Here is a 57,671-nt window from a genome sequence, read left to right as displayed (position 1 = left end):
CGCCGTGCCGGGGCTGCGCTCTCGGTCGCTCAGATCCACGCCAGTCCCTGACCACTGGAGTGTCAGGCCGAGTCGTTTCTGTGACACGAGGACGGTTACGCCGGGCATGACGCTCGGCCACCTTCGCTGAGCGTCGCTCTCGCCACCTGTGGTCGTGTGTACGCGCATGCCGGTTCCGGTCATGCGCGGTGACGCGGTGGTTCGTTCGCCGAGGTAACCGCTTCGCGGCGCCCGATTCCGAGCCTGGCCGCTTCGGATGTACGCCCTGCTGGCACGCGCCAGCTGACGCTGGTCGCGGTAATCGCCGTGCCCGCTTGTCGATCGCGTGCATCCGCCTCATCCCGCCTGCTCTACCCGCATTCCCGGGCCATCACTCGCTCTACCAGCCAGTGGTGGTTCCGGTACGGCCTTGGAGAATCTCAGTGAGTCCTATACACGCACGTAAGCACTTCCGGCACGCGGTGGACTATCGCCCGCCTCGAGCGGCGGTCGTTCCGAGCGGTCTGCTCGTCATCGCCGCGGTGGCCGGCATCGCGTTCAGTCAGATGAATGGCTCCGAGCCGGCGCGCGCGGCTGGGGCCGTAGCCGCGGCCAGCGCCGCGCCCACCACCGCCCACGGCGGCCAGACCGCGCAGGCGCGGGCGCCGGAGCGCGGCGCGGCCCCGGCGGCGCCGGGCAAGCCCGCGCAGCAGGCGGCCCCGGTACCGTCGGAGAAGGTGCTCGACTTCCAGTACCAGCGGCAGCCCAACTACTACTACTGCGGGCCGGCGGCGACCCGGATCGCTCTCTCGACCTCCGGCCACATCCTCAGCCAGGATGACATCGCCGGGAAGCTGAACACTGACACCGGTGGGACCGACTCCGCCCACGACGTGACCCGCGGACTCAACAGCGTCCTCGGCGGAAACGTCTACCAGACCAGGGAGATCCCGTCCTACCCCGCTACGCCGGCGCAGATGGACCAGCTTCAGGCCGACGTCCTGAAATCCATCAACAGCGGGCGCGCCATCGTCGCCAACATCGCCGGCCACCTGAACGACACCGGCGGGGCCTTCCACTCGTACGAGGGCGGCCACTACCTGACGATCGTCGGGTACAAGGACGACGGCCGGACCGTGAAGATCGCCGACCCGGCACTCCCCAACGGTGACGGGACGTACTGGGTGACCACCATCAACATGGCCAACTGGATTTCGCAGCGCGGCTACTCGTACTGATCGACCGGGAGCCCGGGCGCCGGCGCTGGAGTCGCCGGCGCCCGGGTGACTACTGCACCGAGAGGTGCACGTGGTTGGTGTGGTCGCTGGACGGGTCGCCGCCCCCGCCGTTGTAGGCCCGCCAACCGGTGCTGGGCATCCAGATCTGGCGGAACCAGATGACGTAGAGCACGCCGAGGTTCCTGGCGTTGGCCACGAAATAGGCGGCGAGCCGGTTGCCGTAGTCACGGTCTCCGCCGCTGGCCACCCCGCCGAAACCGCTCGTCGAGGCCGAGAAGTCACACGCCCGGCCCTTGGGGTGCTCGCCGCCGTCTTGCTGGGAGCGGTAGCAGGACGTGAACCGGGTGAAACCGGCGGCCCGGGCCTGCTGCAGCGCATGCAGAGCGCGCGGGGTCAGGCAGCCCGAGGTCGTGGGGTCGTCCCGGTTGCACGACTCCGGCGCGAGACTGCCGTCGGCCCGGCGGGGGACCGCGGCTGCCGTACCCGCGCCGCCGCCGCTCACGCCGCTGCTCCTGCCGCCCACGATCCCGAGCGCCTTCTCCGCGGCCTTCTTCCGCCTGTCCATCTCGGCGAGCTGATCCTGCTGGACCTTCAGCTCGGCGTCGAGCGCGGCCTGCTGGCGGGCCAGCGCCGCTTTCGCCTGTTTGACCCGGCGGAGCGAGCCGTCGCTGACCCGGGCCTGGGCGTCGAGGGTCGCGGCGCGCTGGAACATTCCGGTAGGGGAGTCGCTGTCGAGCAGCGCGACCAGGCCCGACACCCGGCCGCCCTTGTACGCGTTGGCGGCGATCGTGCCCACCTGCTCGGTCAGGCGGGCCAGCTCGGCCTCGGAGGCACGGACCTGTTCGGCGAGCTGAACCTGGCGCGCCTTGGACGCCTCGAGGCGGGCGGCGGCGTCGTTGAACCCGCGCGACGCGGCGTCGAGCTGATCACGAAGTGAGGCGCTGCCACCTTCGGGACCGGGCGTGCCGGGCTCGGCGCGTACCGGGCCGGCCGGCACAACCGTCAGCACCGCGGTGACGGCGAGCAGCATCACGAGGGGCAGAATCGGTCGGGTTCGGACTGCGGGCAGCCTCACGTACACGTTCCTCCGCGCCGACCGCCGACCGGGTTAGCTGACGGGTTCGGGCCGGAACACGCCCTACCGCACCGCGCGGATTCACCCCGACTACCTGGGTCCCCGGCTCACCTTCACGGTGATTAGGCGGCGACCGCCGAGGCCGCCCGTTGGCGACCTAGTGACGACGATCGAACAGACCTTAACGGTGGCGACGCGCTCCGGCCAAGATCTACTAAGGCTCCAGTCGGACAGGAGAGCGAAGAACTTCGTCGCGTAATCACGTTGTTTCGGAGCGCGTCCGTTCGATGGCGGGATCTTCCTCAGGGCCGGCGGAAGCCGACGGGCCGCATGTACGGGCTGTCGATCCTGACCATGCGGACGACGTCGCCGCTCTGGGGGGCGTGCACCATCCATCCGTCGCCGACGTAGACGCCGTTGTGGTGCAGGTCCTTGAAGAAGAACACCAGGTCGCCGGGGCGCAGGTCGGCCTGGCTGACCGGCTTGGTGTCGCGCCACTGCGCCCGGGTCTGGTGCACAAGGCTCACCCCTGCGGCCTGCCACGCCGTCATGGTGAGTCCGGAGCAGTCGTAGCCGTTGGGGCCGGCGGCCGCCCAGATGTACGGCTTGCCGATCAGTTCGCAGGCCCGCTTGGCTGCCGCGCCGCCCGGCCCGGGTGTGTACTCGGCAGGGCAGGGCGCCGGCTTCAACCGCGTCGCGGTGGCGGCGGGGACGGGGGTCGCCGCCTGCTGGCGCAGCTTCTGCAGGTCGGCCAGCCGGCGTTCGATCTGCGTCTTCTTGGCTGCCAGGTCTGCGTCTTGGCGGCGTTGCGTGGCGACCAGGCCGTCGACGGCCTTCTTTTCGGCGGCGTACCTGTCGCGGGCGCCGGCCACCTCGCCGAGGCGGACCCGCTTATCGTGGGCGACGGCGTCGAGAATGGCCAGTTGCTCGGCGAGTTCGGTAGGTGAACCACCGGACAACAGGGCCTGGAACGTCGAGGCCGTGCCGCCCTTGTACGCCTGGACCGCGATGTCGTTGAGCCTGCCCATCGCCATGTCGACCTGTAGCTCCAGCGGCTTCAGTTGCGCGGCGAGGGCCGCGGACTTCGCCTGGCTGGCCTGCAATTCACTGTGGACCTCGTTGTACTGCTCGACGAGGGGTTCGAGCTCGTTCCACGCCGCGTCGATCTGCGCTTCGATCGTTGCCGGGTCGGGATCGGCGTAGGCGTGCGCTCCTGGCGTGAGGACCACGGCCAGGGCGGCGACGGCGGCCACCAGCGCCCGCAGGGCTGTGCGGCGGGGGCGCTCACGACGCGTGTGCGGTGCCACGGGCGGCCGCTCCTTCTCCCTCGCACCGCCTACCGGGTCGGCCAGCGCGTTCGGACGCTGGGTCCCCGGTTCGCTGGCTGCGATTCGGCGGCGACTGCCGCGGCCGCCCGCCGTGCGACCTGAAAACGGCTGTCGCCGTGAGGGTAGTAAGCGAGACCGCGAGTTTGCGGTATTTACACGGAATTTCACTGATAAAGGCGATTCGTGTCTTTTGTTAGGTCGGTGTAGGCCCGAGGTGGCGGCGGGCGCAGAAGGTCGCGAGGTCGCCGGCGCGGGACCGCACCCCGTCAACGGAATATCCTAGGAAGCTTTACGGGTGGTGGTCCGCCTCATGGCGCGACGCGGGGAAGGGCCGCCGACCAGCCTGTACCCCTACGCCGATGCCGGACAGCTGCGCTGACCTGCGGCAGGTCACCGCCTACGGCAGGCTGCCGTAGGCGGTGACCGACAGGAACCGGATGGGCAGTTCGATCAGGTCGACGGGGCCGTGCGGGCCCTCGCCGTCGAAGACGAGCGAGTCACCGGGGCGCATCTCTTAGCGGGCATGGCCGTGGCCGTACACCATGGCGCCTTCCAGCATGTGGATGAACTCGGTGCCGGCGTGCTGGAAGCGGGAAGACCTCGCTGGCGTCGGTCAGGGTGACCAGCAGTGGCTCGATCCGCTTATGCTCACCCCGCAGGGCGCCGAGCATCTGGTACAGGTGTCCGATGTTGCTTCCCCGCCGCACGATCCGCGCGCCGTGACCGGCCGGCGTGAACACCGCCTCCCGCTCGGCGTCCACGCCGCGGAAGAGGGCGGTCACGGGAACCTCGAGGGCGTCGGCGAGCTTGGCGAGGCTCGACAGGCTGCACGAGGTCTGGGCGTTCTCGATCTTGGAGAGCATCGCCTTCGACATGCCGGTCTGCCGGGCGAGCTCGGTCAAAGAAATCCCCTTGGCCTGCCGGAACTCGCGCACCCGCAGGGCGATGATGTGTTCCAGCGGACCGTCGGGGTGGTCCGATGCGGTCCCGTCTGCCTGTGGCACCCGATGAGAATAAGCGCCCAGCTGATCAAGAACGCCCGGCGGTGACACCGCATCCGGCCGCTACGGCGCGGTGAGCTTCCCGGGGTCCGCAAGGCGTCCTGGTAGTCGCTTGACGGTGACCGAGCTGAGGTGGCCGGCCAACTCGGTGGGGACGGCCCAGTCGGCGGGTAGCCCGCTCGGGCTGGCGTGGTGGGCCGCAGCGGCAGCCAGGATCGCCTCGGCGTACGACTCGGTGAGCCCGGTGAAGCGGATGCGGGCCTTGCCGGGGGCGTCGACGGCGACGACCCCGTCCTCGGGGCACCCGCCGAGGCACTGCACGTTGCGGATCGCCACCGGCGCGTCCGGTTCGCCCGCGGCGATCTCGGCGATCTCGGCGATGGCGGCGATGGCGGCGATGGCGGCGGTCAGCCGGCGGCCGAACTCGCCGCTGGCGCGGGCGTCGTAGCGGGGGCAGGTACGGCAGATCAGCAGGGTCACGGTCCGGCTCCCGGTAGGGGAGCGCCGGCGGCCCAGGGGGTCGGCCGCCGGCGCTTGCGTACGTCGGTCAGGCGCGCTGCTGTACCAGGCGCTCGGTAGCGGTGGCGGGCATGTTCGCCGGGTCCGGGGAGGGGGCGGTGTCGGTGCTGGGCTCCTTGTGGAACGTGCCGTCCTTCATGATGTAGTTCAGCCGGTCGTGGTCCTGCAGGATCGTGATGTCGGCGAGCGGGTCGCCGTCGACGAGCAGCAGGTCGGCGAGGTAGCCGGGCTGGACCTTGCCGAGCTCGTCGGGCTGCAGCATGATCTCGCCGCCCCACGCGGTGGCGGAGATGATCGCCTCCATCGGGGTGAACCCGAGCAGTTCGACGAAGTGCTGGAGGTCGCGGGCGTACGTGCCGTGCGGGGTCCACGCGAAGCCGTAGTCGCCGCCGGGCAGCACCCTGATGCCGCGCCGGTGCATCTCGCGCAGGCCCTCGATCGCCACCTCGAGTTCCTTCTTGTACCCGACGGCCTCGGCGGCCTCCTGCGGGAAGCCGAACGACTCGGCCTCGTAGAGCGTGGCGACGAGCCAGTTGAGCCCGGGGGCGACGAACACCCAGTCCTTGTTGGCCTCGAGCATGTCCATGCCCTCGGCGTCGGTGAAGCTGGCGTGGTAGATGATGTCGACCTTGTTGCGGACGCACATCTTCACGCTCTCCGCGCTGCGCGCGTGCGCGCAGACGCGCTTGCCGCGGCGGTGGGCCTCGGCGACGGCGGCCGCGGTCTCCTCGTCGGAGAAGTAGGTGTCCTCGGCGCGAAGCGTGCCGGTGATCTCCTCGCCCGTCATCGACAGCTTGATCTGGTCCACGCCGATCCCGACCAGTTCGCGGACCGCCTTGCGCATGCCCTCGGGGCCGTCGGCGAACTTCGTGATCGACGGGATCAGCGCCCCACCGGTCACGGCGATCTCCGGCCCGTTGGCCAGGTACCGCGGGCCGGGGAACCGCCCGGCGTTGATCGCGTCCCGGCAGACGACGTCGAGCCGCTCCTTCGCTGACGCCGCACCCAGGCACATCGTGTACCCGGAGTCGATGTAGGTGCGGGCGGACTCGAGGCAGAAGAGCAGGTGCTCCTCGACGGGCATGGTGCCCAGGCCGTCGAGGTCGGCGGAGTTGTTCCAGGAGAAGTGCGTGTGCGCGTCGCACAGGCCGGACATCAGGGTGCGGCCGCGGCCTTCGATGACCCGCGCCCCCGCGGCGGCGTCGGGGTCGACGGTGCCGACGGAGGCGATGCGGTTGTTCTCGACGAGGACGTCACCGGGGTACGGATCGGCACCGGTGGAATCGAGGATGCTGACGTTGCGGAACAGGACCTTGCTGGTCGGGACGGGCATCGTGGGCTCTCCTCTGCAGGGGCGGTGCGGGGGAGTTACAGGAACTTGAGCAGCAGGTCCGTGACCGGGCCGGCGGCTTCGAGGGCGGTCCAGTGCCCGACGCCGGGCAGGACCTCGACGGTTGCCGAGCCATGGGCGTCGGCGATCTCCCGGCTCGCCTCCGGCGGACCGACCTTGTCGTCGCTACCAGTGATGAGCAGCAGCGGAAGTTCGGAGGCGATGGGGCCGGGATCGACGGCGTTGGCCAGCGCCTCGCAGTTGCGGGCGTAGCCCTCGGCGTCCTGGCGCATGACGAGTTCGCGGACGAACGCGGCGACCTCCGGCTTGTCGCGCCGGGTGGTCTCGGACAGCGCGTTGGCGACCACCCCGGGCGCGACGGCGGCGGTGCCCTTTTCCCGCAGGAGCGCGGCGCGGTCGCGCTGGGCCTGCCGGCCGGCCTCGGCGGGCTCGCGTACCGCACCCAGTAGGACCAGCCCGTCGACCTGGTCCGGGTAGCGGGTGGCGAGGTCGCGGACCACGAGCGTGCCCATGGAGTGCCCGACGACCGTGGCGCTGTCGACGCCCAGGGCGTCGAGGACGGCGGCCAGGTCGTCCGCGTGCCCGGAGATGCTGATGTCGTCGCCGAGTTCGGACCGGCCGGCGCCGGCGGAGTCGACCCGGATGACCTGGAACCGCTCGGCCAGGGCGTCGGCCTGCACCTGGTAGAAGTTCGACGTCCCGCCCAGGCCGTGCACCATCAGGACCGCGGGGCCCGCACCGGCGACCTCGACGGCGAGTTCCTTGCCGTTGATCTTCACAGCTCTCCTCGTACTCTCGTGGGTTTCAGGCGACCCGGCTGCGCTGCGCGCCCAGGCCGGTGATCGCGACCTCGACGACGTCGCCGCTGGTCAGGAACTTCGGTGGATCGAACCCGATGCCGACCCCGGCCGGCGTGCCGGTCGCGATGATGTCGCCGGGCAGCAGGGTGATCCCGGCCGACAGCGTGGCGATCAGGTCCGGGATGTCGAAGATCAGGTCCTTGACCGACGCCGACTGGCGGCGCTCCCCGTTGACGAAGCTCTCGACCACCAGTGCGGTGACGTCCGGGACCTCGTCGACGGTCACGGCGTACGGACCCATCGGGCAGTGCGTGTCGAGCGACTTGCCGAGCATCCACTGCTTGTGGGCGCGCTGCAGGTCGCGGGCCGTGACGTCGTTGACGATCGTGTACCCCCAGACGTGGTCGAACGCCTGCTCCCGGGTGATCCCGCGGCCACCACGGCCGATGATCACCGCGAGCTCCGCCTCGTAGTCCACTTCGGACGTGACGCCGTGGTGCGGGTCGATGTCGGCGTACGGGCCGGTGACCGCGGTCGTCGCCTTCGTGAACAGCACCGGGTGCTCCGGTACCGCCTCGGAGCGGTCGGGGGTGTCGTAGCCGCTGCGGCTGAACTCGACCACGTGCTCCCGGTAGTTCTTGCCGACGCAGAAGATGTCGCGCCGCGGAATCGGAATCGGCGCCAGCACTTCGGCCGGGTCAAGCGGCCGTGCCGGCAGGTCGCCGGTGCGCTCGGCCAGCAGTGGACCCAACTCGGCCCAGCCCTCGATCACCTCGAGCATTCCGGACCCGGCCGGCAGCAGGTCGCTCACGTCACGGACCGTGCCCGCCTCGGCGTCCACCACCCCGACACGCGGCCCCGATCCGGTGGACAGCGTCACCAGCTTCACAGCCTCACCAACTTCACGGCGCAACCAATCTGAACCAATCGTTACCAATGGGTTGCGGTCACGCTACGCCTGTGTTGAAGTGGCTGTCGAGGGGCAAACCTCGAAGGTGTCGATAGTTGGGATTGGTTTCAATTGGTTCGAGTCGGTACGCTGGCCCGGTGATATCGGTGGAGCAGTCGCTGCGGTCCCTGCTGGTCGAGGGCACCCGGAATGGCAGCCTCGGGCCAGGGTCCAAGCTGCCCACGGAGCGGGCCCTCGTCGAGCGGCTGTCCGCGCCGCGCAGCGCGGTCCGCCGCGCCCTCGAAGTCCTCGAGCGCGACGGGATGGTGGTCCGCCACGTCGGGCGCGGCACCTACCTCACCGACGCTGCGGTCGAAGCCGTCCGCGCCGCGCCGGCCGACACCAGCCCGGCGGAGATCATGCAGGTCCGGCTCGTCCTCGAACCACCGGTCGCCGCGCTCGCCGCCCGCGTCGCCACCCAGGCCGACCTCGACCGGATCACGCAGTGCCTGGAGCGCGGCGGTGCCAGCGACGAGTTCGAAGCCTTCGAGATGTGGGACGGCAGGCTCCACCGCGCCATCGCCGAAGCCGCCCACAACGGACTGCTCATGAACATGTTCGATGTCATGAACGCGTCCCGCCAGTTGCCCGTCTGGGGCAGCCTCAAGCGGCGTACCTCAAGCCCCGAACGGCGCCGCTGCTACCACGCCGAGCACACCGCCGTCGTGGAGGCGCTGCGCGACCGCGATCCGGAGGGCGCGCAGGTTGCCATGCGCCGCCATCTGGAGAACGTCGCCGACAACCTGCTCGGGCGGCACTGACCGGGGTCGTTGCGCGGGGTCGTTGGTCATCGGGGCGGCTGGTCCAGCAACGCCAGCAACGCCGTGACCTCGCGGTGCCACCCATGCAGTTCCGCCACGGTCGGCGGCAGTTCGTAGGTGTGGTGATGGACCGCTCGGCACAGTCCGTACCAGGCCGAGCGGGCGAGCGCGGTCACCTCGTCACCGGCCACCGCCGACAGGGCGAGTAGCTGGTGGCGCATCGGGCACCTCGCGGCGGTCGGCTCGACGCGCTTCCAGTACCCGTCAAGGGCTTGTTCCAGGGCGACCCGGGTGAGCGAGGCGCATGCCCGTTGCCAGCAGCGCCGCATCGTGGGCGAGGGTGTTGTCAGCAGGACGGCGGCCGCGTCGAGCAGCTGCTGCGGTGTCATGACCGGGCCAGCCTCTCGTTGACCCGCCGCGCGTCGTCGACCAGGGAGGTGAGTGGGGCACCCTGGTGGTCGCCGTGCGCGCCGCCGTTGACGGCTGCGACCACACGTCGCGCATCTGAGTGCAGACGCTGCAGCGCTCCCGGCAGTTCGCCAACCCTTCCAGCGTCATTCAGAAGCGCCAACGCGAGAAGCGGCCTTAGTCCGTTCGCGTCGCTGATCGCGGTCTCGGTGTCCATGATTGGCCTGCCCGCGCGGAAGTCGCGCCGGCGGATCGCCTCCTGACAGGTGTACTCCAGGGCGTCGCGGATGAGGTTGCAGACGACCGTGCTGCGGATCTTGTCGGCCATCGTGCCGTCCCTGGCGATCGCCCAGGCGTCGTCGAGGTAACGCGCGGCGGGATCGCCCTTGCCGTCGTGGTCGACGGTCACCTGCGAGCGCGCCAACCGGCTGACCGTCAGGACGCGGGCCTTCAACTGCAGATGCCGGACCGCTGCCGGCAGCCGGTCATCGTGGGTGAAGACGACGACCTGCCGGTCCCTGGCCACCTGGTCGAGCACCTTGGCCAGACCGTAGACCTTGACCGGGTCCATCGACTGGACCGGGTCATCGATGATCAGGAACCGGAACGGGCTCTCCCGTATGGTGGCGCGGGGCAGGAACAGCGCCAGCGCGAGGGAGTGCAGCTCGCCCTGGCTCATCACGGACAAAGCTGCCCCCGGCGTGCCGTCGACCGTCACGTCGAGATCGACCCGACGCGAGGTTCCCGTGCCGGCCAGCCGGATCGCGCCGAGGTCGACATTGCTCTCCTGCCGCAGCGTGTTCCAGATCGTTGTCGCGTCCCTGGCTACCGGCGCCAGCTTGTCGTTGCGGATCTGCTGGCCGATACCCTGCACCCAGGTGATCGCCTTTCTCAACGCCGTGTAGTTCTCGGCCGCACGCTGGCTCTTCCGGGCGGTCGCCACCCACGCGCGAAGCTGGTCGACGAGCGGACGCCACGCCTGCCGCTGGCGTTCCAGCACCGCGCGGGCTGCTGCCTGGAGAGGCTGGACGGCGGCGACGACCGCGTCGAAGGTTTCCAACGCCTCGTCGGCGATCCGGCGTGGATCATCCGACCCGAGCAGTTCGTCCCAGCGCTGCCACGCGGCCCGGGCCGCGCCGGTGTCGAGACCCACGCCGGTGAGATCGGCGCCGATCGCCCTCGGAATGACCGGAAGGAAGTCGCGCAGCGCCCGTCGCGACTCCCGCTGCGACCGGTGGGCTCCCTCGATGCGCTCGGCGCGCTGGGTGAGCCGCCGCAGTTCGGTACGAGCCTGCTCGGCCCAGGCGGTGTCGAGGGTCCGGCCACCGCAGACCGGGCACGGCTGGTCGGGATGTGCCTCGTGGTTGCTGATGGCCTCACCCAGCAGTCGCGCCAACGCTCGGGCCTCCTCGGCGGGAGTTCCGGCCAGCTCTGCCAGGTCTCGTAGCGCCGCGTTGAGGCGGTCGACGATCTCCGCTGCCTGATTGCGCTCGGGTAGCTCCAGCACGTCGAGCTGGCGTAACGGGGCGGTGGCGGTGGTGTCGGCGTGCTCGTCGGTGTCGGCCAGTAGCTCAAGCCGGTCGAGGTCCGCGTCCTTCCCGGCGAGGGACTCTTCCGCCTGCCGGGCCCGCGGATCAGGGTGAGCGGCCAGCGCGCTGCGCAGCGCAGGCAACTGGGCGGTGGCCTGCGGGCGGAGGCCATCCATGGCCTTGCGCGCCGTCTTCAGCATGTTCTCGACTTCGACGAGTCGGCCGAGGCCGAGGATGCGCTGCAGCGAGTCGTACATCTCGCTGGGCCTGCCACCGATCAGCCCACCGAGCTCCGCGTACGACAGGAAGGGCCGGTACAGCTCCAGCGGCCGGTCCCAACCGAGGTCGGCGACCGACTGGCGCGGTTGACCGGTTACCTGCAGGAAGCTCGTACGGTCGGCGAGCCCGCCGTCGCGAGTCCAGTGGCACTCCACGGCTGCGCCGTTGCGGTGCCCGTCGACACCCAGCCGGACCCGGATGTACGGCTCCTCGCTGGCGTGCAGGTTGCGCCAGCCGTCCTGCCAGACGGACGCCCGCCCCGCCCAGCGCTTGTTGTCACCGGTCAGCGCCAACTCGGCAGCTTCGGCGAAGCTGGACTTCCCGGAGCCGTTGCGGCCGGTCACGATCGTCAGGCCAGGGCCGGGGGTGAGGTCGAGCCGGCTCCCCTGGCCGATGCCGCGAAACCCGCACACCTCGATGCTCGACAGGTACGTGCCGATCGGCTCGGCGGCTCCAACGTTTTCGGGGGAGGCTGCTGGCCGGGCTGTCGTGGCGCCACCGAGGGCGGCATCGAGGTCTGACTGGCCGAGGAGCGCCGCGAAGACGAGATCGACGGAGGACTCAGGCAGGTTCGCGGTGTCCAGGTGCTGGAGGATGAGCTGGTCGACGGTTGATGTCTCGGGAACGGTCATTGCTTCCTCGCGGAGACTCGTTGAGACGGTTTGGAGTTCGACTAGCAGCAGGTCGGGCCGGCCCAGAGGTCGCGGTGCCCAGCGGGGCTGGATCGTCGCCTCTGGATATACAAAGCGAACGGACAGCGGGTGCGACAGTCGGGAAGTTGTCAGTTGGCCTTCGACGGCCGGTTGCCAGCGGTCGCGGCCGAGACCACGTCGACCAGGCGGGTGAGCGCTTCGACGATGCGGTCGATGCCGGCGGTCAGCGCCCCGCCCGGCTCCGTCATGTAGGTGTCGCGGCGGATCTCGACCATGAGCGCGGTCACCGCCCGCTGCTTCCCGTAGTGCTTCAGTGGGACGTAGCAGCCGGAGAACGGCGTGTTGACGGCGATGCTCCCGCACGAGGAGAAGGCGTACTCGGCGGCGGCGAGCAGGTACGGCGGGGTGTGTGTCTCGTCGGCGCCCAGGCAGACGGCGGGCCGCTCCCCGTCGGCGTGCAGTTCGTACGGCAGCGGCATCGCAGGGTAGGAGTGCACGTCGATGATGACGGCGCGGCCGGTAGCGGCCAGGCGATCGTCGACGAGGTCCGTCATGGCGGCCGCGTACGGCTCGTAGTGCGTCGCCAGGAGGTCCTTCTCGTGGGCCGGGTCGTCGTTGCGAAGTTTTCCCCGGTGCGAGGTCCGGGTGTACACCGCGCCCATGCCCACTTCGAGCATCTCCTCGCGCTCGTCCGGGAACCGCTCGGGGTCGACGACCAGGCGGGAGGACAGGTTCGTGAACGTCCACGGGGTGCGGGCGGCACCCGAGGCTGCCCGGTCGGCGATGCGGCTGGTGTGGGCGTCGGTCATATGGTCCAGCTCAGCCGTCAGCGCCGCGTCGTCGAGCAGGATGTGCGGTCGGGCGGCCGGAGTGATGTGCCGGGAGCTGTGCGGGACGTGCAGGATGACGGAGGAGTCCGCTGCCCCCGGGTTGACGCGGTAGACGGCGTCGGCACCGTACGTGGACACGCTCGATCCTCCTAAGAAACCTTGGTCCAGTCGCCGCAGCGACGGCTCGTGAAGTACTGGCCGCCGGACAGAGTCACCGTCGGCCGGCCACCGGTGACGATGTCGTTGGCGACGATGTTGCGGCCGTTGGCGTCCGAATAGATAGCCCAATAGCACTGGCCGGAGACCGGATCCTTCGTGCGGTACGTACCGGGTTGAATGTCGACGTCGACCGCCCAGGTGCCCTCGTGGATGGTGTTCTGCGCCTGGACCTTCTCCGCCTGCGATACGGCGTCCTCGCGCTTCTTCACCTCGCCCTCGCGCGTCTGGACCCGGTCCTCGAGCTGCTTCACCGCGTCCTCACGGGTCTGCAGCTGGTCTGCGCGGGCCTTCTCCGTATCGCGTTCCTGGGTCATCGACCCCAGGCGCTTGCTGAGATCGCTGGCGGTGGCGCGGCTCTTCGCGTCGGCCTGGCGGTAGGTCTCGCTGCTGTGCTGGTAGTAGAAGGTGAGGCTCCAACCCGCGACAAGGGCCGCTGCGAGGACGAACGCGATCCAGAACCGCGGCCGGCGCCATACGCGCGGCTTGGGTGGAACCTCCGTAGCGGGCTCGTCCGGTGCTAAGTCGTCTGCCAATGGTTCAGTGGTCATGGGGCTTCTCCCGTCTCGGGTACTCGATGGCTCAGGCTGCGGCGCCGGCGGTGTGCCAGTCGCGGAGGAAGGCGTCGACGAGGTCCTCGGCCCGACCGCGCAGGTCGAACGGTTCGGTCAACCTGCGCCGAGCCATGTGCGAGAGCGCGTCGGCGGCCTCGTTGAGCGGGTGGCCGGCGTGGCCCTTGATGTGCTGGAAGGTCACACCGGGAAGATTCGGTACGAGCTCGGCGAGCCGCACGAGCGTCGGCTGCGCGGCCCGGATGCGGGGGCGCAGGCTGTACCCGGCCGGCATGGCCGTGCCGTCGCCGGCCTGCCAGCGGTGCAGATACGACAGCGCGCTCAGGCTGTCGACCAGCACGGTCAGCCGGTCCGGCGGCGTGACGAAGCCCGACAGCAGGTACTCCACCGCGCGGAGTTCGTTGATGAGCGCCCGGGACGGCCCGGTCGGGTCGAGGCGGCTGGTGGTGCGACCCCGCAGGCCGAAGTGCCCGTCGCTGACCACGTACGCGATCCCGCCGTACCTGCCCTTCCAACTCGCGTCGGTCGCGGCTACCAGGTCCGCGTCGGTGTGCGCCCAGCGGGTGACCAGGCTGCGGCCGCGGGCCGAGTCCCCGCCGCGCACGCCGGCCCGGCACCCACCCGCCGCGAGCCGGTCGTGGTCGGCGGCGAGCGCGTCCGCGGCCTCGAGCTGATGGGCCGCCGATGCGACCTCGTCGTAGCGGGCGGCGATCAGGGCGAGGTTCACCGCGTCGCTGATCTGACGGCAGCGTTCGCAGCGGTTGAGCGTCAGGTAGGGGCGCAGCGCCTCGGCGCGGTGGCGGAGCGCCTCGGGGAGTAGGGGCAGGGCGTTGGTGAACTCGTCCAGACGCACGACGTCTCCTGTGAACACCGGGGGAGAGGGGACGGGCGGGGCGGGCGGTCGCCCGCCCCGGGGAGGCAGTCGGCTCAGCCGGCGTGCGAGCAGGTCACGACGGCGTACTGGCCCTGCGAGCTGTTCTCGACGACGACCTTGCCGTCGACGCTGACGCGGCAGGAGATGGTGCCGCTGCCGCCGGACTGGGCGACGAGGCTCAGCATCAGGAAGGCGTCGCTGGAGGTCGCCTCCTTCTTCCAGGGCAGCGCGGTGCCGTTGGCCTGCGAGCTGTTGCCACCGATCCCGTACGTCACGGAGTTGGCCTTGCTGACGCCGTCACCGGTCACCTCGAAGACGACGGCGTGCTCGCCCTTCTTGGCCTGAGAGCCGGCGGCGTTCGACGCGGCGCCGGACGCCGCGGGCTTGTCCACGCCAGGGCCCTGGGTGGTGTCGTCCTTGCTGGCACCAGCCCCGCAGCCGAGAGCGAGTACGGCGAGCGTGGCGATTCCGAAGACGTGCAACTTGCGCATGCTGAGTGGCCCTTTCCAGGCATGAGGGTTCCGGGATCCGACGCCGCCGGAGAGTTTCTCGGCTCGTCGGTGTGCCTCTCGATGACAGCAGTGGTGATCTTCGAAGTCCAGGAACCATGCCACCGTGCTACTGATAACCCTGGTTATCAGCCTTGTAGCTGGACTAAAACCTGAGCGGTCTCTAATCTCACTGCAGGTCAGTGCAAGATCGATGACATACGAGAGGGGTGTACGCAATGGTCAGTACCGTTGTGGCCGTACCCCTGCTCATCTCCATGCCGGAGATCGCCGAGCTCGCCGGCGTCCAGCGGCCGGTCGTCACGACGTGGCGGCGCAGGCATCCGCAGTTCCCCGCCCCGGTCGACGAGGACCGGGGGCGGCCGCTCTTCGACGCCCGTGGCGTCGTGGACTGGCTCGTCGACACAGGTCGCGCTGATCGCCGTGAGATCGAGCCCGACCTGTGGCTGCACCTGCTGGGCTGTCTAGCCGGCGGTCTACCGCTGGGACGTGGTGGCCGGCGGCGGGCGGCCACGCTACGGCCCAGGGAGTTGACCGCGGCGATTACCGCCCTGATCTGCCTGCGTCACCTGGACGATGAGTTGCTCTCCCCGCACCGGCTTACCGAGCGGCAGGTCATCGCCGACCTTCGGGAGCGTGCCCGCGACGCCGACCCAGGTGACGACCTACTGCGGGGCGAGATCAACGCGTTGCCGGACGACGCCGCCTGGCTGGCGGCGGCGGTCGACGAGCTTGTGGAAGCGGCCTGGGGCTGCACCGAGGCGTACGAGCGGGTGCTCGCCGCCCGAAACCGGTTCACCGTGCCGGAGTTGTACGCCGATGCGGTGAACCCGGCCCTGGCAAGTCTGATCGCCGGGCTGTCCGGTGCCCGCGAGTACGCGGACCGGTACGGCACGGTCCTGGTCGCCGATCCGGCGGCAGGACCCGGCGATCTGCTCGTGGCGGTGCACCACCAACTCGGTGAGTACGCGACACCGACCTTCGTCGCCGCCGAGGCCGACCCATTCCGGGCACGCATCCTGCGCCGCCGACTGGCCGTGCACGGTCTCGGCGCCGCTGATCGGCAGGTGAACGTCGGCACCGAGCTGCCGGGGCCGGTGCCGGACGTGCTCGTCACGCGCCTGCCCTACCAGCCGAAAGAGGGCCGTGGCGAGGCCAACCCGCTCGCCGCCGTACGGGACATCACCGAGGAACTCGGGCCCGGCCAGACCGCGGTCGTGCTCGGCCCGGCGGACCTGCTCGTCGGCGCGCTGCCGCCGTACCGGCCCGCGGCGCGCACCCGCAATGAGCTGTTGAGCAGTGGCCGGGTGGAGGCAGTCATCCAACTCCCGGGTGGCCTGGTGCCGTTCCGCCCGGGCTATCAGACGGCGCTCTGGGTGCTGCGCCGAGAGGAAGGCTCGAAGTGGCAGGGCCGAGTCTTGCTCGCAGACGTCTCGGACCGGCCGCTCACCGCCGATGTCGTCGAGGCGCTGGTGTGGGACGTGACAACGTGGCGGCGAAACGGCCACCAGCCCCACCAGCATCTACGGGCGCATGCCGTCCAAGCGGCGGTCGCCGACCTGATCGCTCCTCGCAGACCGCTCACAACCCGACGTTCGGCGGGTCCACGGGTACTGACGAGAGACGTCCAGGAAACAATCGCCCGGGTCACCGACATCGAGGTCGAACTCGACGAACTGGCCGCGACCGAACTGCGGCCGGCTGTGCGCAGCCGGCTCGCCAGCCGAGACGACGCCGTGTCCGCGCCCACCCAGTCGATCGGAGCGCTCGTCAAGGCCCACCAGCTCACCGTGTACAACGGGTACCGGGTCGCGGCGGCCGACATCGTCCGGGACGGTCACCACCGGGTGCTGGGTGTGCCGGAACTGACCGGCACCTCAGCTGTTGGTGTGCGGGTCGTCGATCGCGGAGTGCTCGCCGCGAAGTATCCGCGGGTCCGGCTGACCGAGCCGGACGATCTCGTGGTCACCCTCGTGCCCCGCCTGTGTGTCTACCGCGACCAGGACGGATTCTCGGTCGTCGAGTTCCCGGCACGGGTGCTGCGCATTCCGCCCAGCGAGCGCTACCGGTTCACCCCACGGGTGCTAGCCGAATTGCTGACCCACGTCGGCCAGGCCGGCCGTGCCGCCGGCGCTGTTCGAGCAGCCTCGCGCTTGGATGAGTTGCAGATCCCGCTGCTCGCACCGGCCGAGGTGGCCCGCCTCGACATGCTGCTCGCGGTGATCGACGCGCGCCGGGCGATGGCCCGCCGCGAAATCGACCTCCTCGATGAGCTGGGCCGGCTCGCCGTCACCGGGGTTACCAACGGCACACTCACCATGACGGAAACGCCGATCGTCGGATAGACCCCCGCTGAAGAGACCAGCAAGACTGACTAACCCGTAATACGGACAAGGAGCACCATGCCACCCAGGAAGAAGGCCACCGGGCAGGCAACTCTGCCGGGCGTGCCCACCATGGCTGACCTACGCGACACGCTGTGGAAGGCCGCCGACAAGCTGCGCGGATCGATGGACGCCGCGCAGTACAAGGACTTCGTCCTGGGCCTGGTATTCCTCAAGTACGTCTCCGACGCCTTCGACGAGCGCCGCGAGGAGATCCGCAAGGAGATCCTCGACCAGGGCATCGACGAGTCACGCGTCGACGCCTTCCTGGACGACGTCGACGAGTACACCGGTCACGGCGTCTTCTGGGTGCCGCAGGAGGCGCGCTGGGAGCATCTGGCGGAGAACGCAAAGGGCGGAGAGATCGGCCTCCTGCTCGACAACGCCATGGACGCCGTCATGAAGTCGAACGAGGCGCTCCGTGCCGTACTCCCGAAGATCTTCAACCGGGACAACGTCGACCAACGGCGCCTGAGTGAACTGGTCGACCTCATCAGCGACGCCCGGTTCACCGGGCACGGCGACAAGCCCGCCCGGGACGTGCTCGGAGAGGTGTACGAGTACTTCCTGGAGAAGTTCGCCCGCGCGGAAGGCAAGCGGGGCGGGGAGTTCTACACGCCGCGCAGCGTGGTCAAGCTGCTGGTTGAGGTGCTCGAGCCGTACTCGGGTCGGGTCTACGACCCCTGCTGCGGGTCGGGTGGCATGTTCGTGCAGGCCGAGAAGTTCGTGCTCAACCACCGCGGCCGTCGCGACGACATCGCCGTCTACGGCCAGGAGTCCAACGAACGCACCTGGCGGCTGGCGAAGATGAACCTCGCCATCCACGGCATCAGCGGCAACCTCGGCCCCAAGTGGGAGGACACCTTCCACGCCGACAAGCACCCCGACCTGCGGGCCGACTTCATCCTCGCCAACCCGCCGTTCAACATGTCCGACTGGGCGCGGAAGACCGACGATCCGCGGTGGCGGTACGGGACCCCGCCGGCAGGTAATGCCAACTTCGCCTGGCTGCAGCACATAGTGTCGAAGCTCGGGGAGCGAGGCATGGCAGGCGTGGTGCTGGCCAACGGCTCGATGTCGTCGACGCAGTCGGGTGAGGGCGAGATCCGGGCAGCAATGGTAGAGGCCGACCTGATCTCGTGCATGATCGCGTTGCCGCCGCAGTTGTTTCGCACTACGCAGATCCCGGCATGCCTCTGGTTCTTTGCCAAGGACAAGAGTCCGCAGGGTGCGAAGAAGCTGGATGACCGGCGCGGTGAGGTGCTGTTCATCGACGCCCGGAACATGGGCACGATGGTCGACCGCACGGAACGGGTGCTGACGGACGAGGACGTCGCGAAGATTGCGGGGGCCTATCACGCCTGGCGCGGCACCGCCTCCGCGAAAGACGAGAAGTACGAGGATCTGGCTGGCTTCTGCTACTCGGCCACCTTGGACGAGATCCGCAAGCATGACCACGTCTTGACGCCGGGCCGCTACGTCGGCGCCGCCGAGGTCGACACCTCTGACGACGAGCCGATTGCCGACAAGATCGAACGGCTGAAGAAGGAACTATACGCGTACTTCGACGAGTCGGCTCGTTTAGGGACAGCTATCCGCGAGCAGTTGGAGCGCCTCGATGTCTGACCGTTGGCCTTTGGAGGAGCTGGGGCTACTCGGAGTAAAAGTGCTCGACTGCGAGCATAAGACCCCGCGTGACGCTGGAAGTGGATATCCGTACGTGGCGATTCCGAATATCGTTGATGGTCGGCTGGATCTAAATAGCGTTAGACGTATCACGCAACAGGACTTTGAGTTATGGACCCGTCGCACGAAACCACGGCAAGGGGATCTTATTATCACGCGACGCGGAAGGGTCGGTGATACAGCTGCGGTTCCGCGTGGACTTGAGTGTGCGATCGGGCAGAACTTAGTCATTGCGCGATCGGATGGGAGTCGCATCGATCAGCGTTACCTCCGATGGGCAACACGTGGTGAGCACTGGGAATCGGAAGTTGATCGCTTACTCAACGTTGGGGCTGTTTTTAGTAGCTTGAACGTAAGGGATATCCCCAGGATTCGCGTATATGTGCCTCCTATGCGTATGCAGCGTGGCATCGCTGACGCGTTGGATGCGCTGGACGACAAGATTGCCGTTAATGAGCGGATCGCTGCTACGGCGCGGGAGCTAGGGCTAAATTTGGTCCGCCAGGCTCTCGAAACGAGGTCGCACGAGCATGAGGTTGGTGCCCTTGCTGAGTTGATCAGTCGAGGTGTCACTCCTCGTTACAGCTTATCTGATAATGATTTATTGGTTTTGAATCAGAAATGCATTCGTAACGGTCGTGTGTCTTTGGAGCCAGGGCGCTTTACTCTCCGGGATAAGGTTCCCGACGGCAAGAAACTGAGGCTTCATGACATCCTTGTGAACTCCACTGGGGTAGGCACCCTAGGACGTGTAGCTCGCTGGACGCTCGCACGAGAATGTACTGTCGATACCCACGTCACAATTGTTCGGTTCGACCCAGCGAAAACCGATCAAGTTTGTGCAGGATTCGCCATGCTTCTCGCGCAGCCTGCGATCGAAGCAATGGGTGAGGGTAGTACTGGGCAGACCGAGCTGAGCCGGGTGAAGCTTGCTGGCATGCGGTTGCGGCTTCCAGATTCCGAGGCGATGGGCAACCTCCGCCCAGCGCTGGACGTGCTCGAGGCGCGCGGTGACCAGGCGCTGGCGGAGTCGCGTGACCTCGGGCATCTGCGGGACGCCTTGTTGCCGAAGTTGGTGTCGGGGGAGATCCGAGTCCGAGAGGTTGAGAAGGTCGTGGAGGACGCGACATGAGATCCGTCCGGGTCGCTGACTGTCATGCGGCGACGTCGAGCGACGTCGCCGTCGGAGCCCAGAGCCCTGTCCGTCGACGACTTCTCATCGGCGCACGCCTCCTCCAGGCTGGCGCTACGTCGCCTTCCGACGGGCCACGCTTCAGACTTGCGGCGAGTCGAGCCGGGTAGGCTCCGGCGCCATTCCGTCAACCCGCAGCGACCGAGTATCGGACAGATTTGGTAAGAACAATTAGCTAGCATCTTCCTATACCAAATTGTTCGCCCCTATCGCTACCAGGAGAGAGGTGCCGCACGTGGCCGGTCGGGGTCGCCCCAGCAGGGCCAGTGTCTATGAGCGCCTGGACCGGGCGTTGGCTGAACTCAACCAGCGGCTCGGCGGCCTGCCGCTTCCCAAGGAAGCCCAGGCCATCTGGGACGACATCTGGCACCAGGAGGCACACCACTCCACCGCGTTGGAGGGCAACACCCTCGTCCTCCGCGAGGTACAGGCCCTCCTTGGCCGGGGCCGGGCGGTCGGGGCGAAGTCGCTGCGGGAGTACAACGAGGTACGCGGATACGCCGACGCAGCGCAGTGGGTCTACAGCCAGGCGCTGGAACCGGACGGGTGGCACGACGGCCGGCTCGTCAACGTCAGTGAGGTACGTCGAGTGCACCTCACGGCCATGACCCCGGTGTGGGACGTGGCGCCACATCCGGACGCCACCGACCGGGAAGGGCCGGGCAACTTCCGCGAGCACGACATTCACCCGTTCTCCGCCGGCATGAACCCGCCGGCCTGGCCGCTGGTGCCCGCCCGCGTCGACGGGTGGATTGACAACGTCTGCGAGACCGGCGAACGGGTCCGGACGGCAGCGACCCTCGAACGGCCACTTCCCGAGGAACTCGCCCGACTGCACAACGAGTTCGAGCGGATCCACCCGTTTCTCGACGGCAACGGTCGCGCCGGCCGGCTGCTGCTCAACCTGATCCTGGTGCGCCTCGGCTATCCGCCCGTGATCATCTTCAAACGGCAGCGGGACGCCTATCTGGCCGCATTGCAACGGGCGGACGCGGGTGACCACGGCGCGCTGGGTGAACTCATCGCCCGCGCCATGTACGACAACCTCAACCGGTTCATCGTGCCGAACGTGGCCGGTCCGGTCCGGTTGGTGCCGCTGGCGGCCCTCGCGACCAAGGACGTCAGCCTGACGGCACTGCGGCACGCCGCCCGGCGCGGACGGCTGGACGCCGTGCAAGGGTCCGACGGCATCTGGCGCAGTTCCCGCAAGGCCGTGAACGCCTACCTTGCCGCCAAGCACAGCAGACGAAACCGCAAGGAGGAGTTGTGAGCCCGAACCGGGACATGTCCGAAGCGGACTGGGAGGCCTTCGCGCTCGACGCGCTCGGCGAGTTGGGCTGGGAACCCGTACCCGGCTCCTCAATCGCGCCGGGGACCGGCGAGCGCGAGTCGTGGTCCGAGATGATCCTCCCGGGCCGGCTGCGTGATGCGGTTGCCCGGCTCAACCCGCAGCTTCCTCCGCCCGCAGTGGACGAAGCGGTCGCCGAGGTGATGAGCGCCAAGTCGCGCGACGCCTTCGCCGAAAACCACCGGCTGCACGGCCTCATCACCAAGGGTATCCGTTCGGTCGTTTACACCGACGAGCATGGAGCCGAGCACAACCCGACCATCAGGGTGGTCGACTTCCGCGACGAAAGCGCCAACGACTTTCTCGCGGTCAACCAGGTGATGGTGGTCGATGGCGACCATAAGCGGCGCTTCGACGTCGTCTCCTACCTCAACGGCCTGCCGGTCGGCCTGGTCGAGTTGAAGAAGGCCGGCGATGCGTACGCCGACCTTCAGGGTGCCCACCAGCAGATCAGCACGTACGTCGAGGAGCTGCCGTTGGCCTTCCGGGCCAACGCGGTCTGCGTCGTCTCCGACGGCATCACCGCCCGCTACGGCACCGCGTTCACCCCGTTCGAACACTTCGCGCCGTGGAACGTCAAGGAAGACGGCGAGCCGGTGCCGCAGCCGGCGAAGAGCAGCGAGGATCTCGCGCTCAACCTCGCGCTTTACGGGCTGTTCGACCCGCGTCGCTTCCTCGACCTGCTGCGCGGCTACATCGCCTTCGGCGAGATCAAGGGCCACCCGGTCAAGCGGATCGCCAAGCCGCACCAGTACTTCGCCGTGGAGAAGGCGGTGCGCAAAACGGTTGAGGCGACCCGCAGCGACGGTAAGGCGGGCGTGGTCTGGCACACCCAGGGCTCCGGCAAGTCGATGGAGATGGAGCTCTACTCCTTCCAGATCGCCAGCCACCCGAGCCTGGGCAACCCGACGATCGTCGTGATCACCGACCGCACGGACCTCGACGACCAGCTCTTCTCGGCTTTCGCCGGCAGTGAATTGCTGCCGGAGCAGCCGGTCCAGGCGAACAGCCGGGACACGCTGCGCGCCGAACTGGCCAACCGGAACGTGGGCGGCATCATCTTCACCACGCTCCAGAAGTTCGGCCGTACCAAGGAAGAGAAGGAAGCGGGCCGAAACCACCCGCTGCTGTCCGACCGGCGCAACGTCATCGTCATCGTCGACGAAGCGCACCGCAGTCACTACGACAGCCTCGACGGGTACGCCCGGCACCTGCGCGACGCGCTGCCGCACGCCACGCTGATCGCGTTCACCGGTACGCCGATCTCGCAGGCCGACCGCAACACCCGTGACGTTTTCGGCGAGTACATCGACATCTACGACCTGACCCGGGCCGTCGACGACGGCGCCACCGTACGCGTCTACCACGAGAGCCGGCTCATCCCGGTCGACCTGCCGGAAGGCGTGGCCCCGGAGGCGATCGACGAGCGGGCCGACACAGTCACCTCCGGGCTCGACGACGCCGAGAAAGCGCGCATCCAGCGCACCGTCGCGGTGATGAACGAGATCTACGGCGCCCCGGCCCGGCTCAAGACCCTCGCCGCCGACCTGGTCGAGCATTGGGAGGCGCGGTCGGAACAGATGCGCAAGTACATCGGTGGCCCGGGTAAGGGGATGGTTGTCTGCGCTACCCGGGACATCTGCGCCCGCCTGTACGAGGAGATCATCGCCCTTCGTCCCGACTGGCACGACGACGCCGACGACAAGGGCAAGATCAAGGTCGTGTACACGGGCGGCCCGACCGACGAGAAGCACATCCGCAAGCACGTACGCCGGCCGTCGCAGACCAAGGCGGTGCACAACCGGGCGGTCGACCCGGATGACGAACTTGAACTGATCATCGTGCAGTCGATGCTGCTCACCGGCTTCGATGCGCCGCCGCTGCACACCATGTACCTCGACAAGCCGATGCGCGGCGCCGGGCTGATGCAGGCGCTTGCCCGGGTCAACCGCACCTTCCGCGCCAAGCAGGACGGCCTGCTCGTCGGCTACGCCCCGCTCACCCAGAACCTGCACGAGGCCCTGGCCGAGTACACGGAGAACGACCAGAACAGCAAACCCATGGGGCGCGACACCGAGGAACTGGTGAGCCTGCTCCGCGACCAGCACCAGGTCATCTGCGGCACGATCCTGCGCGGGTACGACTGGCGGGCCGTCCTCTCGGCCGGCGGTAAGCACAGCTACCGGAACGCCGTCCTTGGCACCATCAACTACCTGCGCGACCCCAGCATCACGGAGAACCAGGTCGATCCGGTAGAGGAGCCCACGCTCGCCGAGCGGTTCCGGCAGGCCGCAGCCCGACTTGACCGGCTCTACGCGCTGTGCGCCAGCAGCGGCCACATCAACGACCTGCGTGACGACATCGCGTTCTTCCAGGAAGTACGGGTCTGGATGGCCAAATACGACGTGGAGGACCGGCGCTCCCGCGGCCTGCCTATCCCGGCCGAGATCGCCCTGTACCTGAAGCAGTTGACGGCCGGCGTCATCGAGGCCAGCGGGGTCACCGACATCTACGCGGCTGCGGGCATCGAGCGGCCCGACCTGTCCCACCTGGACGATGCGTACCTGGAGCAGTTGCGCGCCTCGAAGACGCCCCACCTGGCGATCGAGGCGCTGCGCCGGGCTATCGAGCAGACCATGCGCAAGGTGACCCGCCACAACGTCGTGCGCCAGGAGAGCTTCTCGGCCCGGCTTGTGGAGCTGATGCGCCGCTACACCAACCAGCACCTCACCTCCGCCGAGATCATCGCCGAGCTGGTGAAGATGGCCAAGGAGGTCAGCGCCGACGCCAACCGCGGCCAGCGGTTTAGCCCGGCGTTGACCGAGGACGAGTTGGCCTTCTACGACGCGGTGGCGCAGAACGAGGCGGCCGTGCAGGAGATGAGCGAGGGCGTGCTCGCCGATATCGCTCGCGATTTGGTCAAGTCGGTCCGTCAGTCCGTGACCGTCGACTGGATGTCGCGCGACGACGTCCGAGCCAAGCTCCGCTCAAGGATCAAGCGGCTGCTCGCGGTACACGGCTATCCGCCGGACGCCGCACCGGTCGCTATCGATCTCGTCCTGCGCCAGATGGAGACCTTCGCAGAGGAATGGTCGCCCGCCGCGTAGGGATTGAGGACGATCTGTACTCGGCTCCGTCGATGATTCGAACAGGTGGAGAAAATGCCACGTAGGGAACCAGCTACTCTTGCTGCGTTCTTGAGGATCATTGATGATCCACGATCAGCGGGGACCTGCAGTGGTATTTCGGGGTCGGGCAGCGACCGTTGGCTCGGCGGTTCGCCTCCGTGGTACCCGTTGCGCACCGGGTAGGGCGGGATTCTCACACACCACTTATGGCCGTCGCGGGTGACGACAACCCGATAGGTCTGGTCGCTCAGGTCCTCAGTTCTCCTACGCGCCGAGGACGACCCGGCGACCATCGGGTGCGAGAAGCACGACCGCCTGCTCGCCATGGTCGGCCACTGCCGCCCAGGCTGTGCATTTTTCGCCGTATCCCAGGAAGTTCCAGCTGCCCAGAACGCCCCAGACCGTGTGGCGCTCGAACCGGTTTAGTCGGACGTTTCCGTTACAGTCCTTGACTTCGACACGCCAGCCGCTGAGGTTGGTCGCGCCGTCGTCAACCACGATAAAGCGGACACCGTCCACGTCGGAGCAGTACTCGAAACGCAATTCTTCCGGTGATGCTGAATCCATGGCGAGAGTCTATGGGGCGTTGCACTTCGTTGTGTCATTCGACTGGCCGGTCACAGTGCCGCCTCCTTTGTGTCCGGGGGGCTATTGCCCGTGGTGGACGGCTTCGACGTTGTGTCCGTCGAGGTCGTGCAGGAACACGCCGTAGTAGCCCGCGTGATACTCAGGCCATTCACGCGGGCCGTGTAGCACCTCTGCGTCGGCGGTCACAGCTGCTGCGTGAACAGCCTCGACGGCCGCGCGGTCGCCGGCGCGGAAGGCACGTGCAGCTCCCGCGTCTCAGGGCCCGTGGCGGGGCCGAGCCAGAAGCCCGGGACGCCATCAGGGCCGGTGATACCCACGACGAAGGACCCGTCATGCGGAATGCGCATCGCTTCCCGCATCCAGAGTGGCGCGAAGACGCGCAGGTAGAAGGCGAGCGATGCGTCGACATCAGCAACCTGGACACCCGCGCGAGCGAACATGGCTGGCGGCTAGCGGCGGCGTACGACAATTCGCATCGTCTGCGCCGAGCCGAACTGGCAGGGGCATCTCCCCGTGACCGCGGTACCTGAACTATCCACGCCGGCCCGTCCGGCTCGGCGTGCCGGCCGCTGGCTAGCGGCGGGAGCCGTCGCCTCCGCCGCCGGGCTCGCCGCGACCGGCGTCGCCATCGCGGCGGCTGACCATGTCGACGACCTCTGTCGGCGGCAGTGCGAGCATCTGTTCCACCCCATCACCGCTGCCATGCCTGCGTACGCGTTGCCCTTGTCGGTTGTCGGCGCGGTCCTTGTCGTGGTGGCCGCCGTGCTGGCGTAGCCGGGTACCGCAGGGGATCCGGCCCGTTGCGTGCCGCCGCCCGGTTCCTCGTCCTACTCTCGATTCTTGACGCACTGTTCGCGTGGTGGCTCGGGGTGTACGCAATCCATGCGGATATTCCGATCGAGCCGCCTCACTGTGTCGGGTAGCTTCCCTTCCTCGTTGGTCACTTGCCAGAGACGTAGGGTCGCACGAGCATCGTTCCCCGGGCCGGCTCGTCCGTCAGAGCCCACTGGCTGAAATGGTCGACCATCTGCCGGGCGTGCCGGAGTTGGTCGCACGGCCACACGCGACCACACCATCGGCAGCACCCGGTGCCGTCGATCTGATGCCGCGCGACGACCTGCTCGTGGTACGCCACCTGGGCCGTCGCGTACCGCGCGAACGCAACCGCCTGGGACTGGTATACGCCCATCCCGGTCAGCGCCCGCAGCTCACGGCAGAGAATCCGGGTCTATGGGCTCAGCGCCAGTGACCGCCCACGCGTAGAGGGTGTCCAGGCACGGCCATGCCTTGCCGCAGCCGGTGCACAGCTGCCGGACGAAAGCACGCGGCCGGTGAACGACGAGCAGGCGGCGCGCTTTCAGGATGTCCGATTCGGACGCCATCGAACTGAGCGGCACGGTGAGCCGCCGCCGCTGTCTTTCGGGACTGTGGCCGTCATCGTCCACCGTCGACTCCCTTCGACTGCCGTGAACCCGCGGCAAGGTTGCACCCGCTTCTCAGCGGCCGTCAACGTTATGTCGTAAGTTTGCGCAATCGGGCTTGTGGTCATGATGGCGATCGATGAGACTGGCGCTCGATCCGGGGAGGGGAGAGGTCAATGCCGAAACCGATCGGGCCGACAATTCCGCGGTGGCAGCTCGGGGAGCAGCTCGCTCGCCTTCGCGACTCAGCCGGCATCTCGCAGGCGCAGATCGCCGACCGGCTCGGCTGCTCCGTCAGCAAGGTCCAGAAGATCGAGGCCGGCGACGTGGGGATCGTGCGCGCCGAGTTGCTGCTCATGCTCGATGTGTACGGCGTGAGCGACGCCGAAGTGCGTGACTCACTGCTGGAGCTTCAACGGCTGGGCAAGCAGCGCGGCTGGTGGAAGACGTTCGGTCAGGTGCCCGCGCCGTTCGCGACCTTCCTCGGGATGGAGAGCGCGGCGACCCGGATCCAGGTATTCGAGCCGATGGTGATCTACGGTCTGCTGCAAACCGAGGATTATGCTCGCGCCATCGCGGAGACGTGCGAGCTTGGGCTGACCGAGGAGCAGGTCGAGCGGCAGGTCAAGCTACGCATGGAGCGGCAGCAGCGGGTACTCGAGGAGGATTCGCCGGAGCTGTGGGTGATCCTTGACGAGGCGGTGCTGTACCGCGAGGTCGGCGGCAAGGCGGTGATGGCCGCTCAGCTCAAGCGCCTGGTGGCGATGGCCAGGGAGATGACGTTGCAGGTGGTTCCGCTCTCGCACGGTGGCTATCCGGGAGTTCGTGGGTCGCTGACGATCTTCGACTTCGACGAGCGGATGCACTCACCGGTCGCGTACGTCGAGGGGCAGGCGGGCAACCTGTATATGGAAAAGGCTGACGATCTGCGCCGGTGTAGCGTGGTCTACAACCACATGAGGGCGACCGCGCTCAGCAAGCAGGAGTCTGTCAAGCTGATCGCGGCCGTGGCTCGCCAGTACGCCGAAGCTGACGGAGCACATCGTGAACCCCGATCTGTCCCGCACCGTGTGGCGAAAGAGCACGCGGTCGACGAATAACGGCCAGTGCGTCGAGGTCGCGTTCCTGGATCAGGACGTGGCGGTCCGAGACTCCAAGGACCAGTCAGGTCCGGTGCTGATGTTCGCTGGCGGCGAGTGGGCCGCTTTTGTCGACGGTGTACGACGGGGCGAGTTCGACCTCCGCTGAGCCTGGGCCTAGCTAAGCATCTCCTGCACGATGGCGCCGATCTCCGTTGAGCCAGGATGGGCGGCCAGCGCTGCGCGAACCTGCCGTCGGAGTGTCACGAAGTTCGCGTGAACGTCGATGTCCATTGCCTCAACCGCGCGGGCCTGCTGAGAGCCGAGGTCGGCAAGGCGTTGATGTTTCGGGTCATCCGGGTCGTACAGCGGGATCGGCAGCCTCCAGAGATGCTTGCTTACGTCCCGCTCGTCCTTGCCATAGGACATCAGCGGTCGGACAAGTTCAGTTAGGACGGGGCTGTTGAGGATGGCGCACAGGTAATTGCCCTCCGCTCTCGAAGCAACCGTGCAGAAGTACAGTGCGTGCTCGATGATCGTATCTGGGTCGTTAACCACCGCAGCCGCCACATGCATGCCGGCTTTGCCGTAGGCGACCCGCAGTGGCGGCGCCGGGATCTGCGCCGTGAGCTTATGGCGGTAGTCGAGTTGTTCAGCGAGTGTCAGCCGGACACTTGACCGATGCGTCGTCCACAGGTCCTCGACGCGCCGCCACCATTCCTCGAGTCCTGGATGGCGCTCAAGCTCCGGGTCGTCGATGTCAATAAGGCGTGATCCGACAAGCGGCAGCACCGCTTCCCGGGCGCGCAGGATCCGGTAGGGCAACAGGCTGTCACCGCGTAGGACCGGGCGGACGAACCGCGCTTCAACCATGCCCTCCACGCCGGGCAGGCTCCTCCACGGCGCCTTCTCGTAGCTGCTGCGCGCCGAGCGAACCTCGCGAAAGCCGGCAGGCCGGCCAAGCGGCCCGGCCGGTGCGTCCTCGACGAAGAACAGCACCTGAGGGAAGATATTCGCCCCCGACGAGAAACGCGGCTCATACGGTGACTTGTCCAGCGTGTCTCCACCGGCTGCGAGCTCGGCGTCCTCGCGCCAGACGCAGGGCTCGATGTGCTGCCATGACTGAGCACCGGGCGGGAGCTTGCCGGACCATCGTTCGGTCGTCGACGGCAAAGCTCGGCGCCGGGTCGTGGTGGTCCGACGCCCGAAGACCACGCCGGCACCTTGGGGGAACAGATGCGGGCGCAGCCGCCGCAGGTCCCAGGAGTGCGTGAACGCCACGGCTGTCGGCTCGACCGGGTCGCTGTACCAGCCGTAGCGGAAGCCACTGAAGTAGTCCCCGTCAAGGGCGGCGTTGGGCATCACGAAGCCGAACGATCCGTCGACCTTGAGGTACTGCTGGATGGTGCGCGCCACGAACAGCGCAGACAGGTCCTGGTGGGTGGCGAACTGGTTACCGTGCCATAGCCCGCGATCCCGCGAGAGCGTGCGGAACACCGACTGCATCTCGGCGGACATGTGTCGGTACGACAGCCAGGGCGGGTTACCCACCAATACATCCACCCGATTGGCCTGCATCGCGAGCCATACCGGGCGGGCGAGGTTTCGAATGTAGTAGTTCCAGATATGGTTGCGGTCCTCGTCATGGAGATCGGACATGACGCTGAAAGTTTCTGCGATCAACGGACGGTCCTGCTCGTCAATCGCCAGTCGGTCCAGCAGAGCGGTCAGTGCCGATCGGGTACGCCGTTCGTGGGGCTTGGCTGCCAACGCGGAGAGGGAGGTGACGAGCCGGTCGAACTGGCTCGCGTTGTTGAGGAGGTGCTCCGGGAACTGCAGGGCTTCTACGACCGCGTTGGTCTCCACGCCTGTGCGGATCTTGAGGTGTTCCTCAGTGAAGAGATCGATGCGCTCTTGCCACTGGACACTGTCGCCAAGGTAGACCGGGATCGAGACGGGACCTCGGCTCGGATTGTTGAGGCGGTCACGGCCGATCGCCAGCAGGTACGTGACGCGAGCCAGGGCTACCGCCACGGGGTGCAGGTCGACGCCGACCACGTGGTCCGAGAGTCCGGTGAGTGCCTCGGTGAGTGGGACCCCGGCTTGGTCGGCCGCGTTGAGATAGCGGCGTACCGCATGGAACAGGAAGGTGCCCGACCCGCAGGCCGGGTCCAGGACCCGTTGCCGCAGCGGCTCCGTGACCGTGGCGTCCACTACTCGCTCCGCGAGCCAGTCGGGCGTGTAGTACTCGCCCATCCGTTTGCGGGTCTCCGCGCCGATGATCGACTCGTACAGGGTCTTGAGGACGTCGTGCTGGACCTGCGACCAATCGAATCGGGCAAGTCGTCGTGTGAGGGCGAGTACGAACGGGGCGCCACCCGGGACTTCAATTGTCCAGTCGAAGAAGTCGTGCTCGACGACCCCACCGATCCCAGCCTGGTCGAATCGCTGTCCGCTGAGCAGGTTGGCCGGTGGCCCGCTCATGACGTCGAAGCCGACGACGAGGTGGGCGATGATGCTCGCACTGTTCATCATCAGCGTGTGCTCGATGAAGAGTTCCTTGTCATCGACGAACTGTGTGCCGAGCGCGCTGCGCAGTAGCTGAGCCCAGAGTTCGCGTTTGAGCTTGACCGACGCGGCATCGGCGTGTTCGTCATAGAGGGCGGCGAGCGCAGCACGATCAAGGGCGTGGGAGGTGCTGTCGGCACCCAGACGTCGGGCGATCTCGGCGGGCGTCGGCGGGATGCCCTGGCGGGTGGCGAGAACACCCTCCAGCCAGAACAGCAGGTCCAGCCCGCTCGAATGGGCGGATGTCAGGTCGTGCCGCGTCACCTGGGAAAGGCCGTCGCCTACGAGGTGGTACGCCCGCCACTGCATCCCGTCGGTGAGCACGCCGACATAGCGCTGACCCGTTTGGCCGCTTCGGGCCTGCAGGTAACCTGCCAACTGGCGTTCGGCACTGCGCGCGCTGCCTGCGCCGGCGAGGCTCTTCTTCACCTCGATGACGGTGAAGCCCGTTTCGATGTCTATCCGCCGGCCGTCGCCGACCTGGGTTTCCAGGTCCACGTCAAGATCATCGTCGCCGAGTCCGAAGTCCCCGTTTAGAAGTAGTTGTCGGATGTCGGCCTGCAGCGTGGCCTCGCTGCGAGGGCGGGAGCGGTTGGCCAGTCGGCCCAGGATCGTACGCAGTGAAATCGGGAGGCCGTGGTGCGTTTCGTCATCCTCGGCTCTCCTGCGACGAATCGGCGGGTCGTCGACATGATGATCCGATGCCACCATGTGACATTCTGATCACGGCAAGTCATGGATCTACATGGCCCGATCGGTTGAATACTACGAGGCGAACGCAAGCGGTTACCACGAGTAGGTTGGCCATCGCCATCATTCAGCGACCGAGCACCTCGTACGCCCGCGGCAGGTCGTCCACAGCAAGCACCCGCACCGGCGTGTTCCGGCCCTTCACCGTAACGAGAACGAGCGGATAGTCGGGAGTGTGGAGGGCCGCCTCCAACTCGGTGACCGCGTCCACCAGGGGCGCCGACGCAGGGAGGCGACGCGGGATGACGGGCCCGACCCGCGGGTCGTCGGCCAGCGTGACCACGGGTTGACCGAGGGAGACGAGCGCCATGCCGTCCTCGTCGGCCTGCGCCTCCAGCCAGCGGGCGACCTGCTCTCGGGTGACCAGGAGCCAGCCGTGCTGGTCGTGCCGGTAGGGCACCTGGGAGAAGTCCCCCTTGTGCATCAGGCTCAGGGCCTCGCGCAGCGGGGTGGACGGTTCGCATGTCCGCGCCTCCACCGCGACCTCTGTGATCCGGGCCGGGTTGCGCAGTGAGGAGACCACCCGTTCCAGGCGGAGGACGACCTGCTCGGGCGGGAGCGCGACCGGGCCGGCGTAGTCGTCGAAGGACACGTGGGCGTAGGCGTTGCGCGCGTGGCGGCAGCTGTCGAGGAAGTCCGCGGCCGAGCGCGTGAGCAGTTTCCGCTGCTCGGCCCAGCGAAGCAGCTGTGCGTTGTCCGGGATGGCGTACCGGGACTGCTGCTGTTCGAGCTCGCTCCAGCGATCTTTCAGGCACGCCTCCAGCGCCCTCCATGCCGCCATGAAGCGGTCGGCCAATGATGCGGGCGGGCTCTGGTTCGCCATCGTGCGGATCCTCCTTGCGCCGGCGCCGTTTCAGGGAAGAACGCCGGATATGTACCGAGAACAACCGGACGTTGAGGGTACTTGCCGCAGAACCCGCGAAGACCTGACCTTCACCACGACGCGGGTGCCGGCGCGCCCAGCGATTCGGACTGGCGGCGTGCGGGCATCATCGAGTCGGCAACAGCTGATCGTCGGTGAAGAAGGGCTCCATGACTACCGCGCCTGAGCTGGCAGTTCCGGATCGGGTCGACAGCCCGGTACGGCCGAAGGAGCCGCGCGGCGCGCTGGGGCGCTGGCTGCTCGCGCACCGTGTGCAGCCGGTCGGGCCGGCCAGCGGGGAGGCGCACGCGAAGCCGCACGCGTGGTGGAAGGTCATGTGCCTGACGGGCGTCGACTACTTCTCGTCCCTGTCCTACGTCCCGGGTATCGCCGCGCTCGCGGCCGGGGCGCTGTCCCCGCTCGCGACGCTGCTGATCGTCGCGCTCACGTTGCTGGGCATGCTGCCGATGTACCGGCGGGTGGCCGCCGAAAGCCCGCACGGGCAGGGCTCGGTGGCGATGCTGGAGCGGCTGCTGCCGTTCTGGCGCGGCAAGCTGTTCGTGCTCGTCCTGCTCGGGTTCGTCGCCACGTCCTGGATCATCACGATCACCCTGTCGGCGGCCGACGCCAGCGTGCACATGATCGAGAATCCGTACCTGCCCGGCTTCCTGCACGGCCACGCGGTCGCGATCACCGTGGTGCTGCTGCTGCTCCTGGGTGGGGTGTTCCTGCTCGGCTTCTCCGAAGCCGTCGGGGTCGCCATCCCGCTGGTGGCTGTCTTCCTGGGCCTCAATGCGGTCATCGTCGTCGTCGGCCTGGTCGATGTGTTCACCACCGCCGGCGCGTTATCGACCTGGACCCACGCGCTGACGTCCGGCGGCGGCGGGTTCGGTGGCCTGGTCGGGCCGGCCGTGCTCGCGTTCCCGCTGCTGGTGCTGGGCCTGTCCGGCTTCGAGACCGGGGTGAGCATGATGCCGCTGGTCGCGGCCGACGGCGCTGACGACGAGCAGCGGCTGCGGTCGCGCATCCGCAACGCCCGCAAGTTATTGACCGCCGCCGCGGTCGTCATGTCGGTGTACCTGATCGCGACCAGCTTCGTCACCACCGTGCTCATTCCGGCGAAGGAGTTCCAGCCGGGCGGCGCGGCCAACGGCCGCGCGCTGGCGTACCTGGCCCACGCGCACCTCGGTGAGGCGTTCGGCACCGTCTACGACATCAGCAGCATCCTGATCCTGTGGTTCGCCGGGGCGTCGGCGATGGCCGGATTGATCAACATCGTGCCCCGGTACCTACCCGGCTACGGCATGGCGCCGGAGTGGGGCCGGGCCGTCCGCCCGGTCGTGCTGGTATACACCGCGATCAGCATCGCCATCACGATCGCATTCCGCGCCGACGTCAACGCCCAGGCCGGTGCCTACGCCACCGGCATCCTGGCCATGATGGTCTCGGGTGCGTTCGCGGTGACGGTCTCCGCCGTACGCCGCCGCCAGCACGCGGCCACCGCCGGCTTCGCGCTGCTCACGCTGGTCCTGCTGTACGCCCTGCTGGAGAACATCCGCGAGAAGCCGGACGGCATCGCGATCTCGGCGCTGTTCATCGCCGGCATCGTCATCGTGTCGCTGATCTCCCGGGTGTCGCGCACCACCGAACTGCGCGCGAACTCCATCGAGTTCGATCAACCCGCCCGCCGGTTCGTCACCGACTCGCTGGCCTTCGACGGTGCCCTGAACATCATCGCCAACCGCCGGCAGGCCGGCGACGCGGCCGAGTACGCGGCCAAGGAGGCGGCCGTCCGCGGTATCAACCCCGTGCCCGGCAACGCGGACATTCTGTTCCTCGAGGTCAACGTCGTCGACCCGTCCGAGTTCAGCGAGGCGCTACGCGTGCGCGGGGTCGAGGTGGGCGGGCACCGGATCCTGCGGGCCACCAGCCCGGCCGCCCCCAACGCGATCGCCGCGATCCTGCTCGCCGTGCGCGACGCCACCGGGGTGAAGCCGCACTGCTACTTCGAGTGGGCCGAAGGCAGCCCCATCGTGCACCTGCTGCGGTACCTGCTCCTCGGGCGCGGTGACACCGCCCCCGTCGTACGGGAGATCATCCGGCAGAGCGAACCGGCCCCGGAGCGCCGGCCCGGCATCCACGTCGGCTGACCGGCGTCCGCCGCGACCGGCCGGGCGAGCGCATTCTCGCGCCCGCCCGGCCGGTCGCCGTTAACCCCACAATTTGTAGGTGTCATTTCTCGACATTGTCACCGGGGCGGATTAACGGCGCACGATACCCAGGTCACCTCATGTAGCGGTTATGGTCGCGCTCCTCAATCAGGTGAATGCATTGACTAAAGTCATTGCATTCGTCCATCGTCAGTTCAGGCGAATCTGGGTCACGGTCGGTCGCGAGGGCGGAAATGTCGGAAAATTTGCCTGAATCGCCCCGAATGGGAGCGCTTCCTTTCGGGGCAGCGTCCGGGGTGCCGATTTCTTTACACCATCAGAAGCCTCGCGCCAATGGCGTCTCCACATATTTCTAACGGTCGAATCTTTTTTGATCCATGCCAATTTGATCTCTATGTTGATGCGGCGGTCGGGCGGTCCTGGGGAGGCGGGCGGCGGTGTCCTTTGAGTTTCGTTTGCTGGGTAGCGTGCAGTTGCGCCAGGACGGCCGCTCGATGGCGCTGGGCACGGCCAAATGCCGTGCGGTACTGGCCGCGCTGGCGCTGGAGGCCAATCGCCCGGTGTCGCTGGAGCGGTTGGGCAAGGCCCTGTGGGCCGGTTCGCCGCCGCGGTCGGCGGTGGCCAACATCCGTACGTACGTGGCCGCGCTGCGCCGCTTCCTCGGCAACCGGATCGTCGCCGGCAACGGTGGCTACCGGCTCCGGGTCGAGCCCGGTGAGTTCGACGTCGACGAGTTCGTGAGGCTTGCGGAGAACGGGCGGGCGGCGCTCGCCGCGCACGACGCGGCCGCCGCGGTCGCCCACCTCGGTGACGCGCTCGCACTGTGGCGGGGCGCGCCCGGCGAGGGGCTGCCGCGCGGGACGGCGCTGGACACCTACCTCACCGGCCTCGTCGAGCAGCGGCTGGCGGTGTTCGAGGACCTCGTCGGGGCGCGCCTGGCGTTGGGCGAACACGCCGAGGTCATCGGCGAACTCCGCCGGCACCTCGCCCAGCACCCCCTGCGCGAGGGTGCCTGGGCGCAGTTGATGCTGGCGCTGTACCGGTCGGGTGACACCGGCGCGGCCCTCGCCGCCTACCACGAGATGCGCACGCTGCTGGGCGAGCAGCTCGGCGTGGAGCCCGGCCCGCAGGTCCAGGCTCTGCACCGGGACATTCTCGGACGCGCTCCGGAGCTGTCGGTCGCTTCGACCCCGGCTGCCGCGCCCTCGACCCTCGGCGGGCCGCCGAGACAACTCCCGCCGGCCGATGCCGTGTTCGTCGGCCGCCGGCAGGAGCTCGCGCAGCTTGTCGACGCGTTGCGGGCGGCCGGCCGGCGCGGCCCGGCCGCGGTGATGGTCTCGGGGCCCGGGGGAGTGGGCAAGTCGACGCTGGCGGTCAAGGTCGCGCACCTGGTGGCGGACGACTTCCCGGACGGCCAGGTCTACGTCGACCTGCGGGACCTTCACGCGGCCGGACCGGCGGTCGCGTCGGCCGAGATCCTCGCGAGCGTGCTCAGGGCGCTGGGCGTACCGGCGCGGGAGGTGCCGGACCGGCCCGACGAGCGGGCCAGCCGCTGCCGTTCGCTGCTGGCCGAGGCGCGCGTGCTCGTCCTCCTCGACAACGTCACCGATGCGGCGCAGGTACGCCCGCTCATTCCGGCCGGCTCCGCGTCCGTTCTGCTGGTCACCGCGAGAAGGCCGCTGCTCACCGTGGACGCGGGGCGGCACGTGCCGCTGGGCGTACTGCCCGACGACGATGCCCGCCTGCTGGTCGCCGAGCTTGCCGGCGGCTCCCGCGTGACAGCCGACCCCGCGAACGCCGCCGTGTTGGTCCGGCTGTGTGCGAACCTCCCGTTGGCGCTGCGGATCGTCGGGGCCCGCCTGGCCAGCCGGCCGGCGTGGCCGCTCGACGTGCTCGTCCGGCAACTCGCCGACGAACGCCACCGGCTGGACGCGCTGACGTACGGGGATCTGTCCGTGCGGGACTGCATCGACATCGGGTACCACGAGGTGGCGGCCGACGACGAGACCGCGGCGCGGGTGTTCCGGCTGCTCGGCTCGCTCCCGAGCGGGCAGGTGTCGGTCAAGGAGGCGGCCAGGCTGCTGGATGTGCCGTTCGTCCGCGCGTGGCAGGCGCTGGAGCGCCTGCTCGACGCGCACCTGGTCGACTCCCTGTCGCCGGAGCGGTACCGGCTTCCGGACCTGGTACGTCAGTACGCCGCGGAGCTCACGGCGGCGGACGGCGCGCAGCTTCCCGCGTTCCGGGTGGGCGGCAGGCAGGCGACGGGGGCGGCTCCGATCGCTGTATGACACCGCGTATTTCAAATATGCGTTTACATGTATCTATCCCCGCTACGGTTCGCTCATCGTGTCTCGGTCCCCGACGGAGAGTGGTGGATCATGGGGAAGCGGCGAGCCGTCGTCATTGGTCTCTTGGTGCTGGCACTGGTGGCCACCCTGGGCGGGCTGGAACCGGTCCGGTGGGACAGACCGGCCAGAACCGATGCTGCGAGAACCGCTGACGACGGCGGCGGGCTGCTGTCCCGGTGGGGCGCCACGGTCCGCGGACTGGTGGGCAACGGGGCGTCCGGCCGGGCGGAGCGGATCAGCGCCGGCCTGGCCATGGAGCAGAAGGCGCCGGCGGGCAAGGCGTGGCCGGCGCAGAAGCGGGTGCGGGAGGTCACCGAGAAGCGTACGGCCAACGGGCGGATCTTCCAGCTGTCCGACGGTCGAATGCAGGCCGAGGTCTCGGCCGTGCCGGTGAACTACCGCGACACTCGAGGCCGGTACCAGCCGATCGACACCCACGTGGGGGCGACGGGACGGCCGGGCTTCCCGCAGGGCAACGACACCAACACGTTCACCAGCCTGTTCGGTGACAGCTCCGACGAGCTGGTGCGATTCGAGCGGGACGGCCGGTCCGTCGAGCTGGGCCTCACCGGTGCGGCCAAGGGCGTCACGCCCAAGGTGGACGGCTCGTCGGTCACGTACGCGGGGCTGGCCGGCGGCGCGGACCTGGTGTACGACGTCACCTCCACCGCGCTGAAGGAGAAGATCGTCCTGCGGGCGCCGCCGTCCGGTCCGGTCTCGTACACGTTCACCGTGGACGCCGGCGGCCTGACGCCGCAGCAGCGCAAGGACGGATCGATCGCGTTCGTGCGGCCGTCGGGCGGTGAGCCGGAGTTCGTGATGCCCGCGCCGTTCATGTACGACGCGCGCGACGACAAGGCCTCGCCGTACGGGAAGGTGTGGAGCGACAAGGTCACCCAGCGGGTGCAGCAGATATACGGCCGGACCACGATCACGGTGTCGGCCGACGCGGCCTGGTTGGCCGACTCCGCGCGGAAGTACCCCGTCGTCATCGACCCCACCATCAAGATCCAGCCGGTGCCGACCGACGCGCAGGACGTCCAGATCTACGCGGGCAACACGGCGCGCAACTACAACGACACCTACCAGTTGAAGGTCGGCACCGACGCCACCGCCGCGTGGCGCACGCTGGTGCAGTTCCCGCTGACGGGCGTGCCGGCGGGCACCGTGCTCGACGACGCGCGGCTGGAGATGTACTACGACCAGACCCACACCGACTGGCAGTACGACGTGTCGATGGAGGCGCGGCGGATCACCCAGCCGTGGGACGAGGGCAGCGCGACGTGGGCGAACACGAACGCCAACATCGCCGCACAGCCGGCCGCCAACCTGGTGCAGGTCGACGACGGCGACGCGGGAACGTCGGTCGTCGGCACCTGGTCGTACTCGGGCAACACCACGCTGACGCCGCTCGCGATCAACGGCGACTACCGCGTCAACAACGACACCACGACCGGGCACACGCACACCTGGGTGCCGACGATCACCGAGTCGGGCGACTACCGCGTCGAGGTGCACTTCGTCACGGAGTCCGACCGGGCGACCAACGCCCCGTACACCGTCTACTACTCGGGCGGGTCGAAGACCTACACCGTGGACCAGACCACCCCCACCGGGCAGGGCGTGTGGAAGACGCTGGGTACCCACCCGTTCGTGGCCGGCACCATCGGAAAGGTGGTGCTCGGTGACGTGTCCGGCAAAGCGGTCATCGCCGACGCGGTCCGCTTCGTCAAGGACGGCGCGGTCAAGAAGCGGGGCACCTCCTCGACGTGGAACTCGTTCCCGGTCCGCAACGTGGTGCAGGAGTGGGTCAACGGGAGCCAGCCCAACTACGGCTTCATGGTCAAGGCGCTCGACGAGGCGACGCTCGGCCGGGGCGGCCCGGTCTACGAGGCGTCCGAGTTCAGCTACCAGAACGAACGCCGGGACTCGAACCTGCCGAAGCTGGTACTGACCTGGGGCCGGCCCGGGGTGACGGTGAACCCGCCGACGACCATCACGGCGACCGGGGCCCTGCTGGACTGGCCGGCCTATGTGGACCCGTCGAGCGCGTCCGGTGACGACATCGTCGAGTACCAGGTGCACCGCAGCATCTACCAGACGTACACCCCGAGCGCGGCGACGCTGGTCGCGCCGGTGCAGCCGGGCGCGCTGTCCTTCCAGGACAGTACGGCGACGCCGACGGCGGCGACCGAGACCGACCCGATGAAGCGGAAGTTCTACTACTACATGGTGGCGGTCAAGACCGCCGACGGTCAGCTCATCCCCGGCCCCACGCAGCCGGCCATGCTGCCCAAGGCCGGCCAGATCACCAGGATCTACCGGACCGGGGTGACCGACACGACGCTGTCGGCGGCGCGGCCGACCGAGAACGTCGACGTGTACGACGGCGACCCGTACGTCTCGCCGGGCAACAACTCCTCGTACTACGGCGACACCCGCGGGCTGGTGAAGTTCCCCGACCTGGCCGGGATCCCCAGCAACGCCCAGGTGACCGGCGCGCAGTTGCGGATGTGGAACACCTACCTCTACCCGGGCACGGACACCGACGAGTGGGTCGACGCGTACAAGCTGACCCGCGACTTCGACGAGACCACCGCGAGCTGGAACAACGCCAGCGCGGGCGTGCCCTGGACCACTGCGGGCGGTGACTACGACCCCGCCGCGCTGTCGGGCTTCAACGGGTTCACCAACGACCCGGAGTGGGAGGCCTGGGACGTCAAGAACGCGGTCAGCGGCTGGCTGGCCAACCCGGCCAGCAACTACGGGCTGCTGCTCAAGCAGCGCGACGAGGTCAACCAGACCGCCCGGGCGATGCTGCTGTCGTCGGAGGCGGCCGAGCCGATGCAGCGGCCGACCCTCGAGGTCACCTACCTCGAACCGACGGCGGAGTCGACGTACTACGCGCCGACCACGCCGGCGCAGGCCGCCCCGGCGAGCAGCTACACCGTCCCGGTGACGGTGTCCAACCCGACCCTGTCGGCGTGGAAGGCCACCGACTGGGAGCTGTCGTACAAGTGGACCCGGGCCGACGGCAGCGCGGCCACCGACGCCAGCAACCAGGTTGCCACCGCGCTACCCGCGGACATCAACCCGGGCGCCATCGTCGACGTCTCCGCCCAGGTGAAGACCCCGGCCTCCACGACCGAGGGCAACAAGCGCACCGACTACGCGCTCAACTGGGAGCTACGCAACAAGACCAGCGGCCAGTGGCTGTCGCAGACCACGTCGATCGCCCCGCTGGCGCAAACCGTGGCGGTGGAGGAGCCGACCTCCGACCAGTTGGGCCTGGAGAAGTTCTACTCGTACGCGGGCAAGAACACCGGCGCCGGCGGCACGGTGATGAACAACCTGTACTCCGGCAACACCGTCTGGTCGTACAACGCGTTCAACAACCCGTCGCGTGGCCTGTCCACGTTCGTGCGGCTGGCGTACAACTCGCTGGACACCTCCGACACCGTCGCCGGCTACGGCTGGTCGCTGCAGGCCTCGTCGATGATGCGGCTGGGCACCCCGCTGGACTTCCACCCCAACCCGAACCCGACCAAGGTCACCCTGACCGACGGGGACGGCACCAGCCACTGGTTCACCTGGGACTCCACTGCCGGGCAGTGGAAGAGCCCCAAGGGCGTGCATCTGTACCTGGAGAAGTACAGCAGCGTCGACTGCAAGCCCAACACCCAGGAGCCGAAGGCGTGGCGGCTGACCCGGCCGGACCGCACGCAGTTCTTCTACGACTGCGACGGCTACCTCTCCAGCACGGTGGACAACAACGGCAACGAGATGCTGTTCACCTACGCCGAACGCAAGTCCAACAACAAACCGACCAAGTTCCTCACGTACCTGACCGACCCGAGCGGCCGGCGGACGCTGACCATCGACTACTACGCCAAGGGCGACAACTACGACTACATCGACGACACCACCTGGACCCGCCAGACCGGCACCAAGCTGACCAACCCGAAGATCATCGACCACGTCAAGCAGGTCACCGACATCTCCGGGCGCAAGCTGACGTTCACGTACACGGACAAGGGCCTGCTCGGTGAGCTGGTCGACGGCGCCGGGTCCAACCAGCCGAAGGTGTTCAAGTTCGCCTACGACATGACCCAGGGCAACAAGAACGTCAAGCTGGTCAAGACCACCGACCCGCGGGGCAACGCCACCAACCTGGCGTACAACTACCCGCAGAACGGTGACGACCCGAAGTGGCACTGGACCACCAAGTCCTACACCGACCGGCTCGGCTACCCGGCGACGTTCGCCTACACCGACCCGGACGGCCCGCAGGGCAACAACATCAACACCACCGTCACGGACGCGGAGAACCACGCCACCGCGTACCAGATGGACGGCTACGGCCGGCCCGTCCAGACCACGAACGCCAAGAACGAGACCACCACGCTCGGCTGGGACTCAGACCACAACGTGGTCCGGCTCGAGGAGGCCAACGGCGCGGTCTCGACCTGGAGCTACGACGCCAAGACCGGCTACCCGCTGGAGGTCAAGGACGCCGAGGCGGTCAAGAACGGCACGTCCGGCACGGTGATGACCTATCAATACCAGCTGAACGGTTACGTCGCCGACCTGGCCACCAAGACCAGCCCCGAGGGCCGCAAGTGGACGTTCGGCTACACGACCGAAGGCGACGTCGCCTCGGTCACCGACCCGGTCGGCAACACGACGTCGGACGCCAACGACTACACCACCACGTACACCTATGACGACTGGGGCCAGTTGCTGACGGCCAAGGACGCCAACGGCAACGTCACCAGGAACGAAAGCTTCCACCCCAGCGGCTACCCGCAGACCATCATCGACGCGTCCACCCAGAGTTCGTACTTCGTCTACGACGCGCGCGGGAACGTGACCGAGGTCCGCAACGCCAAGAACGCCAAGGTCACGCAGTCGTACGACACGTTCGGGCGACCGCTGGACAAGGTGGAACCGGTGGACGCCGCAGCAGGCCGGTTCATCACCACCAAGGCGCCGGTGTTCGACGCCAACGACAACATCACCACCGCCTACGCGCCGAACGGCACGTCCACCACCTCGGCCTACGACAAGGCCGACCAGCCCGTCGAGACGGTGGCGCCCAAGGACGAGGCGACCGACCCGGAGCGGAAGACCACCACGACGTACGACAAGGTCGGCAACGTCCTGACCGTCACCGAACCGCAGGGCAACCTGACGAGCACGGCCGGCGACTACACGACGACCACCAAGTACGACGAGATCTACCAGCCGATCGAGGTCACCAACGGCGTCGGCCAGAAGGTCACCTCGGTCTACGACAACGTCGGCAACGTCCGGACGTTGATCGACGCGATCAAGAACGCCACCGCCGACCCGAACGACTACACGACCAAGTTCGAGTACGACCTGAACCACCGGGTCGTCAAGACGATCGACGCGACGGGCAAGTTCACCACCGCCCGCTACGACCGGGACGGCCTGACCGTCGCGACCACCGACGCCGAGGGCAACGAATCGCTGGCGACGTACGACAAGCGGGGCGCGCTGATCGAGTCGAAGGTGCCGCGTGACAAGGACAGCGCCGGCACGATCAGCTACCGGATCACCAAGTACGAGTACGACCAGGTCGGCAACCAGACGAAGGTGATCACGCCGCGCGGCGTGGCCACCACCGACGACCCGGACGACTTCGCGAGCGTCAACGTCTACGACTCGCTCAACCGGGTGAAGGAGACCTGGTCGGCGTACGACAAGGACGACGCCCGCTACAAGACGCCCGACAAGACCATCTACGAGTACGACCCCGTCGGCAACCTGGAGCAGATCAGCGCCCCGCCGTCGGACGGGCAGACGGTCCGCAACGTGACCAGGTACAGCTACTACGACAACGGCTGGACCAAGTCCGCGGTCGATCCGTGGAACATCACCAACTCCTACGACTACAACGACCTGGGCCAGCAGACCAGGAACACGCTGACCTCGGCCGGCGGGTCGACGTCCCGGACGATGACCTGGGACTTCTCCCCCTCCGGTAACCAGAAGTCCCGGTCGGACGACGGTGTGCCGGTCGGCAAGGACGTCGTCCTGGTCGACAGCTCCGACTCCCACAACACCGCCTCCCAGGGCACCTGGACCGCGGGGACGGCCACCGGGCAGTACGGCTACGACGTCTACTCGGCCCCGGCCGGTAGCGGATCGGCGCAGTTCAACTGGCAGCTGAACATCCCGCGGGACGGCAGCTACGAGGTGTTCGTCCAGTACCCGCAGGTCAGCGGGGCGGCCACCGACGCGAAATTCACGATCACCTACAACGGCGGCACCGTCACCAAGACGGTCAACCAGACCCAGAACACCGGGTCGTGGGTGAGCCTGGGCAAGTACGCATTCGTCGAGGACGGCGCCCAGAAGGTCACGGTGACCGATCAGGCGACCGGCAAGGTGCTCGCCGACGCGGTCAAGCTGGTGCGCGACAACGCCGCCGACACCGACAACGAGACGAAGAACTTCACCTACCGGTACAACCCGAACGGGTTGATGGTCGAAGTCAAGGACCTCAGCCCGGGCGCGAAGATCGACACGTACCGGATCGGGTACGACGAGCTCAACCAGATCGCGAAGGTCGAGGAGGTCGCCGGCGGCACGGTGAAGAACACCACCGGGCTGACGTACGACGCCAACGGTAACCCGCTCACGTCGACCCACGACCTGACCTGGTCGAAGATCGACTACGACGCGCGGGACATGGTCGCGAAGGTGACCAACGCCGACTCGCCGACGGCGGGCAACCAGCAGATCTCGACGTTCACGTACACCGCCCGCGGGCAGATGCTCAAGCAGGTCAAGCCCAACGGCAACACCGTCGACTTCGAGTACTACCTGGACGGTTCCACCAGGCACCAGGTGGAGAAGACCTCCGCCGGCACGGTGGTCGCCGAGCACACCCTGGAGTACACGGCCAACGGCAACCCGTCCAAGGACGTACTGAAGTTGATGAACGCCGACAACGCGGCGGACTACATCGACAACACCTACGTCTTCGACTACGACCCGCAGGACCGGATCCAGAAGGTCACCAAGTCCGGCGACAGCTCGGCGACGGAGAACTACACCTACGACGCCAACAGCAACGTCATCACGCAGACCGTCGGCGGCGCGACGACCACCAACAAGTACGACCGCAACCGGCTGCACTCGTCCACCAGCGGTGGCGTCACGTCGACCTACAACTATGACCCGCTGGGCCGCTTGGACACGGTGTCGGTCGGCGGGCAGCGGGCGCAGAAGTACTACTACGACGGGTTCGACCGCACGGCCAAGGTCACGGCCGGTACGGGCGCGAGCGCCAAGTCGACCACCTACGTGTACGACCCGTTCGACCGGACGGTGTCGCAGACGGCGGGCGACAAGACGACGGCGTTCACCTACCTCGGCCTGGACAGCCAGGTGCTGCGCGAGGAGGTCGCCGGCAAGGCGGACAAGTCCTACCAGTACTCGCCGTGGGGTCAGCAGCTGACCCAGATCAAGCACAAGGATGACGGGTCGCGGGAGTACTCGCAGTACGTGTACCGCCCGCGGGGTGACGTCGAGGGGATCACGAAGGAGGACGGCAAGACCCGGGCGACGTACGGGTACACCGCGTACGGCAAGGACGACTCGGCGCAGTTCACCGGGGTGGACAAGGAGGATTCGTCGAACCCGGACAAGGAGGCGTACAACGCGTTCCGGTTCAACGCCTCCCGCTGGGATGCCGGGTCGGGTACCTATGACATGGGGTTCCGTAACTACGACCCGGGTCTGAACCGGTTCCTGACGCGGGACATGTACGGCGGTGCGCTGGCGGACATGGCGTTGGCGATGGATCCGTTCACCGGTAACCGGTACTCGTTCGCCGGTGGTAACCCGATCAGTTTCGTCGAACTCGACGGGCACCTGTTCGGGATGTCGTGGTCGGACATCGGTCACGCCGCGCTGGACGTGGTGGGCCTGGTGCCGGTGGTCGGTGAGGTCGCCGACGTGGCGAACGGCATCTGGTACGCCGCCGAGGGCAACTACGTGGATGCGGCGTTGTCGATGGCGTCGGCGATTCCGCTGGCCGGGTACGGGGCGACGGCGGCAAAGGTCGCGCGCTACGGCGAGAAGGGCCTGGACGCGCTGGACACGGCCAACGACATCCGCAAGGCGGAGAACAGGGCTGAGGCTGTCGGTGATGCGGCGGGCGGTGCCCGCAAGGTGGACGACGCTCCCGTCGCGCCCAAGCAGGACGCGCCGGCTGCGCCTAAGCAGGACGCTCCGGCGCCGGCGAAGTGCAACAGCTTCGTGCCGGGTACCCGGATGTTGCTGGCCGATGGCAGCACGAAGCCGATCGAGCAGTTGCAGGTCGGCGACGAGGTGATGGCCGCTGACGTCGAGTCCGGTGACGGTCAGGGCCGCATCGTCACCAACGTGCGTAGCCACGAGGGTGACAAGACCCTAGTCACCATCACCGTCGACGTGGATGGCAACGACGGGTCGAAGACCGGCTCCATCACATCGACCGCCGAGCACCTGTTCTGGCTACCCGACGCCGGGGCCTGGGTCACCGGTGACCAGCTCAAGGCCGGCATGTGGCTGCAGACCGGCGCGGGCACCTGGGTGCAGATCACCGCGGTCGAGCGGCACACTCGGCACGAACGGGTCCACAACCTCACCGTCGACGGCCAACACAACTACTACGTCCTCGCCGGCGGCGCTCCTGTCCTGGTTCACAACTGTGCCAACGGTGTTGACAGCAACGGCAACCCGTGCAATTGCACGGTCCGCGCGAACAACGAAGCGGGATACGACTTCGAGCGCCAGTTCGGGCTTGACCTCGAGCAGAAAGTTCGTATCCCGTCGGCCACAGGGACGGCCGCGTATCGGACGCCTGATCTTACTAGGCCGGACTTCATCCTCGACATGAAGAACGTCAAGCGGTTGAAGGTTACGCCGCAAATCATCGACTTCGCGGAACATGCGGCGGCAAATAACCTCAAGTTCGCGATCCTTACCAATCAGAAGGCTAAACTTACGCCGGCAATGAAGGGGATGATGGAGGCTGGTCTTGTGAGTGTCTTCAGGGTAGGAACATGATTGTTACCCCGCAGGAGATGTCGGCTGATCTCGCGCGTTCGGGTGTTCGTGTCCGTGATGTCTGGGACCTTGTCAACACTTCCGACAAGTACCCTGCTGCTGTACCGGTTCTCATTCGATGGCTTGATAGAATCACCGATCTCCCACAGACGGTGGAAAGGGAGAAGCTTCGTGAGGGAATCATCCGGTCGCTCTCGGTGTCCTATGCCAGGCCGGCCGCTGCGCAAGCGATCATCAATCAGTTCCGAGTGATGCCGGACCCGAAGGGGCTTGGTGCGGGTTGGGTCGCAGGGAATGCCCTTGGCGTGGTTGCTGACCATACCGTTGCAGATGAAGTAATTGAAATACTCCTTGACCGAAGTCTTGGCCGTGCAAGGGAGATGATCTTCGAGGCTATTCCTAGAATTGCGAAACGCAGGCCAGAAGTAGTGCTGTCGGTTCGTTCATTACTGGATGACGAGGCGGTACGTCCATTTGTTATCGCTACGCTCGGCCGACTAGGTGATGTTGAGTCAAGAGAGCAGATTGCAGCGTATGTCACTAGTGACCATTTGCTTACCAGCAGAAACGCCGCGGTGGCACTAAAGCGGATTGATGCTGCTCGTACACAGCGTGATCCGTCCTGATCTGAGTATCAGGTTTACTGGCGGCGTCCTGTCAGGTGACAGGACGCCGCCGGTGGCTGCGTTTGCAGTTGTCGGAGCCGAGAATATGCTCGCACCTGATTTAGGTTGACTGGGTCACCGGCGGGTCTTATAGAGGCGCAGACCAGCGTCTGCGAGTCATTCAACGGCCGCTTCCGCGACGAGTTCCTGGCCTGCGAACAGTTCCACACCCTGCTGGAGGCTCAGGTACCGGCCGAAGACTGGTGCGTCGAGTACAACACCTACAGAGCCCACGGTTCGCTGGACTGGCTCACCCCCGACGCCTTCCACGACCAGTGGATCACCAACCGGCAACCAACGCTCTCATAGCCGGTGGACCACAAACCGGGGCCCAGTCAGGAAGGGAACCGCGTCGAAGGCGTGGACGCGCGCGGGTAACAAGACGAAGACCGGCATGGATGTCGGCCACACCGTCGAACTGCAGTTGGATGGTATGGACGACATTTCCAACATGAGCCTGTTCGACCGGTCTGTGAACCGGAGCCTCGGCTCACAGACCGACAAGCAGATCAAGAAGCTGGGGCTGTCGCCCGGTGACCTGGGTGGGCGGTCTACGGATCATTTCGAGATAACCCTTAGTAGGTTTACCCGGGGCGGGGAGCGCGCCACCCGTTGGACCGCTCCCCGCCCCGATCACAATCTCTCCTGGGAGTCGGCCGTGTTGGAGAACTTCCTGACCCAGTACCGGGTGACCGATCGCCTCGACGAGGCACCAGCCGGTGACCTCGGTGCCGTTCCCCCGGACCTTGCGGAGCTCTTCCGTAGTATGGCCGGACTGACTTTCAACGACGGGCTGTATCGCATTCACACCCCTCGTACCGCAGCCGACTCCAACGAGTTCTGCGCCCGTCTCATTCAAGGCTTTGCCGACAGCATGTACTGCTTCGGCTTCGACTGGTTGGGGCGGAACCTCGCGATCGACATGAGCGGTCGCGGTGAGCCCCTTGTCGTACTGGTGGAGCCGGGGGCGGGCGAGTACATGGAGAGCGGAATGGGTATTCGCGCCTTTCACGACGAGACCCTTGTGGAGGATCCGACGGCGCTCGCGGCGGGATTCTTCGATGAATGGCGCGCCGCGCACCCGGAGTTCACGCGGCTTCGTTATGACCAGTGCATCGGCTGCAAGGTGCCGCTCTTCCTCGGGGGCGAGGACGAGGTGGACAACCTCGAGGTCGTTCCCTACGACGTTTACTGGGAACTCTGCGTCCAGCTTCGGACGGGTGTGCGGAGGATGGCGCCCGGGACATCCATAGGTAGGATCATCAAAGCGAGCGAGTAGGTGGAGCGCTACGTGAACTGCTCCGGGTCCGGTAGAGGCTCTGATGTTCCCCGGGCTCAATGGAGCCGGGTTGGTTGACTCGTCGTGCTCGTCGTTTGTAAGGAGAGACGTGCCGCCGGTCGGCGTGCGCGCAGGGCCGTAGGCCGTAGCGCGTGCGCGCGGCCCGGCGTCAGCCGGGCCGTTCTTGATCCTGTATAGCAGTTTTGAGCCCAAGTCCGATCTTGTAGTGCTGTGATTGTCGAATGGCGTACGTTGTGCGTACGATTGTCTCGTGAGTGCGAAGGCGGAGCGGCTGCACCTGCGGGTGGATGCCGAGCAGAAGGCCCTGCTGGAGGCGGCCAGCCGAGCTGCCGGGGCCAGCGTGTCGACATTTGTGCTGAAGGCGGCGACCGAGGCGGCGGCGGACGTGCTGGCCGACCGGCGGGTGTTCGTGCTGGACGAGGCGGCGTGGCAGGTGTTCGACGCGGCGCTTGAGCGGCCGGCTCAGGATGTTGCGGGGCTGCGGGAGCTGTTGACCACGCCGACGGTGCTCGACGCCCCGCCGGCCAGCACTCAGCGGTGAGTTCCCGCTTCTCGCCGGTCGAGCCGTTGTCGGCCGCGCACGTGCTGGCCGGCTTCGACTGCGGCTCGCCGGCCCAGTCCGTCTGGCTGGTCGAGCACGCCCTGCAAGCCCACCGGGCGGGCCTGTCACGGGTGTACGTCGTCCGCGGTACCGACCACCCGGACCAACGAGTGGTCGGCTACTACGCCCTCGCCGCCGGAAGCGTCGCCCCGGCGGATGCCGCGCCGCGCCTGATGCAGGGTGCCGGCCGCTACCACCAGCCGGTGGTGATCCTGACCCGGCTCGGCGTTGACCACACCGCCCAGGGCGCCGGGCTGGGACGCGCGCTGGTGGTTGACGCGCTGCGGCGCATCGCAGCCGTCGCCGAGGTCATCGGCGTACGGGCGGTGCTCATCCACTGCGAGACCGAGGCCGCCCGCGACTTCTACCTCCGGCTGGCCAAGTTCGAGCCGAGCCCGACCGATCCCATGCACCTGCTGCTGTTGATGAAAGACCTGCGCCGCGCCCTCGGTGGATGACGAGGCCGTCAACGTCGAAAGGACGACTGCTTCGGGTTGGCGTGGATCTGCTCCACCTGGTGGGGAACGCCCAGATACCGCCCGTGGCCTGGCCGTGGTGTGAGAGATGATGCGGGTCCGGTAGTACGACGTGGGAACCCTTATCCGCCAACGTGACTATGAGCGGTAGCGCGCCGCCATGCCCCGGGACCGGCTGGCCGACCGCAGCACCGACTCGACGTCGACGAGTCGCTCCACCGCGGCGGGATCCTCCAGCCCCGGTACGCACACGACCTCACCGCGCTCCAGGCCGACCAGCGACGCGGTGACGACGTCCCCGGCCGGCATGCCGCCTTCGGCGTGCACTTGCTCCTCCCGGCCGCCGACCGACTCCATGCCGGTGGTCAGGTGGAACTCCGTCGCGGTCAGGCCGGGGCACAGCACCTGGAGCTGCACCGGGCTGTCGTCGCCGAGTTCGGCCGCGAGCGTACGCGTGAACGTGACGACGTACCCCTTGGTGCCGGCGTACGTGGCCCGCCACGGCAGCGGGTTCGGCGGCATCGCCGAGGCGAAGGCGAGCAGCGACGCGACGTTCACGACCGCGCCCCGGCCGCGCTCCAGCATGCCGGGCAGTGCGGCCCGGCTGAGCATCGTGGGCGCGACGACGTTCACGGCCAGTACCTGCTGCAGCACCTGGGGGTCGACCTCGGTGAACGGCCCGTACCCGTTGATCCCGGCGTTGTTGACCAGGAGCGCGACGTCGTCTCTGGCGACCCGCTCCGCGACGCGGTCCAGGTCCTCCTGTTTCGCGAGGTCGGCGCTGAGGGTCTCCACCTTGACGTCGGACAGCTGCGCGGCCAGGTCGTCCAGCCGCTGCGCGCGGCGCGCGACCAGGACGAGGTTCCACCCGCGCTTGGCCAACTCGCGGGCGTAGACCGCCCCGATTCCCGAGGAGGCGCCGGTGACCACGGCCGTCGCACCGCGACCGGCAAGTTCGAATCCCATGATTCCCATTCAACGCCGCCCGCATTCGCCGGCCCCCGATGGGGCGCACCTGTGCGGCTAGTCACTTGAGCATTCAACTACCGTCGGTACGCTGGGCTGCGGGCGAACGATCAACCGGCGACCGATCAACCACAGATGGAAGTCGAGACATGACGGATTACGGGCACGACCTGCTCTTCGGCAGTTTCCTCACGCCGACCGCCGAGCGACCGGAGCGGGTGGTGGCGCTGGCGCAGCTGTCCGAGCAGGCGGGGCTCGACCTCGCCACGTTCCAGGATCACCCCTATCAGGCGGGCTTCCTCGACGCCTGGACGCTGCTGTCCTATCTCGCCGCCGCGACCACCAACATCCGCCTGGCCCCGAACGTGCTCAACCTGCCGCTGCGGCAGCCGGTCGTACTGGCCCGCAGCGCGGCGAGCCTCGATCTGCTCAGCGGCGGCCGGGTCGAGCTCGGCCTCGGCGCGGGCGCGTTCTGGGACGCGATCGAGGCGGCCGGCGGCCGGCGCCTGACCCCGGGCCAGTCCGTCGAGGCCCTCGACGAGGCGATCAGGATCCTCCGCGAGGTCTGGGACGCCGACCAGCGCGGCGGGGTACGCGTCGACGGCGACCACTACCGGGTGGTCGGCGCCAAGCGCGGACCGGCGCCCGCGCACGCCATCGGCGTCTGGGTCGGCGCGTACAAGCCGCGCATGCTGCGGCTGGTCGGCCGCGCCGCCGACGGCTGGCTGCCCTCGCTGCCGTACCTGCCGGGCGGCCCGGCCGACCTCGTCGACCTCAACGCGCACATCGACGAGGCGGCGGTCGCCGCCGGGCGGGACCCCCGGTCGGTACGCCGCCTGCTGAACATCTCCGGCCAGTTCACCAACTCCGGCGCCGGCCTGCTCGTCGGGCCGCCCAGCCAGTGGGTGGAGGAGCTCGCCGGCCTCGCCCTCGACCATGGCATCTCCGGCTTCCTGCTGATGGGCGACGACCCGGCGGCGATCCAGCTCTTCGGGCAGGAGGTCGCGCCCGCGGTACGGGAACTCGTCGCGGCGCAGCGAGCCGACCCGGAGGCCGGCAAGGAGGCGGCCGCACCGGAGGAGCGAGAGGTGATCTCCGCCAGCGGTACGCCGGAGTTCGCCGTCACGCCCACGCCGGCGCCCACCACCCGGCTCAGCGGCCGCACTCTCTGGGACGAGTCAACCCGCCCGGTCGGCCCGCCGGCCCCGGCCGGTCACGTCTACTCCGACCAGGCCGAGGCGGTCGGACGCCACCTCGTCGACGTGCACGACCATCTCCGCCAGGAACTGGCCCAGATCCGTGAGCTGCTCCAGCAGGTCAAGCAGGGCGCGATGTCCGCGGGCCGGGCGCGGGCGGCGCTCAACGAGCTGACGATGCGGCAGAACAACTGGACGCTCGGCGCGTACTGCGCCTCCTACTGCACGCTGCTCACCCAGCACCACGGAATCGAGGACCAAGCGATCTTCCCGCACCTGCGCGGCGCCGACGCCGGCCTGGTGCCCGTCATCGACCGGCTGGAAGCCGAGCACGTCATCATCCACGAGGTCGTCGAAGGCGTCGACCGGGCCCTGGTCAACCTCATGGGCAACCCCGGCGGCTTCAGCGAACTGCAGGAAGCGGTCGACCTCCTCACCGACACGCTGCTGTCGCATCTGGCGTACGAGGAGCAGCAGATCGTCGAGCCCCTTGCCCGGTACGGCTTCTACGCCGGCCAGATTTAGATCCCTCGCTGGCGCCGAAGTCGAACAGGTAGGTGAACTGCTTCTCTCCGTAACAGGGTCCCTATCGGCTTTTGTGGCCGGACCGTTATCCAAGCAACTCTCAGATCTGGCATTTGCTGCCGACGTTCGGCGTAACCGAGCGAAAGTTGCAGATGGTGAAACGTTTCACGATCAAGGTCAAATTAACGGCCGCAGTCCTTGTGCTCTTCCTCGCCGGCTTCGGCGCGCTGGTCGGCATCGTCGTCGTCAACAGCAGTTCCGAGGCCAAGCGACAGGCCTTCGCCTACGGCCAGGAACTGACCCTCCGGCACAGCCAGATCGTGGACCGTACGATCGGCGAGGCGATGCAGGCCGTGCGGGAGAAGGCGGGCACGGTCGGCTCCCTCCGGACCACCGCCGGTCTGTCGCGTACTGAGCTCGACAACATCTTGCGTACCACCCTGGAATCGCACCCGTCATGGCTCGCCGCCTGGAGCGTGTGGGAACCCAACGCCCTTGACGGGGCGGACGCGCGGTTCACCAACGCATCTGGCAGCGATGCCACCGGCCGTTATCTGTCGTACTGGAACCGGGGCAGCGGTCAGATCGCCGTGGAAGCACTGGCGGACTACGAGAAACCGGGAGCGGGCGACTACTACCTGCTCACCAAGAAGAGCGGCAAGGAGAAGGTGCTCGACCCGTATCTCTATTCGGTGGGTGGCAAGGAGGTCCTCATGACCTCCGTCGTGGCGCCCGTCGTCGTCAACGGCACCTTCCTCGGCGCGATCGGCGTCGACCTGGCCCTGTCCACCCTGCAGACCGAGCTGGGCCAGATCAAGCCATACGGCACCGGCTACGCCATGCTCACCACCGCTACCGGTGTCGCGGTCGCGCACCCGGACAGCGCGATCATCGGCAAGCCGCTGCCCGACCAGGGGCTGGTGGGCGAGGCGACCCAGGCGGCCGGTAGCGGTAAGCCGGTTCAGCGGCTCGCCGCCGACGGCCGCCTCCACAGTGACGCGGTCCAGCTGGCCGTACCGGTGGCCGTGTCGTCGGTGGACACCTGGGCCTTCCTGGTCAGCATCCCGACCGCCCAGGTACTGGCCGGCGCCGACGCGCTGCAGCGCCTGATCTTCATCGTCGCCGCCGTCACGCTGGTCGTCGTCGCGGTCCTGATGGTGCTTCTGAGCCGTTCGATCGTCCGTCCGCTCGATTCACTGCGGGGACGAATGATGGAGATCGCCGAGGGCGAGGGTGACCTGACCCAGCGCGTCGACGAGAGCCGCGGGGACGAGCTGGGTGCGCTCGGCGCCGCCTTCAACCGGTTCGCCAGCAAGATGGCGACCGCGGTGGGCGCCGTCCGCGACAACACCGAGCGGCTCACCGACGCCTCCGGCGGACTGGCGGCGACCAGCCGGCAACTGGTCGGCACGGCGCAGGAGGCCAGCGGTCAGACGGGCCAACTCGCAGCGGCGGCCGAACAGGTCAACGCCAACGTCGGCAACGTGGCCACCGCCGTCGAGGAGCTCGGCGCGTCGATCCGGGACATCGCCAGGGGCTCGGGTGAGGCGGCCGGTGTGGCCGCCGAGGCGGTGCACCGGGCCGCCGAGACCGGTGAACGTGTCGCCCGGCTGGGCGCCTCCTCTGCCGAGATCGGCAACGTCGTCAAGCTGATCACAGCGATCGCCGAGCAGACCAATCTGCTCGCGCTCAACGCCACGATCGAAGCAGCGCGCGCCGGCGAGCAGGGCAAGGGGTTCGCGGTCGTCGCCGGCGAGGTCAAGGAACTGGCCAAGGAGACGGCGAAGGCGACCGAGGACATCACGGCCAAGGTGGCCGCGATCCAGGAGGACACCGACGGCGTCGTCGATGCCATCGCCGAGATCGGCCGGATCATCGAGAAGATAAACGAGACCCAGCTGGCGATCGCCACTGCGGTGGAGGAGCAGACGGCCGTCACCAACGACATCGGCCGCAGCGCGAGCGCCGCGGCCGAGGCCACCACGCAGATCGCGGAGAACCTGGGCACGGTGGCGCGATCGGCCGAGGCGACCGACGCCGGAGCGCAGAGCACAGAAGCCGCCGCCGGCAGCCTGGCGGAGATCACCACGGACCTGCGCCGCTTGATGAACCAGTTCAAGATTGATTGATCGCGAATCGACGGTGGGTATCGCATCGAGGCGTTCACCGAGACCCAGTGGGTCACCGTGCGTGGAGACCTGCCGGCGTACCCGTTCCAGAGCGCACCCGGCCGCCGCACCTCGAGGTGCGGCGGCCGGATGGCCGTGCCGCGTCAGGCGACCGACGCAGGGAACCGCTCCCAGACCCGGTGCGCGGCCATCAGCTGCCGCACCTCGGTGAAGACCTCGGTCGCGGAGTCGCCCACGACGACGCCCGGTGTGCTGGTGACCGCCGCGTGTGCGAGGACGGTGGCGCCGGCGCCCCACGCGCCGATCGCCTTGGCGTGCCGCCAGCACTCCTCGACCAGCAGCGTCACGCGCGGGTCGACGGCGGCAGAGTTGTCCGCGCCCGCCTTGGCGTCCCGCGCGGGCAGCGCGTCCGGCGCCGGTACCGGTGCCCCGGCCAACAGCAGCAGATCGAACTCGATCGACCGGCCGGTGGCGAAGGTCCGCTGTACGGGCAGGTCCGCCACCATGCCGCCGTGCGGGGCGATCAGTAGCGGCACCATACCGGCGGCGAACACCGCCTGCCGCAGTTCGCGGACGCCGTCGAGGTCGCCGTCGGGGTCGACGACGATGCCGACCGTCCGGCCGTCGGCCGGCCATTCCTTGCCCACCTGCGACAGCGCGGGGCTGGGCGTGACCTCAGCGAGCGGGATGGTCGGCTCCGGAGCGGGGAGGCCCAGGCCGGTGGCGACCTCCTGGCACAGCACCGGGTCGATGTTGGCCAGGCACTGGAGCTGGCGCTCTTTGATCGCCTGCTCGTAGCACTTGCCGAGCTCGAAGGTGTACGCGCGGATGATGTGCTCCTTCTCGACCGGCGACATGCTCTGCCAGAACAGCCGGACCTGGCTGTAGTGGTCGTCGAAGGAGACGGGGTTGGCGCGGACCTTGGTCGCCTCGGCGACCGTGACAGGCGCGTCCACGAACGCGTTCTCGCCGTCGCCCGCGACGAACGGGTTGCCACCGTCGAGCGAGTTGGGCCGGTACGGTGCGACCCCGGCGTGGACGGCGTGCTGGTGGAAGCCGTCCCGGAACATGTCGTTGACCGGAGCATGCGGACGGTTGATCGGGATCTGTGCGAAGTTCGGCCCGCCCAGTCGCGTGAGCTGCGTGTCGAGGTACGAGAACAGTCGCGCCTGCAGCAGCGGGTCGTTGGTGACGTCGATACCCGGGGGTAGGTGGCCGGGGTGGTAGGCGACCTGCTCGGTCTCGGCGAAGAAGTTCGTCGGTGTCCGGTTGAGCGTCATCTTGCCGATCGGCTGTACCGGTGCGAGCTCCTCCGGCACGATCTTGGTCGGGTCGAGCAGGTCGATCCCTTCGAACGTCTCGTCCGGGGTGTCGGGGAAGACCTGGATGCCGAGCTCCCACTCGGGGTACGCGCCGGCCTCGATCGCGTCGTACAGGTCGCGGCGGTGGAAGTCGGGGTCCATGCCGCCGAGGAGCTGCGCCTCCTCCCAGTCCAGCGAGTGCACGCCGAGCTTGGGCTTCCAGTGGAACTTGACCAGCACCGTCTCCCCGGCCTCGTTGATCAGCCGGAAGGTGTGGATGCCGAAGCCCTCCATCGTCCGGTACGAGCGTGGGATCGCGCGGTCGGACATGTTCCACATCGTGTGGTGCTGCGCCTCGGTGTGCAGCGAGACGAAGTCCCAGAACGTGTCGTGCGCGCTCTGCGCCTGCGGGATCTCGCGGTCCGGGTGTGGCTTGCCGGCGTGGATGATGTCGGGGAACTTGATGCCGTCCTGGATGAAGAAGACCGGGATGTTGTTGCCGACGAGGTCGAAGGTGCCCTCGTCGGTGTAGAACTTGGTCGCGAAGCCACGGGTGTCCCGTACCGTGTCGGCCGACCCGCGCGAGCCGAGCACCGTGGAGAACCGGACGAAGACGTCGGTCTTCTTCCCCTTCCTGAGGAAGCCTGCCTTGGTCACCGCCTCGGCGGTGCCGTACGCCTCGAACACGCCGTGGGCCCCGGCGCCGCGGGCGTGCACGACGCGCTCGGGGATGCGCTCGTGGTCGAAGTGCATGATCTTCTCGCGGAAGTGGTGATCCTGCATCAGGATCGGGCCGCGCGGTCCCGCCTTCAGCGAGTGGTCGGTGTCGCGCAGGCGCGCTCCCTGCGCGGTCGTGAGGTAGCTGCCTTGTTGGCCGTTCGCGCCTGCCGGCGCGCCCTGCTCCTTCTTCGGCGGCAACGGCTCGCGCGGCGCCGTCGGCTCCTCGACGCTCGGCGGGGCGCTGCCCGGTGATCCGGGAACGTTCGGAGTGAGAAAGTCGGCCACCTTCTCGGCGGCCGACTCCACGACGTCCTTGACCGCCTTGGCGGGGGTGCTGGAATCCATCTAGGCGAGTCCCTCCATGGAGCGGGTACGAGCAGGTCTTCGCCGTACCCGCTCCAGCGGAGTGCAAAACGATCAATTCGCCGCTATGTCGGCTGGTGGGAGGCGTCGGCTCTTGATAACGCCGAATCTCACGCGTTGGAGTACAGCCGCTCGGGGGTGACGAGTACGGCCGTCCGCCGCTCCTGCGCCATGACCCGGTCGAAGGTGTCGAAGTCGTCGTGCGTACCGCCCGCCGCGGTGAAGATCTCCCGCAGGAGCAGGCGCAACCGCTCGGCGTCGATCCCGGGGACCGGATCGTCCGGGCCGACCAGTTCGACCGGGCCCTCGGCGGCCGCCCATTCCCAGCCGACCCGGGCGACCACGGTCGCCCGCGGGTGGATCCGTAGATTGGCCAGCTTGCGGCTGCCGCCCATCGCCACGAACGCCACCACCGGACGGCCGGTCAGCGGATGGTCGAGCACGCCGGCGTTCACCACCGAGGCCTGGATCGTGTTGTCCGGCCGCAGCGTGGACACGACGCACAGGCCGTGGTCGCCCGTGATCAGGCGCGCGAAGTCGCCGATGTCGGTCATCCCTTCACGATAGGCAGGTTGAGACGTAGCACCCTTTCCGGCTCGACTGTTGCGTCAGCGTGGCTCTTGGACGATAGATCAGGTAAGTACCGATATTAGGAGCAAATCGGCAGAAGGGCGCAGGCATGGTGGGGGAGACGGTGGGGTCGGCGGGCCAGAGCGGTGATCCATTGCTCGGCGGGGGCCTGCTGCTGGCCGAGAACGACCTGCGGCTGCTCGCCGACTCACTCCCGCACATCATGTGGGTGTCCGCGCCCGACGGGTTTACGGAGTACGTCAATCGGTGGGTGGTCGAGTACACCGGGCTGCCGGAGGAGGCGAACCTGGGCTGGGGCTGGGTGGCGCTGATCCATCCCGACGACGCCGAACGCGCCCGGAACGCCTGGGACGAGGCCGCCCGAGCCGAGACCGCCTTCGAGTCGGAGTACCGGATCCGCCGCGCCGACGGTGAGTTCCGCTGGCACTCCTGGCGGAGCGTGCCGGTGCGTGGCGCCGATGGCCGGATCGCCAAGTGGATCGGCACCGCCAGTGACATCGAAGACCGGAAGGCGTTGGAGGAGAGCCTGCGCCGCTCCGAGCGGCAGACCGCCGAGACGCTCACGCTTCTGGAAACGCTGCAGTCGGCCGCTCCCGTGGGCTTCGGCTTCGTGGACCGCCAGTTTCGGCTCATTCGGGCCAACGACTGGTTCACGGACATCGCCGGGGCTCCCGTCGGGAGACTGATCGGACGCACGGTGGCCGAGGCCGTTCCGGCGATCTGGGCCCAGACCGAGCACCTCTACCGCCGCGTTCTCGACACCGGGCAATCCGTCGTCGGTACGGAACTGACGGTGCACCCCAAGGGCGAGTCGGACGGCGTCTGTTCCTGGCTGGCCAGCTTCTACCCGGTGCGGGTCAACGGCGAGGTCATCGGGGTCGGCGTCGTGGTGGTCGACCTGACCGAGCGCAAGGATGCCGAGGCGTTCCGGTCGGTCGTGATGGACGAGATGGCCGAGGGTCTCTACACCCAGGACGACCAGGGGCGGCTGATGTCCATGAACCGCGCGGCCGAGGAGATGCTCGGGTGGACCGAGGAGGAGCTGCTCGGTAAGCGCATGCATGACATCGTGCATTTTCAGGCCGCGGACGGTACGCCGATTCCGGCGAGCGAGTGCCCCATGAGAAAGGCCCGCGCCGAAGGCCGGCCTATCCGGGTCGACGATCAGGTCTTCACTCGCAAGGACGGCTCCATCTTCCCGGTCTCCTACTCCTCGGCGCCGCTGCACATCGGCTCCACGGTCGGTGGTGTGGTGATCGTCTTCCGTGACATCACCGAACAGCGGGAGCGGCAGCGTCTGGAGCTTGCGACCCGCCATGACCAGCAGTTGGAGTCGCTGGGGCGGCTGTCGGCGGGCA

The 57,671-nt window shown here is 67.9% G+C and carries 42 protein-coding genes and 1 riboswitch; of the genes, 21 read left to right on the top strand and 21 right to left on the bottom strand.

All coding sequences use genetic code 11. The annotated features are described in order from the left end of the window. The first annotated feature begins 422 nt into the window (after nt 1-422). Nucleotides 423-1,217, top strand: coding sequence for a C39 family peptidase (locus HC028_RS00210; RefSeq protein ID WP_239075386.1), 795 nt, complete (start codon nt 423-425; stop codon nt 1,215-1,217). A gap of 49 nt (nt 1,218-1,266) precedes the next feature. Here HC028_RS00210 and HC028_RS00205 read toward each other — a convergent pair whose 3' ends face one another. From HC028_RS00205 to HC028_RS00175, 7 genes are all read right to left on the bottom strand, one after another. Continuing rightward, nucleotides 1,267-2,292 (bottom strand): coiled-coil domain-containing protein, encoded by a 1,026-nt coding sequence (locus HC028_RS00205; protein ID WP_168071669.1) that lies wholly within the window; start codon nt 2,290-2,292, stop codon nt 1,267-1,269. Between the two features lie 8 nt (nt 2,293-2,300). Further along, a riboswitch (cyclic di-AMP (ydaO/yuaA leader) is annotated at nt 2,301-2,431 on the bottom strand. A 163-nt stretch (nt 2,432-2,594) separates the two neighbouring features. Further along, entirely contained in the window at nt 2,595-3,599 is a 1,005-nt protein-coding gene (locus HC028_RS00200) for a C40 family peptidase (protein WP_239075387.1), read from the bottom strand. A gap of 518 nt (nt 3,600-4,117) precedes the next feature. Next, nucleotides 4,118-4,624 (bottom strand): helix-turn-helix domain-containing protein, encoded by a 507-nt coding sequence (locus HC028_RS27210; protein ID WP_239075388.1) that lies wholly within the window; start codon nt 4,622-4,624, stop codon nt 4,118-4,120. Between the two features lie 60 nt (nt 4,625-4,684). After that, nucleotides 4,685-5,101, bottom strand: a complete 417-nt coding sequence (locus HC028_RS00190; RefSeq protein WP_168071668.1) for a DUF1636 family protein — start codon at nt 5,099-5,101, stop codon at nt 4,685-4,687. A gap of 67 nt (nt 5,102-5,168) precedes the next feature. Beyond that, nucleotides 5,169-6,473 (bottom strand): metal-dependent hydrolase family protein, encoded by a 1,305-nt coding sequence (locus tag HC028_RS00185; RefSeq protein ID WP_168071667.1) that lies wholly within the window; start codon nt 6,471-6,473, stop codon nt 5,169-5,171. A 35-nt stretch (nt 6,474-6,508) separates the two neighbouring features. After that, nucleotides 6,509-7,270 carry an alpha/beta fold hydrolase gene (locus HC028_RS00180; RefSeq protein WP_203981219.1) on the bottom strand — a complete coding sequence of 254 codons (762 nt, stop codon included), beginning with the start codon at nt 7,268-7,270 and terminating at the stop codon, nt 6,509-6,511. A gap of 25 nt (nt 7,271-7,295) precedes the next feature. Further along, a complete protein-coding gene (locus HC028_RS00175; RefSeq protein ID WP_203981220.1) occupies nt 7,296-8,180 on the bottom strand; it encodes a fumarylacetoacetate hydrolase family protein in 885 nt (294 codons plus the stop codon). Nucleotides 8,181-8,338: 158 nt separating this feature from the next. Between HC028_RS00175 and HC028_RS00170 the strand changes: the two genes are divergently transcribed. Continuing rightward, entirely contained in the window at nt 8,339-9,001 is a 663-nt protein-coding gene (locus HC028_RS00170; protein ID WP_168071666.1) for a FadR/GntR family transcriptional regulator, read from the top strand. Nucleotides 9,002-9,027: 26 nt separating this feature from the next. Here the strand turns inward: HC028_RS00170 and HC028_RS00165 are convergent, their stop codons facing one another. The 6 genes from HC028_RS00165 to HC028_RS00140 all read right to left on the bottom strand — a co-directional run bounded on the left by HC028_RS00165 (nt 9,028) and on the right by HC028_RS00140 (nt 14,853). Next, nucleotides 9,028-9,390 (bottom strand): hypothetical protein, encoded by a 363-nt coding sequence (locus tag HC028_RS00165; protein WP_168071665.1) that lies wholly within the window; start codon nt 9,388-9,390, stop codon nt 9,028-9,030. Continuing rightward, a complete protein-coding gene (locus tag HC028_RS00160) occupies nt 9,387-11,849 on the bottom strand; it encodes an ATP-binding protein (RefSeq protein ID WP_168071664.1) in 2,463 nt (820 codons plus the stop codon). The genes HC028_RS00165 and HC028_RS00160 overlap by 4 nt, the downstream gene beginning before the upstream one ends. Before the next feature lie 149 nt (nt 11,850-11,998). Then, a complete protein-coding gene (locus HC028_RS00155; protein ID WP_168071663.1) occupies nt 11,999-12,838 on the bottom strand; it encodes an N-formylglutamate amidohydrolase in 840 nt (279 codons plus the stop codon). Between the two features lie 11 nt (nt 12,839-12,849). Then, nucleotides 12,850-13,467, bottom strand: a complete 618-nt coding sequence (locus HC028_RS00150) for a coiled-coil domain-containing protein 22 (RefSeq protein WP_168071662.1) — start codon at nt 13,465-13,467, stop codon at nt 12,850-12,852. 31 nt (nt 13,468-13,498) lie between these two features. After that, on the bottom strand, nt 13,499-14,341 hold the full coding sequence (locus HC028_RS00145; RefSeq protein WP_168071661.1) for a ribonuclease HI: 843 nt from the start codon (nt 14,339-14,341) through the stop codon (nt 13,499-13,501). Nucleotides 14,342-14,415: 74 nt separating this feature from the next. Beyond that, complete coding sequence (locus tag HC028_RS00140) at nt 14,416-14,853, bottom strand: MmpS family transport accessory protein (RefSeq protein WP_203981221.1); 438 nt, start codon at nt 14,851-14,853, stop codon at nt 14,416-14,418. 236 nt (nt 14,854-15,089) lie between these two features. On the opposite strand from HC028_RS00140, the gene HC028_RS00135 reads away from it, so the two are divergent. The 5 genes from HC028_RS00135 to HC028_RS00115 all read left to right on the top strand — a co-directional run bounded on the left by HC028_RS00135 (nt 15,090) and on the right by HC028_RS00115 (nt 24,588). Beyond that, nucleotides 15,090-17,216 (top strand): N-6 DNA methylase family protein, encoded by a 2,127-nt coding sequence (locus HC028_RS00135; RefSeq protein ID WP_168071660.1) that lies wholly within the window; start codon nt 15,090-15,092, stop codon nt 17,214-17,216. Nucleotides 17,217-17,273: 57 nt separating this feature from the next. Continuing rightward, nucleotides 17,274-18,881, top strand: coding sequence for a class I SAM-dependent DNA methyltransferase (locus tag HC028_RS00130; protein WP_168071659.1), 1,608 nt, complete (start codon nt 17,274-17,276; stop codon nt 18,879-18,881). Next, nucleotides 18,874-20,073 (top strand): restriction endonuclease subunit S, encoded by a 1,200-nt coding sequence (locus HC028_RS00125; protein ID WP_239075389.1) that lies wholly within the window; start codon nt 18,874-18,876, stop codon nt 20,071-20,073. The genes HC028_RS00130 and HC028_RS00125 overlap by 8 nt, the downstream gene beginning before the upstream one ends. Before the next feature lie 295 nt (nt 20,074-20,368). Beyond that, the gene (locus tag HC028_RS00120) at nt 20,369-21,403 is read left to right on the top strand and encodes a Fic family protein (RefSeq protein ID WP_168071657.1); all 1,035 of its coding nucleotides are present in this window, start codon (nt 20,369-20,371) and stop codon (nt 21,401-21,403) included. Further along, nucleotides 21,400-24,588, top strand: coding sequence for a type I restriction endonuclease subunit R (locus tag HC028_RS00115; RefSeq protein ID WP_239075390.1), 3,189 nt, complete (start codon nt 21,400-21,402; stop codon nt 24,586-24,588). Before HC028_RS00120 ends, HC028_RS00115 begins: the two co-directional genes overlap by 4 nt. Nucleotides 24,589-24,873: 285 nt before the next feature. Here HC028_RS00115 and HC028_RS00110 read toward each other — a convergent pair whose 3' ends face one another. Further along, nucleotides 24,874-25,176, bottom strand: a complete 303-nt coding sequence (locus HC028_RS00110) for a hypothetical protein (RefSeq protein ID WP_168071656.1) — start codon at nt 25,174-25,176, stop codon at nt 24,874-24,876. A gap of 203 nt (nt 25,177-25,379) precedes the next feature. Further along, nucleotides 25,380-25,637, bottom strand: a complete 258-nt coding sequence (locus HC028_RS00105) for a VOC family protein (protein ID WP_373313876.1) — start codon at nt 25,635-25,637, stop codon at nt 25,380-25,382. Between the two features lie 73 nt (nt 25,638-25,710). On the opposite strand from HC028_RS00105, the gene HC028_RS00100 reads away from it, so the two are divergent. Next, nucleotides 25,711-25,971, top strand: coding sequence for a hypothetical protein (locus tag HC028_RS00100; protein WP_168071655.1), 261 nt, complete (start codon nt 25,711-25,713; stop codon nt 25,969-25,971). A 434-nt stretch (nt 25,972-26,405) separates the two neighbouring features. Here the strand turns inward: HC028_RS00100 and HC028_RS00095 are convergent, their stop codons facing one another. Then, nucleotides 26,406-26,642: a hypothetical protein gene (locus HC028_RS00095; RefSeq protein ID WP_168071654.1), complete on the bottom strand. Its 237-nt coding sequence runs from the start codon at nt 26,640-26,642 to the stop codon at nt 26,406-26,408. Between the two features lie 152 nt (nt 26,643-26,794). Here HC028_RS00095 and HC028_RS00090 point away from each other — a divergent pair, with 152 nt between their 5' ends. Next, on the top strand, nt 26,795-27,718 hold the full coding sequence (locus tag HC028_RS00090; RefSeq protein ID WP_168071653.1) for a helix-turn-helix domain-containing protein: 924 nt from the start codon (nt 26,795-26,797) through the stop codon (nt 27,716-27,718). Next, nucleotides 27,663-27,866 carry a DUF397 domain-containing protein gene (locus HC028_RS00085; protein ID WP_168071652.1) on the top strand — a complete coding sequence of 68 codons (204 nt, stop codon included), beginning with the start codon at nt 27,663-27,665 and terminating at the stop codon, nt 27,864-27,866. Before HC028_RS00090 ends, HC028_RS00085 begins: the two co-directional genes overlap by 56 nt. An 8-nt stretch (nt 27,867-27,874) precedes the next feature. Here the strand turns inward: HC028_RS00085 and HC028_RS00080 are convergent, their stop codons facing one another. Further along, complete coding sequence (locus tag HC028_RS00080; RefSeq protein WP_168071651.1) at nt 27,875-30,976, bottom strand: N-6 DNA methylase; 3,102 nt, start codon at nt 30,974-30,976, stop codon at nt 27,875-27,877. Nucleotides 30,977-31,082: 106 nt separating this feature from the next. Beyond that, nucleotides 31,083-31,838, bottom strand: a complete 756-nt coding sequence (locus HC028_RS00075) for a hypothetical protein (protein ID WP_168071650.1) — start codon at nt 31,836-31,838, stop codon at nt 31,083-31,085. Between the two features lie 209 nt (nt 31,839-32,047). Between HC028_RS00075 and HC028_RS00070 the strand changes: the two genes are divergently transcribed. The 8 genes from HC028_RS00070 (at nt 32,048) to HC028_RS00035 (ending at nt 48,504) form a co-directional block, all read left to right on the top strand. Beyond that, nucleotides 32,048-34,027, top strand: coding sequence for an amino acid transporter (locus tag HC028_RS00070; protein WP_168071649.1), 1,980 nt, complete (start codon nt 32,048-32,050; stop codon nt 34,025-34,027). A 488-nt stretch (nt 34,028-34,515) separates the two neighbouring features. Beyond that, nucleotides 34,516-36,336: an AfsR/SARP family transcriptional regulator gene (locus tag HC028_RS00065; RefSeq protein ID WP_168071648.1), complete on the top strand. Its 1,821-nt coding sequence runs from the start codon at nt 34,516-34,518 to the stop codon at nt 36,334-36,336. Nucleotides 36,337-36,426: 90 nt separating this feature from the next. Continuing rightward, a complete protein-coding gene (locus tag HC028_RS00060; protein ID WP_203981222.1) occupies nt 36,427-45,480 on the top strand; it encodes a golvesin C-terminal-like domain-containing protein in 9,054 nt (3,017 codons plus the stop codon). Then, nucleotides 45,477-46,106 carry a hypothetical protein gene (locus HC028_RS00055; protein ID WP_168071646.1) on the top strand — a complete coding sequence of 210 codons (630 nt, stop codon included), beginning with the start codon at nt 45,477-45,479 and terminating at the stop codon, nt 46,104-46,106. Before HC028_RS00060 ends, HC028_RS00055 begins: the two co-directional genes overlap by 4 nt. Before the next feature lie 105 nt (nt 46,107-46,211). Continuing rightward, nucleotides 46,212-46,454: an integrase core domain-containing protein gene (locus HC028_RS28030; protein ID WP_168071645.1), complete on the top strand. Its 243-nt coding sequence runs from the start codon at nt 46,212-46,214 to the stop codon at nt 46,452-46,454. A 142-nt stretch (nt 46,455-46,596) separates the two neighbouring features. Further along, nucleotides 46,597-47,424, top strand: a complete 828-nt coding sequence (locus HC028_RS00045) for a T6SS immunity protein Tdi1 domain-containing protein (protein ID WP_168071644.1) — start codon at nt 46,597-46,599, stop codon at nt 47,422-47,424. A gap of 271 nt (nt 47,425-47,695) precedes the next feature. Further along, nucleotides 47,696-47,986, top strand: coding sequence for a type II toxin-antitoxin system TacA family antitoxin (locus HC028_RS00040; protein WP_168071643.1), 291 nt, complete (start codon nt 47,696-47,698; stop codon nt 47,984-47,986). Continuing rightward, entirely contained in the window at nt 47,983-48,504 is a 522-nt protein-coding gene (locus tag HC028_RS00035; RefSeq protein ID WP_168071642.1) for a GNAT family N-acetyltransferase, read from the top strand. Before HC028_RS00040 ends, HC028_RS00035 begins: the two co-directional genes overlap by 4 nt. 156 nt (nt 48,505-48,660) lie before the next feature. On the opposite strand, the gene HC028_RS00030 is transcribed toward HC028_RS00035, so the two are convergent. Further along, nucleotides 48,661-49,488 (bottom strand): SDR family NAD(P)-dependent oxidoreductase, encoded by an 828-nt coding sequence (locus tag HC028_RS00030; protein ID WP_168071641.1) that lies wholly within the window; start codon nt 49,486-49,488, stop codon nt 48,661-48,663. Between the two features lie 149 nt (nt 49,489-49,637). Between HC028_RS00030 and HC028_RS00025 the strand changes: the two genes are divergently transcribed. Continuing rightward, nucleotides 49,638-51,209, top strand: a complete 1,572-nt coding sequence (locus tag HC028_RS00025; RefSeq protein WP_168071640.1) for an LLM class flavin-dependent oxidoreductase — start codon at nt 49,638-49,640, stop codon at nt 51,207-51,209. 155 nt (nt 51,210-51,364) lie between these two features. Then, on the top strand, nt 51,365-53,338 hold the full coding sequence (locus HC028_RS00020; protein ID WP_168071639.1) for a methyl-accepting chemotaxis protein: 1,974 nt from the start codon (nt 51,365-51,367) through the stop codon (nt 53,336-53,338). A 143-nt stretch (nt 53,339-53,481) separates the two neighbouring features. On the opposite strand, the gene HC028_RS00015 is transcribed toward HC028_RS00020, so the two are convergent. Then, entirely contained in the window at nt 53,482-55,704 is a 2,223-nt protein-coding gene (locus HC028_RS00015) for a catalase (RefSeq protein WP_168071638.1), read from the bottom strand. Between the two features lie 128 nt (nt 55,705-55,832). Next, entirely contained in the window at nt 55,833-56,276 is a 444-nt protein-coding gene (locus tag HC028_RS00010) for a pyridoxamine 5'-phosphate oxidase family protein (RefSeq protein WP_168071637.1), read from the bottom strand. Between the two features lie 125 nt (nt 56,277-56,401). Here HC028_RS00010 and HC028_RS00005 point away from each other — a divergent pair. Continuing rightward, the coding region (locus tag HC028_RS00005; protein ID WP_168071636.1) for a PAS domain-containing protein at nt 56,402-57,671 on the top strand (1,270 nt) is incomplete at its 3' end.

The sequence above is a fragment of the Planosporangium flavigriseum genome, from assembly GCF_011947225.1.
In the GTDB taxonomy this organism is placed as follows: Bacteria; Actinomycetota; Actinomycetes; order Mycobacteriales; family Micromonosporaceae; genus Planosporangium; species Planosporangium flavigriseum.
This window is presented reverse-complemented; position numbering and strand designations above follow the sequence as displayed.

Excerpts from the sequence above, each read along its gene's own strand:
- HC028_RS00150 (WP_168071662.1), bottom strand. The coding sequence starts at position 13,467 with ATGACCACTGAACCATTGGCAGACGACTTAGCACCGGACGAGCCCGCT.
- HC028_RS00045 (WP_168071644.1), top strand. The coding sequence starts at position 46,597 with ATGAGCCTGTTCGACCGGTCTGTGAACCGGAGCCTCGGCTCACAGACC.
- HC028_RS00025 (WP_168071640.1), top strand. The coding sequence starts at position 49,638 with ATGACGGATTACGGGCACGACCTGCTCTTCGGCAGTTTCCTCACGCCG.
- HC028_RS00135 (WP_168071660.1), top strand. The coding sequence starts at position 15,090 with ATGGTCAGTACCGTTGTGGCCGTACCCCTGCTCATCTCCATGCCGGAG.
- HC028_RS00140 (WP_203981221.1), bottom strand. The coding sequence starts at position 14,853 with ATGCGCAAGTTGCACGTCTTCGGAATCGCCACGCTCGCCGTACTCGCT.
- HC028_RS00015 (WP_168071638.1), bottom strand. The coding sequence starts at position 55,704 with ATGGATTCCAGCACCCCCGCCAAGGCGGTCAAGGACGTCGTGGAGTCG.
- HC028_RS00070 (WP_168071649.1), top strand. The coding sequence starts at position 32,048 with ATGACTACCGCGCCTGAGCTGGCAGTTCCGGATCGGGTCGACAGCCCG.
- HC028_RS00165 (WP_168071665.1), bottom strand. The coding sequence starts at position 9,390 with ATGACACCGCAGCAGCTGCTCGACGCGGCCGCCGTCCTGCTGACAACA.
- HC028_RS00110 (WP_168071656.1), bottom strand. The coding sequence starts at position 25,176 with ATGGATTCAGCATCACCGGAAGAATTGCGTTTCGAGTACTGCTCCGAC.
- HC028_RS00075 (WP_168071650.1), bottom strand. The coding sequence starts at position 31,838 with ATGGCGAACCAGAGCCCGCCCGCATCATTGGCCGACCGCTTCATGGCG.
- HC028_RS00090 (WP_168071653.1), top strand. The coding sequence starts at position 26,795 with ATGCCGAAACCGATCGGGCCGACAATTCCGCGGTGGCAGCTCGGGGAG.
- HC028_RS00010 (WP_168071637.1), bottom strand. The coding sequence starts at position 56,276 with ATGACCGACATCGGCGACTTCGCGCGCCTGATCACGGGCGACCACGGC.
- HC028_RS00130 (WP_168071659.1), top strand. The coding sequence starts at position 17,274 with ATGCCACCCAGGAAGAAGGCCACCGGGCAGGCAACTCTGCCGGGCGTG.
- HC028_RS00080 (WP_168071651.1), bottom strand. The coding sequence starts at position 30,976 with ATGGTGGCATCGGATCATCATGTCGACGACCCGCCGATTCGTCGCAGG.
- HC028_RS00030 (WP_168071641.1), bottom strand. The coding sequence starts at position 49,488 with ATGGGATTCGAACTTGCCGGTCGCGGTGCGACGGCCGTGGTCACCGGC.
- HC028_RS00060 (WP_203981222.1), top strand. The coding sequence starts at position 36,427 with ATGGGGAAGCGGCGAGCCGTCGTCATTGGTCTCTTGGTGCTGGCACTG.
- HC028_RS00160 (WP_168071664.1), bottom strand. The coding sequence starts at position 11,849 with ATGACCGTTCCCGAGACATCAACCGTCGACCAGCTCATCCTCCAGCAC.
- HC028_RS00125 (WP_239075389.1), top strand. The coding sequence starts at position 18,874 with ATGTCTGACCGTTGGCCTTTGGAGGAGCTGGGGCTACTCGGAGTAAAA.
- HC028_RS00105 (WP_373313876.1), bottom strand. The coding sequence starts at position 25,637 with ATGTTCGCTCGCGCGGGTGTCCAGGTTGCTGATGTCGACGCATCGCTC.
- HC028_RS00185 (WP_168071667.1), bottom strand. The coding sequence starts at position 6,473 with ATGCCCGTCCCGACCAGCAAGGTCCTGTTCCGCAACGTCAGCATCCTC.
- HC028_RS00055 (WP_168071646.1), top strand. The coding sequence starts at position 45,477 with ATGATTGTTACCCCGCAGGAGATGTCGGCTGATCTCGCGCGTTCGGGT.